This is a genomic window from Faecalibacterium sp. An121, assembly GCF_002160915.1.
Lineage (GTDB): Bacteria > Bacillota > Clostridia > Oscillospirales > Ruminococcaceae > Faecalibacterium > Faecalibacterium avium.
The window spans coordinates 1-56,657 of sequence record NZ_NFLM01000008.1 but is presented as its reverse complement, the minus strand read 5'-3'; the positions used below and the strand labels follow the sequence as shown (position 1 = coordinate 56,657).

Sequence of the window (56,657 nt, the reverse complement as noted above, 5' to 3'; positions counted from 1 at the left end):
CATTGATGGGAACCGTCAGAAAAATCTCAACGCCAAAGCAGCGGCTTTGCGAAATAGGATGAATGGAATGAATCCGTTCCGGATGACGGATCAGAGACAGCCAGAAAGCAAAAGGTTTTTTCCCACCGCGAAAACCGTCTGTTTCCACATCGTCCCAGTGTACAGCAAGGTCATGGTTCCATTCCGGTTCTGTTAAAGCCGCCCTTGCTGCCACACGGTAGTTGTACCAATGCTGAAATCCGCCGGGGTGTATGGGAGCAGGTATGACAGTTTTCATCCGGAGCTCGTTGGTTTTCAGGTGCGAGAAAGAAGCTGTGCCTACATTGTAAAACAGAAGATTTTCTACATCCGACACGCCGGCTCCCGGTCCACTGTATTCAGCGATCAAACAGGAATCGTCTGCCGGTTTCAGCTCAGAGCAGAGTGCGTTCCGCAGTGCGTCCCGGAAGTCTTTTTGCCAGCCTTTTGGCTCAAACGGGATAGACTTCACGGAAACGGCTTCCACGTGATTATACTCCGAAGCTATCCTATAATTATGTGCAGATGCAAACTCTCTCATTTCCTTTTCCTCCTTTTCCACCAACTGCGGCGCTGGCCTGTCGATACCACGTCGCTGAACAGGCAGCGCACTTTGGGCGAAAGCTGGGTGTCCCGGTGGTAGCAGCCGAACAGCCAGTGGTCGTAGTCCAGCTCCTGGACCAGCTTGTCAAAAAAGGCGTGCAGCTGGTTGTTTTCCCCGGCGGGCAGGATGGTGAAATCCAAAAACCTGCTTGGGGCGTCGTGGGTCAGCACATACTCTACTTTGAAGTTGTGGGCCGCCGCATTGGCCTGGCAGAAGGCGTATTCCTCCTCCGAGGGCATTTCCCGGGCCCACCAGTTGACCCCCGGCTCCCGTTCCTCCTTGTCGGTGCTCTCGCCGCCCCCAAAGCAGAGGTAGCTCTGGCCCTCCAGCTCCAGGATGCTGCCCCGGCAGACGTGGTAGACGTTGCCTGCGATGGGCTGCACCTTGCCGCCGAACCGCTCCTGGATGGGGTAGGCGTCCAGCAGATCGTAGTTTTCATGGGTGCCGTCCAAAAACAGGATGGTATAGGGGCGCTTGGCCAGCCAGTCCAGCTTCTTTTTCTCCTCTTTGCTGCCGTCCCACAAAAAGCCGAAGTCCCCCAGCACCAGCAGGATATCGTTTTTGCCCAGGCGGCGCAGCTCCTTGCCCTTGAACCGCTCCAGCTCCCCGTGGGTGTCCCCTGTGATATAGATCATGCGCGTCTCCCTCCGGTTTGTGAAAGTGATGTGCGAAACCCTTGTCACCCACCCGCAAACCTGCTATTATAAGTAAAGGCCGGCCTTTTCTTCCGGCCTTGTTTGACTTGATCCGCAGCCGCTGCGGTCTGATAGATCGAATCCGTTCTTTTATTGTATCGCGTTCTGAGGGAATTGTCCACATGAAACGACTCTTTATGCTCTTTTTGGCCCTGACGCTGCTGGTATGCTGTCTGGCTGCCCCGGCGGGGGCCATGTTCGACCCAAGTCCTGTCTATGAGGTCAAGGCTTCCAGTGCCTACATCGTCAACACCGACACCAACATCATCCTGTACGAAAAGGACAGCACCGCCCAGGTGCCCGCCGGCGGCCTGACCAAGCTGATGTGCGCGGCCCTGGTGCTGACCAACTATGGCGATGAGCTGGATACCCGCACCTTCCAGATGCCCTTTGCCATCTCGGACTATGTCTACGGCACCGACAACGCGGATATGCGTTCGGGGGAGACCTTCACCCTGCGGGAAGCCCTTTACGCCATGCTGCTGCGCAACGCCAACGATGCGGCCATGGGCATGGCCTACCAGCTGTCGGGCAACGACCTGGCCGGCTGGGTCAGCCAGATGAACAGCCTGTCCCAGCAGATCGGCACCACCAACAGCACCTGGACCGACGCCTGCGGCCTGGACAGCGGCAACGTCACCACCGCGGTGGATATGTATTTGATCCTGCGGTATCTGATGGGCTTTGATGCCTTTGTGGAGATCGCAGGGACGGCCACCTTCCAGATGCCCGCCAAGGAAAAGCACACCAAGCCCTTTGTGCTCACCAGCCAGAATGTGGCCCTGAACCAGTCCAGCGGAGGAAAGTTCTACCGCTCGGCCATGAAGGGAGGGATGTGCGACGTGCTGGGCTACCAAAAGGACACCGGCACCCAGAGCTATGTCTCCTGGGCCTCCCAGGACGGCGAGACCTATATCTTCTGCGTGATGGGCAGCCCGGATACGGCGGACACCTACGGCTATTCCACCCGCCGTCCCGCCCTGTATGAGACAACGCAGCTGATCGACTGGGTGTACAGCAGCTTCTCGGTGCAGGCGGCCCTGGACCCCGACCAGGCCCTGGCCGAGATCCCGGTGAAGTATTCCTCCGAGACCGACACCCTGCTGCTCTATCCCGACGACCAGATGATGACCATTCTGCCCTCCTCCTCGGACAGCTCGGTGACCCAGAAATTCTTTCATCTGCCCGAATCGGCCGCCGCCCCCATCAAGCAGGGGGACGTGATCGGCACGGTGGAGATCCGTCTGGCAGGGGAGACCATCGGCGTGGTCAACCTGGTGGCCGGCCAGGATGTCAACCGCAACCCTGTCCTGTTCGCGGTGGCCCAGTTCCAGGCCTTTCTGGGCAGCCTCTACCTCAAGGTGGTGCTGGCCCTGTCGGCCATAGCCCTGGCCCTCTACGGGGTGTGGTGGATCCAGAATGCCATCCGCACCCAGCGCAGCTGGGGCAGCAGCCACATCAAACGCCGCTGACCGTTCCAAGAAAGCCCCGTCAGACAGCCTGTACTGTCCGGCGGGGCTTTCCTTGTTTGCTTCGTTTACTTCAGATCCAGCTTGGGCGGTACGTCCAGTTCGTCCGGCGCATATTTGCCGTTTTTCTTGCGCTGGCGCACGCACTCGGTCAGCAGATATTCGATCTGTCCGTTCACCGACCGGAAGTCGTCCTCGGCCCAGGCGGCTATGGCGTCGTACAGCTTCGCGGACAGGCGCAGCGGAACCTGCTTTTTAGGCTCGGCCATCAGTACAGGCTGCCCGAATTGACCACAGGCTGGGCGTCATGGTTGCCGCACAGCACCACCAGCAGATTCGATACCATTGCCGCCTTCCGCTCGTCGTCCAGCTCCACTACGTTGTTCTCACTCAGACGCTCCAGGGCCATTTCCACCATGCCCACGGCGCCGTCCACGATCATCTTGCGGGCGTCGATGATGGCCGACGCCTGCTGCCGCTGCAGCATCACCGCAGCGATCTCAGGGGCATAGGCCAGGTAGGTGATCCGGGCGTCCACGATCTCCAGTCCGGCGTCCTCCACCTTTTCCTGGATCTCGGCGCGGATCCGCTGGGCCACCACCTCGCTGGAACCCCGCAGGCTGCCGTCGTCGGGCTTGCCGTCGCCGGTGGTATCGATGCCGGGGGCTACGTCATAGGGGTAGATGCGGACCACGTTCCGCAGCGCGCTGTCGCACTGCAGGGACAGGTATTCCTTATAGTTGTCCACATTGAAAACGGCCTTGGCGGTGTCTTTGACCCGCCAGATCACCGCAATGCCGATCTCCACCGGGTTGCCCAGACAGTCGTTGATCTTCTGGCGGGCGTTGTTGAGGGTCATCCGCTTGAGGGAGATCCGTTTGCCGCTGCCGTCGCCCCCGGCGTTGATCTGCACCTGCGCGCCGTTTTCTCCTTTTAAGGATACCCCTGTCCCGATCTGGACGTCGTTGCTCTGGCCCAGACGGGTGCCGGCAGCCGGATTGACCGCGGTGCAGAAGGGGTTGACCCAGTAAAAACCTTCCCCTTTCAGGGTGCCGATGTAATTGCCGAACAGAGTCAGCACCAAAGCTTCCTGGGGCTTGAGGACCTTCAGGCCGCACAGCAGGATCCACCCCAGACAGAGGTATGTGATGGTCACCACCATGACCGCCCCGCCCAGTACCCCGTGCACGTCGGCCATGATATTCGCCACCAGCGCGGCCGCTGCGATGATGTAGCCCAGCAGGACCAGCAGCAGTACAAACATACCGTTCTTTTTGGTTTGCAAGATCGTCTCAGTCATATGCATCAACCTCCCAGTGATTTCCGGACCGTATCTTGTTGATATCAAAATCATATCACATTGCGGGAGGGATGTCAAGAGCGCACCCTCACTTTGCCCGGGTCAGCTCGTCCAGGTTCTGGGTGTAGCAGGGCAGGCAGTGCTGGATGAACCAGTCTGCCTCGGGGCAGTGCATCTGGCGGAGGGCTTCCTGCTGCTGGGCCAGCGCGGCGTCAAACTCATGGTTGCCGCTGCGGGCCTCCTCCATGCACTTGATGAGGGCGGACAGACGGTCGGCGGCCTTGAGCAGGGTGCGTTCGGTGTCGGTGAGCAGGTCCCCGGTGATGTAGGGGCTGATCTCCTCCTCCAGCTCAGGGGGCAGCATGGAGGCCATGGCGGCGGCGCTCTCCCGCTCGATGGCCTTGTAGGCGTCCCGCAAGGTGGCGCTGCGGTATTTTACCGGGGTGGGCATATCCCCGGTGACGATCTCGGGGGCGTCGTGATAGAGGGCGGCCACGGCCACCGTCTTGGGGCGGCAGGGGGTGCCGGTGTACCGCCGGGCGATCAGACAGAGGGTGTGGGCCAGCAGCGCGGTGTCGCAGGTGTGCTCGCTGAGGGACTCGGCCCGGGTGGAGTGCATCAGGCTCCAGCGGGTGATGTATTTCATCCGGGCCAGCAGTGCATTGAACGGATAGACCATCGAAACAACCTCCCAAACCGGCAAAGCCGGCGTTTTTCCAGGGCGTATGGACAGAATGAAGCGGCCCTGGGTATGTTCAGATCCACTCTATCAACATACCCGTCTTGGGGCCGGTTGTCAAGGGCGGGCGGCGGGATGGCAAAGTTCGCCCTTTCCATGTGGGGCCGGGCATGGTATACTAGAGTGTATCTGAGAAGGGCGTTTCGCCCGGGCGCCGCGCCTGCGCGGCGAGAATACAGACCAGCCTATTGGGCGGAGAAAAGAGGATATGATGGATGCAGTGAATCTGTCCCGGCGGCCGCAGCTGCGGCGGAAACGGGATCGCTTTTGGCTGACGGTGGGGCTGTGCGCCCTCACGGCGGCTTTGATCTTTCTGCCGTTCCAGATCATCGACGGCGGGTTTTTCCATTATGCCGGAGATTTCAACGGCCAGCAGATCGGCTTTTACCGGTATATGAACGGCTTTGTGAAGGGGATGGGCTATCCCGACGGGCTGACCTCCGTCAACGGCCACAGCCTGCCCTCCAATACCTTCTCGTGGGCCACCGACCTGGGCAGCGGCGTCATGAACGCCTATTCGTTCTATCTGTACGGGTCGCCCTTTTTCTGGCTGTCCACCCTGTTTCCCCAGAGCTGGCTGCCCTATCTGATGTGCCCGCTGCTGGTGCTCAAGTTTGCCGTGGCGGGGGGCGGCGCCTACCTGTATATGCGCCGCTATGTGAAAAACCTGGACTATGCCGTCCTGGCGGCCTGCCTGTACACCTTTTCGGGGTTTGGCATCTACAACATCTTTTTCAACCACTTCATTGACGTGGTAGCCCTGTTCCCCTGGATGCTGTGGGCCCTGGACGAGTGCATCTACAACGGCCGGCGGGGCCTGTTCGCTTTCTTTGTGGCGCTCAACCTGCTCAACAACTATTTCTTTTTTGTGGGGCAGGTGGTGTTCCTCATCATCTACTTTGTCTGCAAACTGACCACCGGGGAGATCAAACTGACCCGGGGCCTGTTTGGCACCCTGGCTTTTGAAAGCCTGCTGGGAGTGGCCATGGGCTGCTTGCTGGTATGGCCGGCCTTTTTGTCCCTGCTGCAAAATCCGCGCACCACGGACATTTCCTCCGGGTGGGGCTTTTTGACCTATTCTGCGGTGCAGCAATACCTGGCCATCCTGGTCAGCTGGATCCTGCCCCCGGATTCCCCCTATATCGTCTCGATCTGGTCGGAAGGCACCATCAAGTGGACCAGCATGACCGCCTATCTGCCCCTGTGCAGTCTGGCGGGCGTGGTGGCCTACTGGCGGGCCCGGCGGGGGGACAGCCGCAAGCGGATCGTAGCGGTGTGCGCTGTCTTTGCCCTGGTGCCGGTCCTGAACAGCGCCTTTTATGCCTTCAATGCCAGCTACTATGCCCGGTGGTACTATATGCCCCTGCTGATCATGGCGGCCATGACCGTCAACGCCTGGGAGGACCCCGACACCGACCTGGAGCGCCCCACCGGAGCGATCGCCTGGGCCATGCTCGCCACCCTGGCGTTTGCCCTGGTGCCGGTGAGCGAAGGGGAGGACGGCTGGAGCCTGGGCGTGATGGAGAACCCCGAGCAATACCTGGCTGTGCTGGCTTTTGGCCTGGGCGGGCTGATCCTGTACCAATGGCTGGCCCGGGGCCGGGCGGAGCAAAAGCAGTTCTGCCGCCGGATGCTGGCGGCGGTGCTGGCCTTCAGCTGCGTGTTTGGCATTGTGCACATCGGCATCGGCAAGTTTGGCCAGTGGAACTACGACAGCGACCTGGTGGAGCAGTACCAGGACTCCATCGCCCTGCAGGAAGCCTTCCCGGAAGGGGACTGGCGGGTGGACACCTACAACGCCCACGACAATCTGGGACTGTGGATGGACAAGAGCTGCCTGCAATTCTTTGACAGCACGGTAGCCCCCAGCATCCTCAGCTTTTATTCTTCCCTGGGTTTTGTGCGGGATGTGCGCAGCAACCCCGACGCCTCCTATTACGCCCTGCGGGGGCTGCTCAGCGTGCGGTTCACCATTATGCCCGAGGATGAGCGGCAGAACTTTGAGGCCGCGGTGAGCTCCGGATGGACCTACTACGACAGTGTGGGCGGGTTTGCCCTTTATGAGAACGACAACTATCTGCCCATGGGCTTTACCTATGAGTATTACGTCCCCGAGGACACAGTGGAGAGTATGTTCACCGAGGACGCCTGCGCTCTGCTGGTGCGGGCTCTGGGCCTGTCCGAGGAGGATATCGCGGCCTACGGCCAGTACCTGACCCCGCTGCCCGAAGAGATGCAGCAGGAGTTCACCTATGAGCAGTACGTCCAGGATGTGGCTCTCCGGCGCCAGAGCGCCTGCAGCAGCTTCCAGATGACCAACAACGGCTTTGGCGCGGAGATCCAGCTGGAACGGCCCAACCTGGTCTTTTTCTCAGTGCCCTATGACGACGGCTTCACCGCCTATGTCAATGGGCAGGAGACCGAGATCCTGCGGGTGGACAACGGTCTGATGGCGGTGCTGTGCCCCGAAGGACAGAGCACCATCGACTTCGTCTATGTCCCGGCGGGCCTGTCCCTGAGCAGGACGGTCACCCTGGCCGCCCTGGTCGTATGGGCGGCGTATACCGGCTTCTTTGTCTGGCGCCGTCGCAGCCGGTAAGGCTGTGCCGCGGGACACAACAAAATAGAACGGCCGCTCCGAGCTCTGCGCCCGGGGCGGCCGTTTTAGCGTTAGGATGGGTCGGCTGCCCGGGCGGCGCCCAGGCGGGCCAGGCCGTATGCCAGGGCCAGTCCGGCCGGTGCGCTGACAAAGGCGGCCAGATAGAAGCCGTCATATCCCAGCCAGGGGACCAGCAGCACACAGGCGGTCAGGTCGATGAGGGTGGAGCCGATGTTGGACGCCAGATACAGTCCCATCCGCTGGCGGCCCCGCAGGCTGGCCTCCTGCAAATGGCGCATGGCGGTAAAGGCAAAGACCAGCGCCTGGCGGCTGAGCAGCAGGGCGCCATAGCGGATGGCGCCGCCGTCAGCAGTGAACAGCCGCAGCAGGGGCCCGGCAAACAGCACGCACCCTGCCGTCACCAGCAGGGCATAGGCCAGCAGGATGCTTCTGGCCTGGCACGCCCCCTCCCGGACGCGGTCGGGCTGCCGGGCGGCGGTGTTCTGGGCCACGAAAAACACCAGAGCCTGCACCAGACCGGCCACCGGCATCAGCAGCAGGCTGTGCAGCTTGCTGGCGCAGGAAAAGCCTGCAATGGCCGTTACCCCGATGCCGCCCAGCAGCCCCTGCTTGACCATGCTGCTGACCGGGGCGCTGGCCTGCTGCACGGCGTTGGGGGCCGACAGACGAAAGACGTCCCAGACATACTGCCGCTTGAGTTCGGACAGGCGGAAAGGCCCGGTCAAGAGGCCGCGGCGCAGGTAACCCAGCATGAACAGGCAGCCCGCCGCCTGGGAAACGGAGGTGGCTGTGGCAGCTCCTGCCACCCCGAAAGGTCCCACCAAAGCCAGGTCCAGCACGACGTTGAGAAGTGAGGTGGCCAGGACCGCCAGCAGAGGGGTGCGGGAATCGCCGCAGGCCATGGCCAGCTGCTTGGACAGGTCGTACACCATCAGGAAGGGCAGGCCGATCAGATAAAAACGGGCATAGGCCATGGCCTGGGGCTGGATCTCGGCGGGGGTCTGGATCAGGCGCAGCAGCCCGCCCATCCCGGCAAGGCCCGCCGCCGTCAAAGCCAGGCTGAGGGCAGCGTCGATGAACAGCAGGTTGTAGATCAGGGCCGACCGTTCCTGCGGGGTGGCGGTGGGACGTCGGGAGGCCAGCAGCAGCCCGCCCCCAAGTTCCATCCCTCCCGACACGAACAGAAAGACCAGCAGCACCGTGGAGGCGTTGGACACGGCCGCCAGCGCCCCGGCGTCCAGGCACAGACCAATGATCATGGTGTCCACCACCGTATAGAGCTGGGTGGCCACCATGCTGAGGATGACAGGCCCCGCAAAGCGCAGCAGCGCCGGACGCACCGGCCCCGCCAGCAGGGCGTTTTGGGTTTGGGATGGGGGTTGACGCATCTTGGTTCACCTTCCAGTTGCAAAGCGCAGTGTTTTTTGGTATCCTGTCTCTATCATAAAGTATCCAGCAGCTGGATAGTCAAGGGGGAATTTTGCGTTGGAAATGCAGTATCTGACCACAGCGGCCTTTGCCAAACTGGCGGGAGTGAACAAAAAGACCCTGCACTACTATGACGAGATCGGCCTGTTCCGTCCGGCCAGGGTGAACGAAAAAGGCTATCGGTTTTACTCGCCCGTACAGCTGGACCGGCTGGCCCTCATCGTGACTCTGAAAGATCTGGGGGTGCCCCTGAAGGAGATCGGGGCATATCTCTGCTGCGGGGACCTGGCCCAGGTGGACGAGATCCTGGCCCGCCAGAGTCGGGAGCTGGACCGCCGCATTGCCCTGCTGGTCCGGCGCAGGGAGATGCTGGAGACCCTGCGGCGCCAGAACCGGGCCTTTCTGGACTGGTGCGGCAAGGGTCCGCAGCGTCTGCTGCGGGAGCCGGAGCGGATCGCCGTCCTGATGGGGCGGGAGGAGATGGAGCGCAGCCATGTGGTCATCGTCAACTACCTCACCGACGGCCCGGGCACCGGACTGTGCGTGGAAGGGGAGGACCGCTTCCTCTACCAGAAACAGGCGGACGGGCCGATCCTGGTGCCCGGCGGGGCCTATTTGTGTCTGTACGAGATGGCCCGGGGCCACCATCCCTGGGACTGGCTGGCCAGCCGCCGCGAGCAGCTGCAACGCTATGCCGGGACCCGCGGCTGGCGGCTGGATGGGCGTGCATTCGTTGAATTCGGAGAGCTTGCGGTGGGGGATACCAGTGAGGACGGCGCCGAACCGCGCTGCATCCGAATGCGCATTCTTGAAGAAAATTGAATGCACGATGCAGAAAGGTGAAAATTTGTATCTTGACTTTACAGCGTTAAAGTGTATAATGCAATCAAACCGATGAGGCGAAAGAGACTCTGTACCGCATACCTTCAGAGAGCCCGGCGCGATGGAAACGGGCGGTGTGCCGCAGCAGTTATGGGTCGCCGAGGGCCGGGCGAACGGGGGTTCCTCAGTAGCTTAGGACGGGTGTCTCCCGTTACAGGGCAGGGAAGTGTTGGCTTCCCGTGAGAGGCTCTGCAGAGAAGCAGGGCAAACAAGGTGGCACCGCAGAATCGAATTTCCGATCCTGTCCTTGTGGTAAAACACAGGGACGGGTCGTTTGATTGTATGGCCCGTTCCGCAAAGCAAGGCGGGGCGGGCCTTTTCTTCTGCCCCGCCCGCAAGAAAGGGGTTATACCATGAAACGTACCATGAACAGCTCGCGCATGATCTCCCGCCGCAATTTCCTGCAGGCAGCCGCCCTTTCCGCAGCGGCCCTTTCGGCCATGGCCCTGACCGGCTGCGGCTCCTCCGGTTCCGGCACCGCTTCCTCGGCGGCCGCCGGCAGCGGCGCAGCCTCGGGAGGCACCACCTATAAAGTGGGCATCGTCAACTATGTGGACGACGCATCCCTGAACCAGATCGTGGCCTCGGTGGAAGCCCGCCTGGACGAGGTGGGGGCCGAGCGCGGCGTCACCTTCAACTACGCAGACTATTATTCCAACGCCCAGGCCGACCAGTCCAACCTGAACCAGATCGGCGCCGACCTGGTGGCCGACGATGTGGACGTGATCGTGGCGGTGGCCACCCCCTCCGCATCCACCATGCTGGCCGCTGTGGAGGATACCGATATCCCGGTCATTTACTCGGCGGTCACCGATCCGGTGGGTGCAGGCTTTGACACCCTGACCAACATGACCGGCACATCCGACGCTTTGAACACCGAGGCGATCATGAACATGATCCTGGCGGTCAACCCCGGCATCACCGAGATCGGCCTGCTGTACGATCTGGGCCAGGATTCCTCCACCCAGGCCATCGCGGATGCCAAGGCGTTCTGCGACGAGAACGGCATCTCCTATGTGGAGAAGAACGGCACCACCACCGCCGAGGTGCAGATGGCGGTGGAAGCCCTGGCCGCCAGCGGGGTCAAGGTGGTGTTCACCCCCACCGACAATACCATCATGACCGCCGAGCTGGCCATCTACGAGACGATGATCGAGTCGGGCATCCAGCACTTCACCGGGGCGGACAGCTTTGCGCTGAACGGCGCCTTCATCGGCTACGGCGTGGACTATGTCCAGCTGGGCGAAGCCACCGCCGACATGGTGGTGGAGCTGCTGTGCGACGGCAAGACCATCGCCGATATGCCCTACCGCACCTTCGACAATGGCATCGCCACCATCAACACCGAGACCTGCGCGGCCCTGGGCCTGGATCTGGAGACGGTGAAGGCCGCCATCCAGCCCTACTGCACCAGCGTCGAGGAGATCATCACCGCCGAGGAATTCGAATAACGGGCCGGGGCGCTGCCCCGCCGCCCAGTGACAAATAGGAGTTATGGTTTATGCTGGCTAGTATCTTTTCCATCAATGTGTTGCAGACCGCGCTGGAGCTCGGGTGTATCTACGGGCTGGTGGCGCTGGCCCTGTTCCTCAGCTACTCGGTGCTGAACATCGCAGACCTGTCCACCGACGGATGCTTCACCCTGGGGTGTGCGGTGTGCTGCCAGGTGGCGGTGGCCGGGCACCCGGTGCTGGCCCTCTTTGCGGCCATGGCAGCGGGTGTCGCCTCCGGCTTTATCACCGCCTTTTTGCAGACCAGGCTGGGGGTGGAGAGCATCATGGCCGGCATCATCGTCAACACCGGCCTGTACACCATCAACCTGGCGGCCATGGGCTTTTCGTCCAATATGAGCCTGGTCAAGGTGGACACCGTCTTTTCCCTCTCCAAGGATGCCCTGGCCTTTGCGGGCGGCTGGTATCAGCTGGTGGTGGCGGCCATCATCATCCTGGCGGCCTGCGGGCTGATGGTCTGGTTCCTCGGCACCCGGCTGGGCCTGTCCATCCGGGCCACCGGCGACAACGCCGCCATGGTGCGGGCTTCCAGCATCAACCCGGCGTTCACCATCATGGTGGGGCTGTGCATCTCGGGCAGCCTGACCGCCCTGTCGGGCGGGCTGCTGGCCCAGTATCAGAAGAGCTGTGACATCAATGTGGGCACCGGCATGGTGACCATCGCCCTGGCCTCCCTGATCATCGGCGAGACGCTGCTGGGCAAGCGGACCATGGTGCTGCGGGTGCTGGGCGTGGTGTTCGGCAGCTGCCTGTACCGCTTCATCGTGGCGGTGGCCCTGCGGTTCGATGTGCCTGCCGCCGCCATGAAACTGGTGTCGGCCATCATTGTGGCCGTGGCCATCTCGATGCCCGCGATCCGTCAGAAGATCGCCTTTGAAAAGCGCAAACAGGAGGCCCGGATGCGTCACGCCCAGGTCCACGGCAAAAAGGAGGCAGTCTGATGCTGATGCTGGAAATGAAGGGGGTCCGCAAGACCTTCAACCCGGGCACCGTCAACGAGAAGGTGGCCCTGGCCGGGGTGGACCTGGCTCTGCAAGAGGGGGACTTTGCCACCATCGTCGGCTCCAACGGGGCGGGCAAATCCACCCTGTTCAATGCCATCACCGGCGGTTTTATCGCCGACGAAGGCTGCATCGTGCTGGGGGGCGAGGATATCACCTTCACCCCGGAATACCGCCGCAGCCGGGTGATCGGCCACCTGTTCCAGGACCCCCTCAAGGGCACCGCCCCCAACATGACCATCGAGGAAAATCTGGCCCTGGCCTATCTGCGGGCGGGCACAGCCCAGCGGGCCTACTTCTCCCGTATTTCCCGCAAGGACAAGGACTTTTTCCGTGAACGCCTGGCCCTGCTGGATATGGGCCTGGAGGACCGGATGAAGCAGCCGGTGGGGCTGTTGTCGGGCGGCCAGCGCCAGGCGCTGACCCTGCTGATGGCCACCCTGGTCACCCCCAAGCTGCTGCTGCTGGACGAGCACACCGCCGCTTTGGACCCTGCCACCGCCGACAAAGTGCTGGACCTGACCCGGCACATCGTGGCGGAGCAGCACATCACCTGCCTGATGGTCACCCACAATATGCACCAGGCCCTGGAACTGGGCAACCGCACCCTGATGATGAACGGGGGGCGCATCGTCTTTGACGTCCAGGGAGAGGAGCGGAGCAAGATGACGGTAGACGACCTGCTGGAGCGCTTCCGCCAGTCGGCCGGCGAGGAGCTGGACAACGACCGCATCCTGCTCAGCAAGGTGGAAAAACCGTAAAGGGACCTTATATCCAAACCATAAACCGCCGTCGGCCTTTCATAGCCGGCGGCGGTTTTAGCGTGTCGAAAAACGACGTTACTTCACATACTCGATGGTATACTCGAAGCCATACTCCTCCTGGAGCTTCTTGACGGCGGGTTCGCAGTCCTCGATGAAGGTGGGGGAGTAGACCGAAGCGCCGTTGTGGGCTTTCTTGTAGTCCTCCACGATCTGGGTCAGCTTGTTCCAGCCCTCGCTGGCCTTGGCCTGATCCACGCTTTCGGGGAAATTGATGATAAATTCGCGATGCTGCGGAATACGAGCTTTCATAAAAACATTCTCCTTTTTTCTGACAATCTGAATCCTATCAGCAGCCCATAGGGGCTGCGGGTCAGCGGTTATGGTTCCAGACGGAAGACCCGGCGGGCGTTGGCGGCGGTCTGGGCAAAGACCGTTTCGGCCGGCACTCCCTTGCGCTGGGCGATATACTCGCCCACATAGGCGATCAGGGAACTGTCGCACCGGGTGCCCCGCACCGGCTCAGGGGCCATGTAAGGGCAGTCGGTCTCCAGCAGGATGGACTCCAGGGGGAGTGCATCGATGACCTTGGCGGCCCGCTTGGCCCCCTTGAAGGTGGCCGCGCCCCCAAACCCGATCAGGATACCCTGCCGGGCCAGCCAGACCGCATCCTCGGCACTGCCCGAATAGCAGTGCAGGATACCCTTGGGTTTGTACTTTTTCAAAAGGGCGTAGACGTCGGCGTGGGCCTCCCGGTCATGGACCACGATGGGCTTATCCAGCTCGAGGGCCAGACGGATCTCCGCCTCAAACAGGGCCTGCTGGGCCTCCTTGGGAACGGGCCAGTGATAGTCCAGGCCGCATTCCCCCACGGCCACCACCTTGGGATCGTCGTAGAAGGGGGCCAGGGCTTTCATCTCGGCGGCCCAGTCGCCGCCATACACCGAAATGGTGGGGGCGGGGGGCGCCGAGCCGCACTTGTCGGCGGGCAGCAGGCTTTCAGGGTGGATGCCGATGGCTGCCCAGACCCAGGGATAAGCATGGGCCAGAGCGAGACAGCGGGGGGCGTCCCCCGAATGGGTGGCCTGTTCACAGACCCCCACCACTCCTTTGGCGGGAAGGCCATCCAGCACGGCCTCCCGGTCGGCGTTGAAGGCCCCCGAGGAATAGTGGGCGTGGGTGTCAAAAATAGGCCCCTGGGAAGGGTAGATGCTCATGCGCGGACCTCCTTGCCTCTGCGGTTGACCAGCCAGATGCCCACACACACCAGCGCCAGCGCGGCCAGGTACTGCCACTCAAAAAGGGGCTCTCCGTTCAGCAGGGCGGACAACAGGACGTTGACCACCGGGTTGACCAGCCCGAACACGCTGATCCGGCTGACGGGGTTGTTCTTCATCAGCAGGGCCCACAGCACATACCCGGCCCCCGATACGAAGGCCAGATACAGCAGCACCGGGATGCCCATGGGGCTCTGGGGCGCCAGGGAACCGCCCATGGCCAGCCCCAGGACCAGCAGCGCCAGACCGCCCAGCCCCAGGTTGATGCAGCAGACCATGAAGCTGTCTGCCTTGCGGGTGACCGATTTATTCCACGGCCCGGAAATGGTAAAGATGACGGTGGCGGCCATCATGCAGAAGATGCCCCAGCCGCTGCCGCTGCCATGGTTGCCGATGGTGGCCACCAGCACCCCGCCGAACCCGACGGCGCAGCCCAGGGCCTTGGCGGGGGTCATCCGGTCGGAGCGGTAGAGGAAATGGGCCAGAATGACACCCAGGAAACTCTGGGTGCTGTTCAGGATGCCGCCGAACGCGCCGGTGAGCAGGGCGACGGCCGCGTAATAAAAAGCGTACTGGGTGGTGGTCTGCCACAGGCCCAGAGCGCAGCACTCGGCCAGCACTTTGCCCCGGGGCACAGCGGGCAGCCGCCCTTCCAGCAGGAGGCTGGCCAGCAGCACCAGCAGGCCCCCCAGCATGAACCGAACCCCTGCAAAGCAGAGGATGGAGGCGGTGTCGGCGGCGTCGATGGCGAACAGCCTGTACCCCAGCTTGATGAAAGGGAAGGCCGAGCCCCACAGGCAGTTGCAGATGACCGCAAAAGCCACTGCAAAGGCGGGCGTCCCGAACAGGGCGTCCAGCCGGGCCGTGCGCGGGGCGGGGTTGCTTGGATGCGGCACGGGTTTAGCCTCCCTTTCTCAGTGGATGCGGCTGCCGGCGGGGACGCTGTCGGGGTAGAATGCGATGGCACAGCCGCCGTCGGCGGTGTCCGCTGCCACGATCATGCCCTCGCTGGTGTACTTGCCCTTCATCATGGGACGGGGGGCCAGGTTGGCCACGATGCCCACCTTTTTGCCGATCAGGTCCTCGGGCTTGTACCATTTGGCGATGCCGGAGAGGATGCACCGCTCCCGCTCACCGTCGAACACAGTGAGGTGCAGCAGCTTTTTGCTCTCCTTCAGGTTCTCGCAGGCGCGCACCTCAGCGACCCGCATCTCCACTTTGCAGAAATCGTCAAAGTCGATCTCGGCCTCATGCTCGATCGCGGCGGCAGGCTGCTGGGGCTGTGCCTCGGCAGCCTCCTTGGCTTTCTGGGCGGCCAGAGCTTCGGCCCTGCGCTTTTCGTCCTCCGCCTTCAGGTGAGCGATCTCCTTGGCCACATCGATGCGGGGGAACAGGGGATCGCCTTTGTGGACGGTGTAGCTGTCCTGCTTGCCGTAGGCGGCCAGTTCCAACTGGAGGCTGCCGGCATCCAGGCCCAGCTGCTCCATCATCTTGGGCGCAGTGGTGGGCAGGTAAGCGTTCAGCAGGATGGCGCAGACCCGCAGCGCCTCGCACAGATGGTAGAGCACGCAGGCCAGGCGGTCCTTGTTGGCCTCATCCTTGGCCAGAGCCCAGGGTGCGGTCTCGTCGATATACTTGTTGGCCCGCTGCACCACCGCAAAGATCTCGGTCAGGGCCTGGGGGATGGTCAGGTTATCCATATCCTCGGCCACCTTGGCGGGCAGGGCGGACAGCATCTGTTCCAGCTCAGCGTCGATGGCCTCGGTGCCGTCGGCTCTGGACACCGTGCCGCCGAAGTACTTTTCGCACATGGCCACTGTGCGGCTGAGCAGGTTGCCCAGGTCGTTGGCCAGGTCGCTGTTGATGCGGTTGATCAGGGCTTCGTTGGTGAACATACCGTCGTTGCCAAAGGGGATCTCACGCAGCAGGAAGTAGCGGATGGCGTCCACGCCGTAGCGGTCGCAGAGGATGACGGGATCCACCACGTTGCCCACCGATTTGGACATCTTGCCGCCGTTCATCAGCAGCCAGCCGTGGCCGAACACACGCTTGGGCAGGGGCAGATCCAGGGCCATCAGCATGGCGGGCCACAGGATGGTGTGGAACCGCAGGATCTCCTTGCCCACCATATGCAGGTCGGCGGGCCAGTATTTGTCGTAGTCGTGGTAGGTGTCGTTGCCGTAGCCCAGGGCGGTGATATAGTTGCTCAGGGCGTCCACCCAGACATACATGGTATGCTTGGGGTCAAAGGGGACAGGGATGCCCCACTTGACCGAGGTGCGGGACACGCAGGTATCCTGCAGGCCCTGCTTGATGAAGGCGATCATCTCATTTTTACGGCTCTCGGGCTGGATGAACTGGGGGTTCTCCTCGTACAGCTTGAGCAGCCGGTCGGCGTATTTGCTGGTACGGAAGAAATAGGCCTCCTCGTGGGCGTCATAGACCTCGCGGCCGCAGTCGGGGCATTTGCCGTCCACCAGCTGGCTGTCGGTCCAGAAGCTCTCGCAGGGCTTGCAGTAATGGCCCACATACTCGCCCTTGTAGATGTCGCCCTTCTCATACAGGGTGGTGAAGATCTTCTGGCAGGACTGGATGTGGTAGTCGTCGGTGGTGCGGATGAAGCGGTCGTAGCTGACATCCAGCAGCTTCCACAGGTCCTTGACGGTGGCCACGATGCGGTCCACATACTCTTTGGGCTGGACGCCGGCGGCGGCAGCCTTGTCCTCGATCTTCTGGCCGTGCTCGTCGGTGCCGGTCAGGAACATCACGTCGCAGCCCTGCATCCGCTTGAAGCGGGCCAGCGCATCACAGGCCACGGTGGTGTAGCTGTGGCCGATGTGCAGCTTGTCGCTGGGGTAGTAGATGGGGGTGGTGATGTAAAATTTCTTGCGCTCAGACATGTTGAAACAAATCCTCCCTTTTCCCGAATGAAGAACTGTAAAGAAAGCAAAAGCTCCCGTCTTTGCCCGGGCATAGGCCCTGCAAGGACGGGAGCAGAATACTTCCGTGGTACCACCTTGGTTTGCCGCCCCTTTGCAGGGCACGGCCTCAAAGCTGCGGCAGGGGAGACCCGCTGCATACAGCCGGACGCGGTAACGGGCGCACCCGGCGCAGGCTTGGGGTGCGATGCCCTTCGCCTGCGCGGCTCCAAGACCATTTTCGGCGCCGCGATGCCTGCCTGCTTTCCACCACCGCAGGCTCTCTGCAAGGATCGTATGGCGCTTACTCTTCTCTTCACAGCCGGTTTGGATATCGTGACTATTATAGAGGAAGCCACCCGGTTTGTCAACCGCCCGGCGAAAGTTTTTGCCGCAAAGCGTCCGGGCCGGCCCGGGAGCCAAACCGGAAAAGGACAGGAGGACCCGGCGGCAAACAAAAAACCTGGCGGATGAGAGCGGTTGCAAGCCTCTCATCCGCCAGGATGCTTACTTCTTCGGAGTCATTGCCTCATTACCTCGCATTACCTATTTTTCGGTCTTGACCTTGCCTTTCATAAGATTTGGCCTTTCCTTTAGGAAATGGTAGGGTAGTGGTTTGCTGATTTAACTAGTACATTGGTGTCAAGCCTCATCCGAATCGTTGGATTGCGTCTTACGAAGAACCTTCATAGGAAACACATTCTTTCGATTGAATCACTCCAGGGGACAAGCTACCTAAATCATTGGAGTACTCCCTCCGTGTTACTCAAATATCTGCATCCATACAGGGATTTTCATTGGAGATCATCCTTTCTGGCCTGCTCTTTATTTGAATGACCGTTGCGCGGACAAGTTGTGCTCGGAACATCTGCCTCTTGCTTTGGGGATCTTCTGATCTTAGGGAAGTGGTGCTTTGCAGCTCTTTCAGCTTCCGGTACATTGTACTTCGGTCCCGCCGATATTTGAGGAGGTACATCACCATCGCTCAAACCAATGGATCTTTCTTCTGTGTGCAATTTCCAGATATATGCAAAATCCGTACAGCAGTTCTCGTAAGAATTACCTTTTACAGCTTCTGGCTTATCCAAATCGACATCTTACAGAAGAACGATCTGCCATCTGCCCTTGGCATCTGGCCCTTTTGACCGATCGAATGCAGGTCCAGCTTACTGCTGCTGTCATCAGTTCCGATCCGATCCTGCCTCTGCTTGTGAGGCCGCGACTACTTAAATCATTGGAGTAGCTCCTTCCATGCTATTCAAATACTTGCATCCGTAACAAAGCTTTCATAAGGATCACTTCCTGCGGATCTATTTGAATCGCCTGAGGGGTATCTCGACAGACTGCTCGTTCATCGCTTATTTATCGCTAAAGACAACGCTTTTAAAATCTCTCAGATCATCTATACGGGGGAAACATCCCGTCCTGTTAAGCGGCTTTTCGCTTTCAGCGACTCCCGACAGTCTGTCCGAACTGTGCGGGTGTCATATCAACCATCGGTCTTCGCTCCTTTCTCCCTTTAAGTCAGCGGGATTGGATCTCCTTTGATCCTCTGCTGTACTTTCTTGGTTTCTGGCCTTATTATATACGAGAAATCGTCTGCTGTCCATTCGCAGAATCGCCAACGATTATCTTGTGATTTTGTATAGTTTTGAGCATAGATGTGATGATTTATTGTGCCGAATGTGAACGAACTGTGGCAAAGGCCCCGCCGGTAAAAAATTCCCCGGCCCAAGGCCGGGGAGAGGGTCACATCTTGTTGGGGACGGTGATCTTGAACATGGTCAGCACATTGCGGATGACGTTGCGCACGCCGATGCACAGGGCGATGCGGGCCTGCTGCAGGGAAGGCTCCGCCTCCTGGATGCGGCAGCTGCCGTAGAACCGGTGGAAGGCGCTGGCCAGGTCGATGACAAAGCGGTTGATCCGGCTGGGATCGTACTTCTCGGCGGCCAGGACGATCTCCTGGGGGAAGGCGGCCAGCATACGGATCAGGTCCTGCTCGGTGGGATCGGTCAGCAGGGTGGCGTCGGTGTTCTCCACCCCCAGGAAGTGGACCCCGGTGCCCTCCAGCTTGCGCAGGATCGAGCAGATGCGGGCGTGCGCATACTGCACATAATAGACGGGATTGTCGTTGTCGGTCTTGACGGCCTGGTCCAGGTCGAAGTCGATGCTGCTGCCCGACTCGTGCATATTGAACAGGAAACGTGCGCTGTCGATGGGCACTTCCTCCAGCAGGTCGGTGAGGGTGATGGCGTTGCCGGTGCGCTTGGACATCCGCACGGGCTGGCCGTTCTGCATCAGGTTGACCATCTGCATCAGCACGATGTCCAGGCGGCTGCCGTCCAGGCCGATGGCGTCCATGGCGCCCTTCATGCGGGCCACATGGCCGTGGTGGTCGGCGCCCCAGACGTCGATGGCCTTGTCAAAGCCCCGGGTAGCCAGCTTGTTGTAATGGTAGGCGATATCGGCGGCAAAGTAGGTGGGGATGCCGTTGGCGCGCACCAGGACCTCATCCTTGTCCTCCTCGGCGCCGTCCTCGCTCTTTTTCTTGTTGGCGGCGCCGTACTTGGCGGCGTACTGGGCGCTGCGGTACATGATGGCGCCGTCCTCTGCCTTGTAGCAGGCCCCCTTGGCCATCAGCTCATCCACGACGTGGCGCACCGCACCCGACTCGTGCAGGGTGCTTTCGGGGAACCAGACGTCGTACTCGATGCGGTATTTGCCCAGGTCGGTCTTGAGGTTGGCGATGTTCTTGGGCAGGGCATAGGCCACCAGAGCGTCCTTCAAAGCGGCAAAGGCTTCGCTCTCGTACAGGGCGTCCTCCTGCAGGCCCTGGCAGGGCTTTGCATATTGGTCGCCCTCTTTGGCGGCAAACTCCAGCGCCAGCAGGGTGATGTCCCCGCCCTGGTAGCACTCCTTGGGCAGGGGGTAGGTGCTCTCGTCGTAGTAGTGCTGCAAATAGCGGATGGCCAGGCTCTTGCCGAACTTCTGGATCTGGTTGCCTGCATCGTTGATGTAGAACTCACGGGTGACGTCATAGCCGGCCCACTCCAGAACAGCGGACAGGCAGTCGCCCAGAGCGCCGCCCCGGGCGTTGCCCATGTGCATGGGGCCGGTGGGGTTGGCCGAAACAAATTCCACGTTGTACCGCTTGCCCTGGCCGTGATCGGTCTTGCCGTAGCGGCTGGAAGCGCAGGCGGCCATCACCACGCCGGCCCAGTAGGCCGGGGAGAGGAACAGGTTGATGAAGCCGGGGCCGGCAGTCTCGGCCCGGGCAAAGCAGCTGCCCTCCAGGGCGGGCAGGTGAGCCAGGATGGCATCGGCGATCATCTTGGGGGCCTTGTGCCAGGTGCGCGCACCGGCCATAGCGATGTTGGAGGCGATGTCGCCGTTTTTGGTGTCGGCGGGCACCTCCACGATGAAGGCGGGCAGCGGAGCCGCGGGCAGGTCCCCGGCGTCCATGGCGGCCTGGGCGGCCTGGCCCAGCAGGGCGCGGGCCTCGTTCAGGGCGGCCTGCCGGGGGTTGTAATTCTCAAATGCGGGATAGTTGGTGTTGCTCATTCTGATTCCTTTCTATTCTCTCTGCCATCGGGCCGCTGTCAGTTGACATGGGTCACGGTGACTTCCAGGGAGTTTTTGCTGATGATGGTGGACACGTCCCCGTCCAGCAGGTAGCTGAAGCGGGCGGTGCCTCCTTTGGAGCTGAGGTCGCACTGGATGCCGTCGGCGGTCACCCCGAGGGTTACCGAACCATAGCCGGTCTCATAGTGGCACAGGTTGCGCCGGCCCTTCTCAATGACCAGCTGGCTGGCCTGCGGGCCGAACCGCAGCATGGCCACCCGGCTGGAGTCGGCGGCGATCTTCAGGGTGGTCACGTTGCCCTCATAGCCGGTGGTCTCGGTCTCCCGGTAGGTGATGTAGTAGCTGCCGCCCCGCAGCGCAAAGCTGCCGCGGGTCATCAGCTCCACCTGTTCGGTCTCGCCGTCCTGCTCGATGCGGCTTTTGATGCGGATGATATAGTTTTCCTTTAAGGTTTTGTTCACAGTCTTTGATATCCTCAGTATTGGTCGATGCAGATCTGCTCGGCGGTGCCGCCCCGGTATTCCCCCAGGAACAGGTCTGCCGTCTGGATAAAGCTGTCGGGCACATCGCTGACGAAAAAGTGGGTCTGTCCCTGTTGGCGGTTGGCCCGCAGGCCCTTGCTGCTCAGCAGCTGGCCCAGGTCGTCGGCGGCGGCCCGGCCCGGGTCGATGAGGGTGACGCCGGGGCCCATATAGTCGCCGATCATGCCGGCCAGCAGGGGATAGTGGGTGCAGCCCAGGATCAGGGTATCGATGCCGGCGGCCCGCACTTCCTCCAGGTACTGGCCGATCACCAGCCGGGTCACCTGCTGCATCTGGGGCGGCGCGCCGTCCACATAGCCGTTCTCCACCAAAGACACGAACAGGGGGCAGGCTTTGGCGGTGATCTCGGCCCCCGGCACCAGCCGGCGCAGTGTCAGCTCATAGCTGTGGGAGCGGATGGTGGCGGAGGTGCCGATGACCCCGATCTTGCGGCTGCGGGTGGCGCGGGCCGCCCGCCGGGCCGCCGCGTTCACCACCCCCATGTAGGGCACCGGCAGCCGGGCGGCCTCCTCGGTGGGATAGGTGCTGGACACCGTGCCGCAGGCGGCCATGATGCACTTGACGTTCCGGGACAGCAGAAAAGCGATGTCCTGGCGGGCGTATTGCAGGATGGTCTCATGGCTGCGGCTGCCGTAGGGCACCCGGCCGGTGTCCCCAAAGTAGACGATGTCCTCCCCGGGCAGCTGCCTGCGCAGCTCCCGCACCCCGGTCAGGCCGCCCAGGCCGCTGTCAAAGACGCCGATGGGGCGGTTATCCATGGCGGGCCACCGGCCTTTCCATCGCCAGGGCGATCAGTCGGTCGATCAGCTGGGGCACAGGGGTGCCCTCGTGCTCCATCAGCTTGGGGTACATGCTGATGGGGGTGAAGCCGGGCAGGGTGTTGATCTCGTTGATGAGCACCCGGCCGGTGCCGCGCTCCACAAAGAAATCGCAGCGGGCCAGGCCCTGGCAGCCCAGGGCGGTATAGGCCCTGGCGGCCCAGTCGCGCACCTCGTCCAGTTTGGCCTCGGACAGACGGGCGGGGATGACGGTCTCGCTGATGCCGTTCTTGTATTTGTCGTCGTAGGTGTAGAATTCGGCCCCGGCCAGGATCTCGCCGGGACGGGTGGCGGCAGCGGGCTCGGAACCGATCACCGCGCACTCCACCTCCTGGCCATCTACAAAGGACTCGAACACCACTTTGCTGTCGTTCTGCAGGGCCAGCTGCACCGCCTGGTCCAGCTCCACCGGGGTGGAAGCCTTGCTTACCCCCACGCTGGAGCCGGCGTTGGCCGGCTTGACAAAGATGGGCCAGCCCAATTTCTCTGCCAGCAAGGCGTAGATGCCCGCGGGGTCGGCCTGCAGCTCGGCCCGGGTGTAGGAAGCCCAGGAACAGTGGGGGATGCCGTAGAACTGGAACAGCGCATTGGCCACCGCCTTGTCCATGCAGACGGCGCTGGCCAGCACGCCGCATCCCACATAGGGGATGCCTGCCAGCTCCAGCAGGCCCTGGACGGTGCCGTCCTCGCCCCAGAGCCCGTGCAGGGCGGGGATCACTACATCTATATATAGCTTTTCCACATGGCCGGCCGGGGTGAACAGGATGGCGCCGTGGTCCGACCGGTCAGGGCTGATGGCGCAGGGCATATTGCCGGGCAGGTCCTCCCAGCTGCCGTCCGCCATCTGGGCGGTGGTGGCCTCGGTGTACAGCCATCGGCCCTCCTTGGTGATGCCGATCTTGACCAGATCGTATTTCTCCGGGTCCATGTTGTCCGCAAAGGTGCCGGCGGATACCCGGCTGACCTCGTGTTCGCTGGACAGGCCGCCGAACAGCAGCGCCACGCAAAGCGGACGCTGGGCGGAAGTTCCATCGTGATTCATATGTGATTGCCACTCCCTCTATTGGATCTAAGCCCCCGGGCGGGGGCGTTCAATCATAATTACGACAATCATACCATAAAAATGCGCCGGTTTCCATACACAAAGGCAAAATGCCGGCCATGAAACATAAAAAATCGAAAAGAAAGCAAAATTGATGCTTGACGCGCAGGACAAAGCGTGATAGAATGATAGCACCTCTTTTGCGGGATTATTCAGTGCGCCCCTTTTTCGGGGGCCGGCCCGGCGAACGAGGGAGGTTCGATAACCGTTATATATGGAGGTGTCAACAAATGACAGTGAAAATCACTCTGGCCTGCACCGAGTGCAAGCAGCGCAACTACAACACCACGAAGAACAAGAAAAACAACCCTGACCGCCTGGAGATGAAGAAGTACTGCCGCTTCTGCAAGAAGCACACGGTCCATCGCGAGACCAAGTAAGAAAGGCGGAGCACAATGGCAGACAAAACCGATAAGAAGCCGGGCTTTGTGGCCAGAGCTAAGAACGCCGTGAAGAATTTTGCCGCAGGCGTGGCCAAGTTCTTCCGCGATACCAAAAGCGAGCTGAAGAAGGTCGTGTGGCCCAGCAAGGAAGACACCAGGAAGAATACCATCGTCGTGCTGGTGGTGGTGATCATCGCGGCAGCGGTGCTGTTCATCCTGGACGCCATTTTTGGCGGGATCCTGGGCCTTGTCATCGGAGGCTGACCAAATCTTGTATGGAAACGGAGGCTGACCATAGATGGAAGATCAGTCCAATGAGGCTTTGTGGTATGTGGTCCATACCTACTCCGGCTATGAGAACAAAGTGGCGACCGATCTTGCAAAGATGGTGGAGAACCGCCGCCTGCAGGATCTGATCTGCGAGATCAAGGTGCCCACCGAAATGGTGCCCGAGATCAAGGACGGCAAGGAAAAGATGGTGGAGCGCAAGCTCTTCCCCGGCTATGTTCTGGTCAAGATGGTCATGAACGACGATACCTGGTATGTGGTGCGCAATACCCGCGGCTGCACCGGATTCGTCGGGCCCGCATCCAAGCCGGTGCCCCTGACCGCCGAAGAAGTGGAAAAGATGGGCGTGGAAGCCAAAGCGCCCCTGACGGTGGATTTCGCCGTGGGAGACAGCGTGCAGATCACGTCCGGTCCTCTGGAAGGCTTTATGGGCGTTGTAGAGGAGATCAACACCGAGACCTTCAAAGTGAAGCTCAAGGTCAACATGTTCGGCCGGGAGACCCCCGCAGAGGTGGATATCGCCCAGGTCGAGCGGCTGTAACAAGCCGCGAAAGCAGACAAATCATCATCAAGGTAAGACCGCGTGCGGTTCTTATAGAGCGCGCCGGACAAAGGCGTGCTCGTGGGAGGTTCGCAGACAGCGGGCCGCAACTCACCACAGATTTTTGGAGGTGCATTTATCATGGCACAGAAAGTAACTGGCTACATCAAGCTGCAAATCGAGGCCGGCAAGGCAACCCCGGCTCCTCCTGTCGGCCCGGCCCTGGGCCAGAAGGGCGTCAACATCATGGCGTTCACCAAGGAGTTCAACGAGCGTACCAAGAACCAGATGGGCTATATCATCCCCGTCGTCATCACCGTGTATGCTGACCGTTCCTTTAGCTTTATCACCAAGACTCCCCCGGCTGCTGTTCTGATCAAGAAGGCTGCAGGTCTGACCACCGCTTCCGGCAAGCCCAACAAGGAAAAGGTCGGTTCCCTGACCGCCGCCCAGGTCGAAGAGATCGCAAAGACCAAGATGCCCGACCTGAACGCCGCTTCTCTCGAGGCTGCGTGCAGCATGATCCGCGGCACCTGCCGCAGCATGGGCGTCACAGTCGAAGGCTGAGACATAAACAGTGGGAGGGCGCAGCGCCCGCAAGACCACATAGGAGGATAAACAATGAAACACGGCAAGCATTATATCGACGCTGCCAAGCAGGTCGATTCCACCAAACTGTACGATGTGAACGAGGCGCTGGAGCTGGCCTGCAAGATCGCTTCCGCCAAGTTCGATGAGACCGTCGAGCTGCACGTCCGTCTGGGCGTTGACGGCCGTCACGCTGACCAGCAGGTCCGCGGCGCCGTCGTGCTGCCCAACGGCACCGGCAAGACCGTCCGTGTGTGCGCCATCGCCAAGGGCCCCGCTGCCTCCGCTGCTGAGGCCGCTGGCGCCGACATCGTGGGCGACGAGGAGCTGATCACCAAGATCCAGGGCGGCTTCATGGACTTTGACGTTGTGGTCACCACCCCCGACATGATGGGCAAGGTCGGCCGTCTGGGCAAGATCCTTGGCCCCCGCGGCCTGATGCCCAACCCCAAGGCCGGCACCGTGACCCCCGACCTGGGCAAGGCTGTCAAGGAAGCCAAGGCCGGTAAGATCGAGTACCGCCTGGACAAGCAGAACATCATCCATGTCCCCGTGGGCAAGGCATCCTTTGGCGCTGAGAAGCTGTACACCAACCTGGATACCGTCATGGACGCCATCGCCAAGGCAAAGCCCGCCGCCGCCAAGGGCACCTACTTCAAGAGCGCTACCATCGCCACCACCATGGGCCCTGGCATCCGCCTGAACACCCTGAAGTACGGCGTCTGATTTTCTGAAATATTTCAGAAAAACGCTTGACAAAGCCGCATCCGTGCGGTAAAATATTCATGCTGTTTTTAAGACAGCAGGCGCTGGAGTCCAGTGTAAAGTGTATCCGCCTGCCGAGAAACGCGTAACGTAGTTTTATGCCTCTCTCTCGGCCTGTGTGCGCGGGAGAGAGGCTTTTTCTATGGCTCTGGCTTCCGATGTAGTTTTGAAACGAGGTGAAACCGAAATGCCCAGTGCAAAGATTCTTTCTGAAAAGCAGGCTTATGTCGCTGATCTGAAGGCAAAGTTTGAGAATGCGGTTTCCGGCTGCGTGGTCGCTTACGGCGGCATCAATGTCGAGAACGACACCAAGCTGCGCAAGGAGCTGCGCGAGGCCGGCGTTGAGTATATGGTCGTCAAGAACACCATGCTGCGCCTGGCCGTCAAGGATACCTCTTTTGAGGGCCTGACCGCTATGTTCACCGGCGACACTGCCGTTGCTTTCGGCAACGAAGAGGATCCCATGGCTGCTGCCCGCATCCTGTGCAAGTACCAGGACGGCGACCGCTCCAAGAAGTTCGTCGTCAAGGGCGGCTTCCTGGAAGGCAAGGTGATGGACGCTGCTGAGACCAACGTCATCGCCAAGCTGCCCGGCCGCGAAGGCATGCTGTCCATGTTCGCAGGCGCGCTCACCAGCACCCTGTCCGGTCTGGCCGTTGCCATGCAGGCTTATGCCGACAAGCAGGAGGAGCCCGCTGCCTAATGGCAGGGCCGCCGCCTGACACAAACAGTTTTTCGACACAACTGCAACAAAATTTGATTGAAATTGGAGGGTTACTACCATGGCTTCTGAGAAGATTACTGCCATTATCGAGTCCGTCAAGGGCCTGTCCGTCCTGGAGCTGAAGGAGCTGATCGACGCTTACTGCGAGGAGTTCGGCGTTTCTGCTGTTGCTGCTGCTCCTGTTGCCGCTGCCGGCGCTGCTGCTCCCGCTGAGGAGGAGAAGACCGAGTTCGACGTCATCCTGACCGACGTGGGCGCTACCAAGATGCAGGTCATCAAGACCGTCAAGGAGATCACCGGTCTGGGCCTGAAGGAGGCCAAGGCTATCGTTGACGGCGCTCCCAAGGCCATCAAGGAGAAGGCTTCCAAGGCTGACGCCGAGGACATCAAGAAGAAGCTGGAAGAGGTCGGCGCTAAGGTCGAGATCAAGTAAGTTTCTGCCTCAACAACAAAACAAGAGCCAGGGGTTTCCCGCAAGGGAGGCCCCTGGCTTTTTTGCTGCGCATGATCCTGCCTGCATCGGCCCGCCACAGGCAGCCGTCATGCAGCGTCTCTTTCTCTCAGGAACACATCCGCCTGGGGCGGGACGGGGGAGCCCCGTTTTGGGAGGGCAGCAATTCCTCCAGCTTTTTGGCCAGCTCCTGGACAATGGCGTGGCAGGGGCGTTTATAGCCTGGAATTTCCAGACTTTGCAGCCCGGCGCATTGAAGGGTCTCATACTGACGCAGCATAAACAGGGTCAGTTCTGAGATGAGCCGGTATCCCTCTAGATTGTCCGCGTCGGTTTGGCCTTCCCGGGCGGTCATCAGGCCGATGACCCCCACTGCCACGGTGAAAGCCCCGCAGCAGGACTGTTCCGTCTGCATCCCAATGCCCATTACCGAGAACATCTTGCGGGTCTCCTCGGACAAATGGAGGCCGTAGTATTCGTTGCAGGCTCGGAACATAGCTTCGGCGCAGGTCAAATCGGTGTCGATGTGGTAAAAATTGACCAGTTCATAGAGTCTCATGATTCCTATACCGCACTCCAATCGCATAGCATTTCATTCTGTGTCACCCGGCGCAGCTCGTCCCGCACCTCCATCAGTGCAAAGCCCAGCAGGTTCTGCCCCCGCCACTTTGCCGGGTCCCGGGCCTCGGGGGAACTGGCCGCGAGGCGGATGCCCCAAATGCTGTCATAGGGACTGGCCTCCGCCAGCACGCTGTCCCCGGTGGAGAGGAGGAACTCCCGCAGGCCGCGGTTCTGGCTGAATTTACACCAGTTGCCGTTCAATACAATGGCGTATTTGAACCGGTCCCACACTTTCTGGTCAAAGCCCCGCACCTTGCGGCCCAGGGCCTTGATCTGCTTGGGGTCGCTGCATTGCAGGATCTTTTCCCGGATCTCGCCATCACCAAAGAGTTCGGCTTTGCCCGCCATCATATACTGCTCCATGCAGAGATAGACGTCAGCCATAGCATGGAAGTCCTCCATCCACCACTGACTGAGGCAGCTCTGCGTCATCCTCCCATCAGGGGCGGGCTGATGGCCCCAGAACAGGCAGAATTCCCGCTGCCGTCCGGCGGCAAACTCCTGCTGGAGCCACTGGCGGGTGTACCTGGGTCGGCCCTCCAGCTGCCACGCCTGGACGATGAAACCGCCGTGCTCCAGTGCCTCGCCCGTGTCGTCGTCCCACCAGCCTTTCCAGGTCACCGGCTCGGGAAAGAGGCTGCGGTATTCCGTCTGCTCCTCCGGCGAGAGGGTGTCCAGCCAATGGCCGAACCGGTCTATGTAATCCTCCCCATAGCCCATCCGCCAGCCAATGGAGTACCGCTCGATCTCAGGGAAGGCCAGCCAGGGGGGAGGCATGATTTTCTTATGTTTCAGTGCCATAGGGATCATCCTCATTTCTTTTCGTGGTTTTGGTGACGATTTCACATTTGCAGCTCCGTAAAATTCCAGACAACGTGCATTTTAGTCTGGAATGGCGATCTCGCTGACCAGTGCTGCTTTTCAAAAGTTGTACATTTCCTCAAACTGCGTCATCGCGGCAGCTTTCGAAAAGATGCTGCCCTGTATGATCCTATGATAGTAAAAACCGGGGCAGGTTGTCAACAGCAAGAGGCGCTTGGGACCGGCTTGGAAAGCGGGATCTTGGATGCAAGGCCGGGCGGCCGGGGCGCTTTTGGAAAGATAACGCAAGCGGATTGTAACAGACAGAAAAATATGTTATGATAACCTAAAATAGAACCGATCCATGGGGTGTATCCGGTATTTTGACGTACCCCAAGCTCCGTGCAAGCTGCCGGAGGGCTGTACAGCAGGCCCTTCGGTCAAGATGAACTGAGGTGACCGATATGAACAAGACGATCCTGCGCCCTACGGCGGAACAGCGTTATAAAGAGGAACTGGACGCACTGCGCCTGTGGGACCAAGACAACCGCAAGCCGGAAAACTGGCTGCTGTCTCCCAAGGCCGTGCGCCTTTTTATTTTAGGCAGCCGCACCCCGCTCGACTGCGGCGGGCAGAAGATCGCCATCCAGAAAAAATACCTGGGCAACGACGCTCTGGTGGAACGGTGCATCATCACCCTGGCGGGCAACCGCGGCCTGATGCTGGTGGGGGAGCCGGGCACCGCCAAGACCATGCTGTCCGAGCTGCTCAGTGCGGCCATCAGCGGGTGCAGCACCAACACGGTGCAGGGCACGGCGGGCACCACCGAGGAGATGATCAAATATGGCTGGAACTATGCGCTGCTGCTGGCCAAAGGCCCCAGCCGGGAGGCCCTGGTGCCGGCGCCCCTCTATGTGGGGATGGAAAAGGGCATCCTGACCCGGTTTGAGGAGATCACCCGCACCCCTGCCGAAGTACAGGACTGTCTGATCAGCGTCCTGAGCGACAAGGTGCTGAACATCCCCGAGCTGGGGGAGGAGGGGCTGCTGTTTGCCCAGGCGGGGTTCAACGTCATCGGCACCGCCAATACCCGTGACAAGGGGGTCAACGAGATGTCCAGCGCCCTCAAGCGCCGCTTCAACTTTGAAACCGTGCAGCCGGTGCGGGATGTGGCCCTGGAAAAGCGGATCATCCTCAACGAAGTGGGCGCCCTGGCCGCCGCCGCGGGCATCGACGCGCCCTTGGACGAGGACGCCGCCGGCCTGCTGGCCACCACCTACCACGAGCTGCGGGAAGGGATCTCGGCAGAGGGACTGCGGATCGAAAAGCCTGCCGCCGTGATGAGCACCGCCGAAGCCATCTCGGTGTACTATCAGACCATGATGAGCGCCTGGTACTACGGGGACGGCAGCGGCCGGCTGGACGAGGGCGCCCTGGTGGAAAACCTGGTGGGCGCCGTGGCCAAGGAATCGGACGAGGACCTGAAAAAGATAGCGGGGTATTTTTCCACCGTTGTGAGAGAGAAGGCCAGACGGGAGGGCGGCGCATGGACCAGATTTTACGAGGCAAAGAGCCGTCTGAAGTGATCCCGTTTGGCTGGGAAGACCCGGTGCTGTATTATCCCGTGCGCCATCACAGCCCGGCCTGCGCCTGGCATTTGCAGCGGGTCATCCAGCGCTATCGTCCGGAATGCATCCTGATCGAAGGACCGGAGGACGCCGGTCCTCTGCTGCCCCTGCTGGCAGACCCGCTGACCCAGGCTCCGGTGGCTCTCTACTGCTCCTACCGGGACGACGCCCGGCTGCTCGAGACGCCGGAGGAAGGGAACGACGACCCTGCGGCCCCGGTGGGGACCTATGCCTGCTACTACCCGTTTTTGGACCAGTCCCCCGAGCTGGCGGCCATCCGGGCCGCGGCGGCGCTGGGGGTGCCGGCGCAGTTCATCGACCTGCCCTACGCAGAAAACCTGCTGGCCACCCGGGCGGGGCGGGCTTTGCGGCAGGAGGGACGGCCGGAGAACTATCTCAACGACCACTACCTGTGGCAGAACGCCTTTTGGCAGCGGGTATGCGAAAAGACCGGGATGCGCAGCTTTGAGGAGTTCTGGGAGAAATATTACGAGACCGCCGGCTTTGCCATGAGCGACGAGGCCTTTGTGCGGCAGATGAACGCCTGGTGCGTGCTGGCCCGTCAGGCCACCCCGCAGGAGGAGATGGAGGCCGACGGCTGTCTGGCCCGGGAGGCCCGGATGGCCGTCCGGATCGCCGCTGCTGCGGCCCGGTATCAGAGGGTGCTGGTGGTGGCGGGCGGCTTCCATCTGTGGGGGCTTATGCATCCCCGGCCGGAGCAGACGCGCCCTGCCGTCCCGGCGGACAGCCAGGCCGTATACCCGGTCCGCTTTTCCTTTGAGGCGGCGGACGCCCTCTCGGGCTATGCCAGCGGGATGCCCGCCCCGGCCTTTTACACCGCAGTATGGCAGGCGGCGCAGGCCGCTCCGGCAGACGCCTTTGACCCTGCGGCCCTGTGGGACGAGACCGTGCTGGGATTTCTGGTCAAGTGCGGACGCCGCCTGCGCCGGGAAGGGGAGGTGCTGTCCGCTTTCGATGAGATGTGCGCCATGCAGCAGGCCCGGGGCCTGGCGGCCCTGCGGGACAAAAGGGCCCCCGGCCTGTATGAGATGCAGGACGCGGTGCTGAGCAGCTTTGTCAAAGGGGAGGCGAACCTCTCGGGCTGCCAGCCTTTGCGGGTGCTGCGGCAGCTGACCACCGGCAACGGGGTGGGCCAGCTGGCCCCCAACAGCCTGGTGCCGCCCCTGGTACAGGATTTCCAGGCCCAGTGCCGGCGTTACCGCATCCGTTCGGACAAGACCAGCCTCCAGGAGCTGACCCTGGAGATCTTCGCAAAACCCGCCCACCGGGGGGCCAGCCGCTTTCTCTATCAGACCGAATTTCTGGGCTGCGGCTTTGCCCGCCGCACCAAAGGCCCCGACCTGCGCCGGAACAAGGACAAGAACCTGATCCGGGAAAGCTGGGAGTACCGCTGGACGGCCTCGGTGGAGGCCGCGCTGGTGGAGCGCTCGGTCGCCGGGTCCACGGTGCGGGAGGCCTGCGCCCGGGAACTGCGCCAGCGAATGGCCGGGGCAGGCCGGGCCGGGGAAGGGGCGGACCTGCTGCTGCAGGGCTTTCTAATGGGCATCGGAGAAGACGCCGGCAGTTTTGCCCGCCGGCTGGAGGAACTGCTGCTGGGGGACGGGGATTTTTCCTCCCTCTGTCAGGCGTGCCGGGCCCTGGCCAGTCTGGAGGAATGGCAGGTCCAGTATGGCGAGGCGGGTCGCTGCGACGCCGCCGGGCTGCTGGGCCGGTGCTTTGACCGCATTTTGCAGCTGCTGCCCGCCATGGGCGCAGCGGATGACCGGGGCGCGCCGGAGGTGCAGCGCTGCTGTTTGCTGCTGTACCAAATCACCCAGCGGGAAGCCTTTGCCGGGATGCGGCCCCGGCTGCTGGCCGCCCTGGAGGAGCTGGCCGGGCAAAATCCGGTCCAGCCCGCGCTGCATGGGACTGCGCTGGGCCTGCTCTATGGCGCGGACCCCGGCTGGAAGGCCCGGATCGACACTGCGCTGCGGGGCTATCTCCAGGGCACCCGGGGAATGATGCTGGCTTCGGCGGCCTTTTTGCAGGGCCTGTTCTATACGGCAAAGGACCTTTTGCTGGTGGACCCGGGCTTTCTGAAACAGGTGGACGGGCTGCTGTGCGCCCTGTCCGACCAGGACTTTGACGCTTTGCTGCCCGAGCTGCGGCTGGCGTTCAGCTACTTTGTGCCCATGGAGACCGACCGCATTGCCCGGCAGGCGGCGGCCCTGCACAGAGGAGCGGCCGGCACGCTGCGGCAGGCCGGGATCAGCCCGGCGGAATACAGCCGCAATGAGCAGGTGGATGCCTGGGCGGCGGCCCGGCTGGCAGAGGAGGCGATACCATGAGCGGACCGCAGCGGAGCGACGGCGCCGCCCTCAACCGGTGGAGGCTGGTGCTGGGCAAAAACGCCCAGGACCAGATGCCTCTGGAGGGCGGACCCAAGCTGGCGCGGATGGACGACGCGCTGGACTTTCTTTACAGCAGGGAGGCGGGCCCCGATGTGCGGGACGATATCTCCCGGGAGCGCCAGGGCGGCAGCGGCGCCAGCCAGCTGACGGTGGCCCGCTGGCTCAGTGAGGTGCGCCAGCTGTTCCCGCAGGAGACGGCCGAGGTCCTCCAGCGCCACGCTTTGGACCGCTACCATCTCACCGAACTGCTCACCGACCGGGAAGTGCTGGAAAAGATGGAACCGGACCAGGCGCTGCTGGAGACCATCCTCAGTCTGAAAGGGATGATGAAGGGGGACGTGCTGGAAGCCGCCCGCCGCATCGTGCGCCGGGTGGTGGAGGAACTGACCAAAAAGATGCGCAGCCAGGTACAGCGCTCGGCGCTGGGCAAGCTGGACCGCAACAGCCGCAGCAACGTGCACTCGCTGCGCAATCTGGATATACGGCGCACCATCCGCAAAAATCTGGCCCACTACGACCGGGATCAGCAGCGTCTGGTGCTGGAACAGATCTACTTCAACGGACGGGCCAGGCGCTACAATCCCTGGCGGGTGATCCTGGCGGTGGATGAGAGCGGCTCGATGCTGCCCAGCATCATCCACAGCGCCGTGATGGCGGGCATTTTTGCCGGGATGCCCATGCTGGACACCCGTCTGATCATCTTTGACACCGCCGTAGTGGACCTGAGCGGCCGGGTGGACGACCCGGTGCAGACCTTGATGAGCGTCCAGCTGGGCGGCGGCACCAACATCGCCGGGGCGCTGCGCTACTGCGAGAGCCTGATCACCGCGCCGCATCACACCATGGTGGTGCTGGTCAGCGACCTGTGCGAGGGCGGTCCCCGGCAGAACCTTTACGGCGTCTGCCGGGACATCATCGAGAGCGGCGCCCGGCTGATCGCCCTCACGGCCCTGAACGAGAATGCCGCCCCGGAATACGACCGGGACACCGCCCAGGCCCTGGCAGACCTGGGGGCCCATGTGGGGGCCATGACCCCCGAAAAACTGGCCGACTTCATGGCCGGGGTCATGCGGGGATAGAAGGGGGACTGCACTGTGAAACTGCCTGAAAGCCTTGCCGCGGCTCTGACCGCCGCCGACGAGGCCTACCTCATCGCCCTGTGCAACAAAGGGACCTACAACCGCGCCAAAAAGGACCTGGCCGCCCTGGCATCCCCGCCCCAAGCGGAATGTACCCCCGATGGGGTGCAGGTGCAGCTGGGACAGGTCACCTGCCTGATCCGGGCCCCTCTGGGGGACAGCCGGTGCTCCTGCCCCAGCAGCGCGGTCTGCCGCCATCGGATCAGCGCGATCTTGTGGCTGCAAAGCCAGCTGGAAGGACCTGCGGACGGGCAGGCCCCGGACCGGGAAGCGCCGCCGCCCCAAGAGGCGGAGCCGGATTTCCCCTCCCTGCGGGCCTATCCGCCCGAAAAGCTGGTCCGGCAGCTGGGGGCCCGGCGCCATGCCGCCGACCTGGTGCGCTGGCAGAGCGGCCAGGGGGCGAAGATCACCGCCGGCGGCTCGGTGGTCACGGTGGAGCTGCCCTGGGCGGCGGCCTCCGTCCGTCTGCTGGAGCCGCTGGAGCACAGCACCTGCAGCTGCCACAGCAAGAGCTTCTGCGTCCACAAGGCCGAGGCTCTGTTCTTCTGGCAGCTGGAGCAGGGGCTGGTCCCCGCCGCTCTGCAGGAAGCCGCCCCGGCGGCGGGCAGCGGCTGGGATCCCGAGCAGGCCAGAGGCGTCTGCCAGGGGGTCCGGCAGGCCCTGGCCGCCCAGATGGCCACCGGTCTGAGCCGGCTGCCCCCGTCGGTGTGCGACACCACCGAGCGTCTGGCCGCCCTCTGCCACACCGGACGCCTGCCCCGGTTGGAGCGGGCCCTGCGCCGCCTGCAGGAGGAATACGCGGCCTACTTCCGCCGGTCGGCCACCTACCGGGATACATCCCTCTTGGCCCGCTTTGGCCAGGCCTGGCGGCTGGCCCAGGCCATCGAGGCCGCCCCGGAGGACCGCATCCTGCAGCTGGCAGGCACCTTCCGGGACGAATACCGCCCCGCCGGGCCGATGCAGCTGTATCTGCTGGGCCTGCGCCAGGTGACAGGGCGGAACAACAGCGGCTATGAGGGGGCCGTCTATTATTTCTGGGATACGGAAGGGCGCTGCTTTTATACATACAGCGACCTGCGCCCCGCGTTTTATGAAAAGCCCCGCCGCCGCAGCCCGCTGCAGCTCTGGGGGATGCCCTGCACTTTGGACCAGGCCTGGAACTGCGTCCTGCGGCTGCACGGCGCCCGGGTCAACGGGGAAGGGGGATTGTCGGGCACCAGCAGCTGCCATGCCGACCTGGGCCAGCGGGTCCTGCCGGGGGAGATCCTGCCCCCCGAGGCCCTCTGCACCGACTTTGAGCAACTGCTGCAAAAGCACAGCGCCGCCGGCCTGCCCGAACGGGAGCGACTGGCGGTGGTGCGGCCGGCGCAGTGCATCCCGCAGCCCTATGACCGGGTGCAGCAGCTGTTCCAGATGCGGCTTCTGGACGACGCCGGCCGGGATCTGTGGGTCACGGTGCGGTACGACCAGACCGAACAGCCGGTCATCGACGCGCTGGAACGGCTGGAAGCGGGCCTGCGCAAAGACACCGCCCGGATGCCGGTCTTTTTTGGCACGGTCTACCGGGACAAGGATCTGCTGCGGCTGTATCCCATCGAATACTTCGGGCCGGACAGCTGGCAGGCCGCGCCCCCAGAGGAGGAATGCCCATGAACGAGCTGCTGGATGAGATGGAACAGGCCCTGTCCGACCTGCTGCAGGCGGGACTGGCCAGCGCAGGCCCGGAGGCGGCCGGCCGGCTGCGGACCCTGGCCCGCCAGGGAGAACAGGCCGGCCTGCACACCGGGGCGCAGCTGCTGGAGGAGGTAGCTGCGGACCTGGAGGCCCGGGCCCACCGGATGCAGAAGGACGATCAGGCCCTGACGGACCGGATCTGCAGGGCGGGGCGGTATCTGGCCCTCTGCCGCCAGCGCTGGCAGGAGGAGGCCATCCGCCTGCGGTGGCAGGGACGATCATAGAAAAAGCGGGACCCTCAGGGCCCCGGCATCCGATCAAAAGGAAAGGACGATTCTGTATGAACACGAACCGACACAATGCCCCCCATATCCAGGATCAGACCAGCTGGCTGGACAAGCTGAGCAAGCTGCTGTCCCTGACTTCGGCCAACGTCCAGCTGGCCAAAGACTATCTGCTGAACGATGAGGCCGGCGACGAGCTGCTGCAGCAGGCGCAGCTCCAGATCCTTCCCCAGCTGAGCTGGCCGGAAAGGGAACCCATCTCCACCCTGTTTGCCGCGCTGACGGCAGGGGACCGGGAGCGCGCCTGCCGCACCGTCCGGTATCTCTGGGCCGTGGGTCAAAGCAGCGCCGAGAACGCCCTGCGCTGCCTGTACAAGGTGGCTTTCACCAGGGGCAAAGGGAACTCCGACGAGATAGCCGACCGCCGCGTCGTGTGGGATGAGCTGCTGGGCCTGCCTGCGGCCGCAGCTCTGGAAGGCCAGGCCGTTGTGTATCACTACATAGGGAACAAGCGGATCGCATCCTGGCTGCAGGAGCTGGCGCAGACCCAGCCGGACGTACTGGTCCAGGCCCAGACCCTGTGTCCCGCAGGGGAGACCATGATGCCCGCCTTCCTGGCAGGCATCCTGCTGCAGAACGCCCGGGCCGGCCAGGACCCAAGGCCCGGCCTGCTGGCCCGGGTATTCGGCGTCAAAAGCGAACCGGTAAGGTGGACCGAAAACCAGGTGGACATCCTGCTGCGCGGGGTGATGGATTACCTGAAGCACGGCAGGGCGGGCATCACTGCCAGCGACTGCCGGCAGCTGGAACAGTACATCCAAAGCGGCCGCCCCGCAGACCCGGTGCCCCGGCTCAGCGTGGGAACCGGATGGGATGTGCAGCCCCAGAACGTGCTGAAGGTGCACATAGGAGCAGACAGCGACCGGCTGTCCCGGCTGGCTCTGGCGGCTTTTGAGGGACAGGCGGCAGACCCCCGGCTGCGGTGCGCTTTTAAAGTGCTCAGCGGACTGCGCCCCGGCAATGTGCTGGATGAGCTGAAAGATGCGCTGGGCTTTGAGGAGATCGTCCGGCAGGCGGCCGTGCTGAAGCAATGCGTGCCCGGAGGCGGTGTGGTGCTGCTGCTGTACATGGGCGGCAGAGGCTATGCCGGCCAAAAGGAGGCGATCAGGCTGGCGCAGCTGTGCAGCGGCGAGATGGAACAGGCGCTGAAGCTGGCCAACGATGACCAGTATGCGGGCCTTTGCTCCCTGCTGCCGGAGGACAGCGACCTGTACCTGGAATGGAAGCGGAAAAAGCAGGACAGGGCCGCTGCCATGCAGGACCGGATCATAAGGCAGTTCCGGAACGCACTGGGTACAGGCGGTGCGCCCGGCGCGGACGGCGACGCCATGGAAGCGTACCTGACGGACCAGGGATCGATGGCGGGCAGCGCCGCCCGGCTGGCGCCCTTCGCTGACCGCCAGATGAGAATGTACGATGCGCGCAGTATTTTGCAGGCATACCACAAATCGATGGGCTGGGACCGGTTTTTCTGCCGCAGTATGGTCGCGCTGGCCCTGGTGAACCAGGGATGGATCGTGAACGGCCTGCCGGACCAGTATGAAAAATTTGCCAATGCGCTGAACACCTTTGGGATGCCTCCGCATGAGATCCTGGATGTGCTGGGCGCCATGTACGCCGGATCCTATCCGGGAGAGCAGGAGAACATCCGGAAAGCCGGGGACACAGTCTGCGCCCGGAGCGGCGTCGGGGAGCTGGCCATCGCCGCCCGGGAGGGCTGCAGCTTTGCCCGCAGCGCAGCCGTCAAAGGGCTGGGGGCGGTGCCGGCCGGTGCGGATGACGCCCCAAAAGCCAGGGAAGTCCTGCTGGACTGCGCCAATGAGACGGCCAAGATGGTGCAGAAAGAACTGCTGGAGGCGTACTGCGGCCACCCTGAGTGGAAGGAAGACTATGCCGCCCTGCTGGCCGGCAAAAAGCAGGGGGCGCGGATCATGGCGGCCCGCGCCCTGGCCGGGGTGGGCGGCCCGGAGGCGGTGCCCATCCTGAACGCCGCCCTGGAAAAAGAAAAGAGCGCCAAGGCCGCCGACGCCATCCGTGAGGCCCTGGCAGCGCTGGGCGCGGCCCGGGAGGGTAAACAAGAGGAAAAGCCCCAGGACGCCGCAGAACTGGCGGTCCAGATCCTGAAGGGGGGCAAAAAGCGCAAGGTGCAGTGGCTGCTGGACAAGCCCCTGCCCACGGTCCACTGCACCGGCCCGGACCGCGCCCCTGCCGGCGAGGACCGCATGGCCGCTATCCTGGTGTGTTATGCGGATCTGGGACGGATCGGCCGCAGCCCGGCTGCCGAACAGCTGGTCCAGGGGCTGGACGCCGCAGAACTGGCGGCCTACGCCTGCGAGGTGTGGGACCACTGGATCGAAGCGGGGGCCCAGAGCAAAACCAAGTGGGTGCTGGCCTTTGCCGCCCGGTGCGGAGGGGAGGCCATGACGCCGCGCCTGACCCAGGCGGTCAAGACCTGGCCCGAGCACGCCCGCGGCGCCATCGCCTGCGACGGGGTGCAGGCCCTGGCCATCAGCCCCGACCCGGCGGCGCTGATGACGGTGGACGCCATCAGCCGCAAATTCAAGTTCCGGCAGGTCAAGACGGCGGCGGGCCAGGCCCTGGCCAACGCCGCCCGGGAGCTGGGCATCTCCGCCGAGGAGCTGGCCGACCGCATCGTGCCCACGCTGGGCTTTGGCCCCGACGGGACGCAGGTGTTCGACTACGGGCCTCGGCAGTTCACCGTCCGGTTGACGGCGGCGCTGGAACTGGAGATCACCAACGACGCGGGCAAGCAGCTGAAAAACCTGCCTGCCCCCGGCAAAGCTGACGACCCCGAAAAGGCCGGTGCGGCCAGCGCCGCCTTCAAAAACCTGAAAAAGCAGATCAAAACGACGGTCTCGGCCCAGAAAGGCCGGCTGGAGTCGGCCCTCTCGGTGCAGCGCTGCTGGACCCCGGAAGCCTGGCAGGCCCTCTTTGTGAACAATCCCATCATGCATCAGTTCGCCATCAGCCTGATTTGGGGCGTATACACCGACGGCAGGCTGGGGGACACCTTCCGCTATCTGGAGGACGGCAGCTTTACCACCGCAGATGAGGAGGAATACACCCTGCCTGCGGAGGATGCCGGCGCACGGATCGGTCTGGTGCACCCCATCGAGCTGGACCAGGAGGCCCTGTCTGCCTGGCGCCAGCAGCTGGAGGACTATGAGATCACCCCGGCCATCGACCAGCTGGACCGCCCCGTCTACCGCCTGCAGCCCGACCAGGCGGGCCACACCGCCCTGGAGCGGTTCGGCGGCAAAAAGATCAGCGACCTGTCCCTGACCGGCAAACTGCTGGGGATGGGATGGTATCGCGGCAGCGTGCAGGATGCGGGCGGATTCTACTCCTTCTACCGGGAAGACCAGGCCGTGGGCCTGTCGGTGCAGCTGAACTTTTCGGGGGCCTTTGTGGGGAGCGGCGAGAGCGAGACGGTCACCGTCTACGACGCGGTGTTCTACCGCGCAGGCACGGTCGAGCACGGCAGCTACGTCTACGATGAACCCAAGAAAGAGGATATCCTGCCGCTGGACCAGGTGCCCGCCCGCTATTACAGCGAGGTGGTGTACCAGCTGGAAAAGGCCACCGCCTCCTCCACCGAGACGGACCCCTTCTGGAAGGCCACCCGCTGACCGGCGCCTTTACCGGGGCTGGTAGGTCAGTTCAACGATGCCGTTGCTGTGGGTGACGCCGGTCAGCCGCAGCTTCTGCTCCCGGGCCCGGGCGGGGAACAGCCGCACCCCCTGTCCCAGGAGGGTGGGGATGACCGAGATCTGCAGACGGTCGATGCGGTCCGACAGCTGCCGGATCAGCTGGGCCCCGCCGCAGATCCAGATGTTCCGGCCGGGCCTGGCCTTGAGCTGATCCACCAGGGCGCAGGGGTCGCAGGAAACAAAGCGGACCCCCGGCACGGGAGACGCCTGTCGGTGGGTAAAGACATAGCAGTCCAGCCCTTCGTAGGGCCACTGCCCCGGGGAGAGCTCTGTGACCACCTGATGATAGGTATTCCAGCCCATCAGCACCGTGTCGATGGTGGGGACGAACGCGCCGTAGCTGTCGGCGGTCTCGGCGGCGCTGTCCTGGCCGGTCAGCCAGTCCACCCCGCCGTCCGGGGCGGCAATGAAACCGTCCAGGCTCATGGCGATGAACAAAACGACATTTCGCATACGAAAACCTCCTTCGGAAAGATCCTGTAAAGAGATTGTACCACGCGGCAGCCCCCCTATCCACCCCAAAACCAAAACCGGCAGCCTCCACACAGGAAGCTGCCGGTCCAATCGGATCTATGATAATAACAGGTCCCGGTCAGATGTAGAGTTCGCACTCTTTGCGCACAAGGCAGGCCTTTTTGATGGCCAGGGCCACGGCGCCCGCCTTGAGGCTGTTGATCTTGCGGGCCGAATCGGGACAGATGGAGACGCACCGCATACAGGAGATGCATTTTTGGGGATCGGTCTGACGGGGGTCTGCCGGGTCGATGGCCCCGGCGGGGCACTTGGTGGCGCACAGGCCGCAGCCGGTGCAGCCGCTCTCGGCTTTGGGGACCAGGCCGCCCCCGCCGGCTTTCTTATAGGGATGATTGCCGGGGATGGCGGGCGCGCCGCTGCCGCCCCTGCCGGCTTTGTCCAGGATCCGGCGGGCGATGTCCTGCAAACGGGCCGTGTCCTGGGCATCGGGGCGGCCCGTGGCGTACTCGTGGAAGATGGAATGCTCGGCGATGGCGGCCACCCCGGCGATGACCTCAAAACCGCACCGGGCGGCGGCATCGGACAGCTCGATGAGGGTATCCTCATAGGCGCGGTTGCCGTAGACGCAGACCACGGCGCAGCGGGCGCCGCCGCCTGAGATGTTGCCCAGGCGCTGGATGGCCAGGGCCGGCACGCGGCCGCCAAAGGAAGGAACTGCGATCAAAACCAGATTCTGGGAGTCAAGCTGCAGCTCGGTGCAGCCGGCAGCCGGGTCGGACAGATCGAACTGGGTGACGGGCAGTCCCCAGGCGCCGGTGATGAGGTCGGCCACCCGCTGGGTGCCCCCGGTGGGGCTGAAAACGATTTGTACGATGCGCATGATGCGGTCCTCCTGTCTTGGGACGATCGGAATGATTCAGGATAGATGGATTATATACCCGCAGGGGGTGTTTGTCAACCTTGACCGCCGGCCAGCATGGCCCCCATCCGGGCCATATCCATGGCGGGCAGCACCAGATCGGCAGGGGGCAGGGGTTCCTCGGGGGAGAGGTTGGAGCGAACATACAGGGTGGCCAGACCCGCCTGTTTGGCCCCGGCGATGTCGCACAGGCCGTCGTTGCCCACCATGATGCTGTGGGCGAGGTCCAAATGGTGCTGCTGCAGCAGCAGGTCAAAAAAGCGGCGGTCGGGCTTTTTGCAGTCCCAGTCGGAGGAGAGGTAGACCGCCTCGAACGAATGGTCCAGGCCCAAAGCCTGCATCTCGTAGGCGGTGAAGATCCGCTGGGCGTTGGAGAGCAGGTAGAGATGGCCGCCTTTGGCCCGCAGCATCTCCAGCATCTCCAGGGCGCCGTCGTACAGGCGGAGGTATCGTGTGGTCATAGCCCGGAAAAACTGGCCCGCATGGACCGCCAGAGCCGGATCGGCCTGGGCGCCCCTGGCCTGAAAAAGCGCCTGGAACACTTCTTCCAGCCGGATCTCGGGATGGGCCTCGTGGCTGTCCTGACGCAGGGCGGCCCGGCCCGCCGTACGGGCGGCTACCTCCTGCTGGTAGGCCTCGCGCAGCGCGTCGGGTGCATAGCGCGCGCCGTAATAGCTGTAAAACCGGGCCAGAGCGGCCCAGGCGGCGGGGTCCTCCTCGTCGGTGTGGATATCTACAAGGGTGCCGTACAGATCAAAGATGTAATTGCGGTAGGGAAGAGCTGCCATGATAAGACCTCCTGGAAAGGGCAGGGCGGCCCGGCGCGGCTTGCAGTCCGGGGCCGGCTGCGGGTGGGATAACAGCCTCGCGCGGCGGGGCCGCCCTCCCAAAAAAGCAGGGGACCTTGCGCAGCGGCGGCAAACGTGGTATCTTTCAGATAAAGACGGCGCGGGAGCCTTCCCGCAGCAGACAAAACAAAGAGAGAAAGGCGGACACAATGGAACACATGGCATGGAAGGGCCGGGTCAAGCCCGGCTGCAAAGAGGAATACCAGCGGCGGCACGATGCGATCTGGCCCGAAATGGTCCAGGTGCTGAAAGAGGCCGGCATCTGCAACTACAGCATTTTTATGTCAACGGCGAGCTGTTCGGCTATTATGAGTGCGCCAAAGGGGTGGCCTACGCCGAAAAGGTGCAGGCAGAGAGCCCGGTGGTGGCCCGCTGGAACGAGTACATGAAGGATATCCTCGAGCTTGAGATGGACCCCGAGACGGGGGCGCAGCCCAAGCTGGAGCAGGTGTTCCGCTTAGACTGACCGGCCTGCCCGGTATTCGGCAGGGGAACAGCCGTATCGGGCCCGGAAGCGGCGGTAGAAATAGCTGCTGTTCTCGTAGCCGATGTTCTCCAGGATGGTCTCCACCGGCAGAGGGGTATGGCTCAGCAGGTAGGCTGCCTGCTGCAGCTTGCGCTGCTGGAGCAGCTGGCGGAAATTCTGGCCGGTATGGCGGGTCAGCAGACGGCTGACGGTGTAGGCGGGCCGGTGCACCAGAGCGGCCGCGTCGGCCAGGGTGCCGTCCCGGTAGTGGGCTTCGATGTATTGCAGCACCGCAAAGACGGTGTTCTCGTCCATGCGGTCGGGGCCGGCCTGGTTGATGTCCTGTGCAAACAGGGACAGGTTGAGCAGCAGCAGGCCCATGGTGGTCTCGTTCAGGTCGTTGACGCCCCGCTTGTTCTCCAGCAGCGTCCAGATCATGTTCTCCAGCAGGTTGTGCACCGGCAGGATGTCATGGGCGCGGATGTGCAGATAGCCTGCAAAGGCGGACTCCCCTGACAGGGTGGATACCAGAAAGTCCCGCAGGACGTTCTCCTGCTGGAGCATAGCAAAGCTGCGGTCGAAGAACTGGGGCAGGATGATGAAGTTGACTGCGACATCGTCCTGGGCGGCGGGCAGGATCTCATGGTACACCGCCTGGTTGAGAAAGAGCAGGTCCCCGGTCTGGAGCACCACCTTCTGAGTGCCGTTGATGATGTGGGTGGTGGAGCCGCTGCACATATAGATCAGCTCCACATAGTTGTGCCGGTGGCGCGGAAAATGAACGAACCGGGTGTGGGGGCGTATCTCGATCAGTTTGCCCTTTTCCAGCAGGCGGGCGCTGTCCACCACGAACTCGTGGCGGGTGGTGTACAGGCTGCGCTGGACGGTGCCGTCCCCTGCAAGGATGGCGCGTTCCTCATCGGTGATCTGGCGCAGCCGGGCCAAAAGAGCCTGGTTCATGGCGGTCTCCTCCTTCTGGCTACAAGCATACCACAGCCCGGCCGACATTGCAAGAAAGGTCCCTGTTTTTATCCCGGCGGCGTCCTTACAAAGAATGCTCCGAACCGCTATACTTGCAGCAGATGAGACAAAGCTGCAAGGAGGCGGTTCATTTTTTATGGGCAATTATCATCTGGCCATCGACATTGGGGCGTCCAGCGGACGGTGCATCCTTGGCTGGCTGGAAGGGGACAGAATGGTCCTGGAAGAGGTACACCGGTTTGCAAACCGGCAGGTGCGCCGAAACGGCCACGACTGCTGGGATCTGGAGCTGCTGTGGCAGGGGATCCTGGCGGGGCTGAAGGCCTGCCGCGCACGTGGAAAGATCCCTGCCACCATCGGCATCGACACCTGGGCAGTGGACTTTGTGCTGCTGGACCCGGAAGGACGGCTGCTGGGGGACGCGGTGGCGTACCGGGACAGCCGTACCGAGGGGATGGACGCCGTGGTGGAGCGCTTGATCCCGGCGGCGGAGCTGTACGCACACACCGGCATCCAGAAGCAGAGCTTCAACACCATCTATCAGCTGGCGGCCCTTCAGGCCGAACACCCGGACCAGCTGGCCCGGGCCGGAAGCCTGCTGATGATCCCCGACTATTTCAACTACCTGCTCACCGGGGTGAAAAAGCAGGAGTACACCAACGCCACCAGCACCGGCCTGGTCAACGCCAGGGACTGCTGCTGGGACGGAGAGCTGCTGGACCGTCTGGGGCTGCCCCGGGCGCTGTTCGGGCCGCTGTCCATGCCGGGAACGGTGGTGGGGCCGCTGGCGCCCGATATCGCCGCCCAGGCGGGCTTTGCATCGCAGGTGGTGCTGCCGGCCACCCATGACACCGGCTCGGCCTTTCTGGCGGTGCCCGCGCGGGATGACCGGGCGGTCTACCTCTCGAGCGGCACCTGGTCCCTGCTGGGGGTGGAAAACCCCGCTCCCATCACCACCGAAGCCAGCCGGGCCTGCAACTTCACCAACGAGGGCGGGGCCTGGCGCCGCTACCGCTACCTGAAAAACATCATGGGTCTGTGGATGATCCAGTCGGTGCGGCGGGAACTGAACGGCGAGGGCTATGTGGCGGGCAAGGCCGCCGCGCCCTGGCAGCTGGATGTGGAAGCAGGGCAGCGGCAGTGGTCCTTCCCCGACCTGATCGCAGCGGCCGAGGAGGCAGCGGATTTCCCCTCGGTGGTGGACGTGAACGACAGCGCTTTCCTGGCGCCGGACAGCATGATCGCGGCGGTGCAGGACGCTTGTACCGCCAGCGGCCAGCCCCGGCCCGGCACGGTGGGCCAGCTGATGCAGTGCCTGTACCGCAGCCTGTCGGCCTGCTACAAAGAGGCCATCCGCAGCCTGGAGGAGCTGACCGGCACCCGGTACACCAGCATCAACATTGTGGGAGGCGGCTGCCAGGATATGTATTTGAACCGGATGACCGCCCGGGCCACGGGCCTGCCGGTCTATGCCGGGCCGGTGGAGGGAACTGCCATTGGCAATCTGGCGGTGCAGCTGATCGGCGCAGGGGAGCTGGCAGACCTGGCCGACGCCCGCCGCTGCATCCGCAGGAGCTTTGATATCCATGAGATACTGCCCGGACAGGCAGTGTGATAGAACACCCGTACAAAGGAGGAAAACTTGATGCATTATTCCGAAGCACGAGAGAAGTACATGGCCCTGGGCGTGGACACCGAGGCCGCCATCGAGACCCTGAAACAGGTCCCTGTCAGCCTGCACTGCTGGCAGGGGGACGACGTCCGCGGCTTTGACGGCGACCCCTCCAAGCCCCTCACCGGCGGCATCCAGACCACCGGCAATTATCCCGGACGGGCCCGCACCCCCCAGGAGCTGATGGACGACCTGGATCAGGTGCTGGCGCTGATCCCTGGCAAGCCCAAGATGAACCTGCACGCCAGCTACGCCATTTTTGACAAGGACAACGGCGGCTGGGCGGACCGGGACAAGCTGGAGCCCAAACACTTTGAAAAGTGGGTGCAGTTCTGCAAGGAACGGGGCCTGGGCTGCGACTTCAACCCCACCTTCTTCTCCCATGACAAGTGCGACCCCCTGACCCTCACCAGCCCCAACGAGGAGACCCGCCGCTTCTGGATCGAGCACGGCCGCGCCTGCATCCGGATCAGCCAGTATCTGGCCGAGCAGCTGAACGACGTCTGCGTCATGAACATCTGGACCGGCGACGGCTTCAAGGACGTGCCGGGCGACCGGATGGGCCCCCGGGAGCGCTACCGCGACTCCATCGACGCCATCCTGGCCCAGCCCTATGATTTCAGCAAGGTCAAGCCCTGCGTGGAGAGCAAGGTCTTTGGCATCGGAGTGGAGGCCTACACCGCGGGCAGCGGGGAATTCAGCCTGCTGTATGCGGCCATGCACAAGGATAAATGCATTCCGCTGATGGACAACGGCCACTATCACCCCACCGAGGTGGTCAGCGACAAGATCCCCGCCCTGCTGACCTTCTTTGACGAGATCGCCCTCCATGTCACCCGGCCCATCCGCTGGGATTCCGACCATGTGGTGCTGTACGACGACGAGACCCGGGAGATCGCCCGGGAAATCGTGCGCTGCGGCGGCCTGGACGGACGGGTGCACATCGCCCTGGATTACTTTGACGCCTCCATCAACCGCATCTCGGCCTGGGTGACCGGCTACCGCAACCTGCAAAAAGCCCTGCTGTTTGCCCTGCTGCAGCCCGGCTCCCTGCTCAAACGGCTGCAGGACGAGGGGGACTTCACCCGGCTGATGGTGGAACAGGAGCAGCTCAAGACCATGCCCCTGGGCGAAGTGTGGGACGAGTACTGCCGCCGCTGCGGCAAGCCTGTGGACGGGGAATGGTTCTCCCAGGTGATGGAATACGAAAAGAATGTGCTGAGCAAGAGAGGTTGAGACCATGAAAGACATCCTGACTGCCCCCTTTGTGGAGGAAATGAAACAGACCACCGCCAATATGTACCGCCTGGGCTGGGACGAGCGCAACGGCGGCAACATCAGCTACCTGCTGCGGGAAGAGGAGGTGGCGGAATACCTGGACACCACCAGGGTGATCCGCACCATCCCCACCGGCTTTGACGCAAAGCCCCTGATCGGCAAATACTTCATCGTCACCGGCACCGGCAAGTATTTCAAAAATGTACAGAATGACCCCGAGACCAACCTCGGGATCATCCGCATCGCCGCCGACGGCACCACCGCCGAGCTGCTGTGGGGGTATAAGGACGGCGGCAAATTCACCAGCGAGCTGCCCGCCCATCTGATGAGCCACATGGCCCGGCTGGAAGTGGACCCCGAAAACCGTGTGGTGATGCACAGCCATCCCACCTACACCCTGGCCATGAACTACGTCCACGAGCTGGACGAAAAGAAATTCACCCACACCCTGTGGGAGATGTGCACCGAGTGCATCGTGGTGTTCCCCGACGGCGTGGGCGTGCTGCCCTGGATGCTCTGCGGCACCAACTCCATCGGGGAGGCCACAGCCGCCAAGATGAAGGAATTCCGGCTGGTGATCTGGGGGATGCACGGCATCTATGGCGCCGGCAAGACCCTGGATGAGACCTTCGGCCTCATCGAGACGGTGGAGAAGGCCGCTCAGATCTATATGCTGACCGCCCATCTGCCCCGGGTGAACACCATCAAGGACAGCGAGATGCAGCAGCTGGCGGAATACTTCGGCGTCAACTACCGCAGGGACTTCCTGGACCTGTGAAAGAAAAAAACGGAGAGTGTTCCAGTCTGAAACAGTCTCCGCTTTTTTCGGGGCAAACGTTGTGTTACTATAAAAATATACTAGGCGGGGCCGGACGGCCCGGCCCGCCGAAACGAGCAAAGGAGAGTTATTACCATGGCTGACCGCATCGTTCTGAACAGCATTTCCTATCATGGCCACGGCGCCATCGAGAACATCGTCCCCGAGCTGACCGCACGGGGCTGCACCAAGGCCTTCGTCTGCTCCGACCCTGACCTGCTCAAGTTTGGCGTTACCGGCAAGGTGACCGCCCTGCTGGACGCTGCAAACTTCCCTTACAGCGTGTACAGTGAGATCAAACCCAACCCCACCATCCAGAACGTCCAGGACGGCGTGGCTGCTTTCCAGGCGGCCGGCACCGACTGCATCGTGGCCATTGGCGGCGGCTCTGCCATGGATACCGCCAAGGCCATCGGCATCATCATCAATAACCCCGAGTTTGCCGATGTGCGCAGCCTGGAAGGCGTGGCCCCCACCAAAAAGCACGCGGTGTTCACCATCGCCGTGCCCACCACCGCCGGCACCGCCGCCGAGGTCACCATCAACTATGTCATCACCGACGTGGAGAAGAAGCGCAAGTTCGTCTGTGTGGATACCAACGACATCCCCGAAGTCGCTGTGGTGGACCCCGATATGATGGCTTCCATGCCCAAGGGCCTGACCGCGGCCACCGGTATGGACGCGCTGACCCACGCCATCGAGGGTTACATCACCAAGGGCCACTGCGTCATCTCGGATATGTTCCATCTGGAGGCCATCCGTCTGATCAGCCGCAGCCTGCGGGGCGCCGTGCAGAATACCCCCGAAGGCCGGGAGGGGATGGCTCTGGGCCAGTACATTGCGGGCATGGGCTTTTCCAATGTGGGCCTGGGCATTGTCCACAGCATGGCCCACGGCCTGAGCGCCCTGTATGACACCCCCCACGGCGTGGCCTGCGCCATCCTGCTGCCGGTGGGCCTGGAGTACAACAAGGAGGTGGCCGGCGAGCGCTACCGCGCCATCGGCGAGGCCATGGGCGTGATGGACATCGATAAGATGAACGACGCGCAGGCTGCCGACGCCACCATCGCCGCTGTCAAGCAGCTGTCGGCGGATGTGGGCATCCCCACAAACCTCCACGGCATCCTCAAGGAGGAGGACATCGAGTTCCTGGCCCAGAGCGCCTATGCCGACGCCTGCCGTCCCGGCAACCCCCGCGATACCAGCGTGGAGGAGATCGTGGAGCTGTACCGCAGCCAGCTGTGATGGCCGCAAAATAAAGGCCGCCCGTCCGGGCGCAGAAACATAGAAGGGGCGCGCCGCGGGATCTGCGGCGCGCTCTTTTGTCATATGGTTGCCTGCGGGGCCGTTTTGGGGTATGATAGGAGTATCCGGAACATCACGGCACAGCGCGCCGTTCATCGGGAAAGGAGCACACCATGCAGGAAAAAGAAATTGCGAGGATCGTCCGCAGGCAGAAAGCTTACTTTGCGGAGGGGCGCACCTTGCTGGTGCCCTGCCGTCTGGCCGCTCTGGGGCGGCTGGAACGGTCGGTCCGGGCCCATCAGGAGGACATTGCGGCGGCGCTGCAGGCCGACTTGGGCAAAAGCCCCCAGGAAAGCTATATGTGCGAGACCGGCCTGACCCTGGCCGAGCTGCGGGACCACCGCGCCCATCTGCGCCGCTGGGCGCAGCCCAGGGTGCGTCTGGCCGGGGCGGCCAACTTTCCGGGGCTGGCGGTCCGGGTGCCCGAACCCTATGGGGTGGCGCTGATCATGGCCCCCTGGAACTATCCCTTCCTGCTGACGCTGGAGCCCCTGATCGGGGCGGTGGCGGCGGGCAACTGCGCGGTGGTCAAGCCTTCGGCCTACGCCCCCGCTTCCTCGGCGCTGCTGGCCAGGATGATCCGGGAATCTTTCCCGCCGGGCCATGTGACGGTGGTGGAAGGGGGCCGGGCCGAGAACACCGCCCTGCTGGACCAGGCGTTTGACACCATCTTTTTCACCGGCAGTGTGGCGGTGGGCCGGATGGTGATGGAAAAGGCCGCCGCCCATCTGACTCCCGTCACCCTGGAACTGGGAGGCAAAAGTCCCTGCATCGTCACGGCCGACGCAGACCTGGCCCTGGCCGCCCGGCGGATCGTCTTTGGCAAGCTGCTCAACTGCGGGCAGACCTGTGTGGCGCCCGACTACCTGCTGGTGGACGCCCGGGTGAAAGAGGAGCTGACGGCCCGGATCAAGGCGGAGATCCGGCGGCAGTACGGGCCGCGCCCGCTGCAGAACCCCGCCTATGGCCGCATTGTCAACCAAAAGCATTTCCGGCGGCTGTGCGGGCTGCTGGACGGAGCGTCCCGGGTCTGGGGCGGGGAACGGGACGCAGACGCATGGCGCATCGCGCCGGCGCTGCTGGAGGACGCGTCGCCCCGGGAGCCGGCCATGCAGGAGGAGATCTTCGGCCCGCTGCTGCCGGTGCTGTCCTACCGCCGTCTGGAGGAGGCCCTGGACTTTGTGCGCAGCCGGCCCAAGCCCCTGGCCCTCTACCTGTTCACCCGCAGCCGCGCGGTCCGCAGCCGGGTGGTGCGCACCGTGCCCTATGGGGGCGGCTGCGTCAACGACACCATCATGCACCTGTCCGACCCCTTCCTGCCCTTTGGCGGAGTGGGACAGAGCGGGATGGGCAGCTACCACGGCAAGCGCAGCTTCGACACCTTCACCCATGAGAAAAGCGTGCTGGTGCGGGGCAGCCTGGATCTGCCCATCCGCTATCAGCCCTATACCCCGCTGGGGGACAAGCTGGTGCGGGCTTTCCTGCGGTGAGCCGAAACGCATACCGATGTTTACAGACCTGCTGTGAAAGAGGTGGAAGGCATATGAAAAAGATAAGCCGCTTTTTTGCGGCCCTCGCGATCCTGCTCTCCGACATCCTGTGTGCGGTGGTCGCATATAACTATTGTGCTTTGCAGTGGGGCGGACGGTACGCCGGGTACAGCGCGCCGCCCAGCACGGCGTTCATCTGCGCTGTCCCCTTTGGGATCGGGATTTTGTGCTGTATCTTTCTGGCGCGCTTTTTCCGGAAGGCGGGAAAATAGGAGACCGGTCTGCCTTTCTAAAAAAGAGCGCGGTGAAGCGGCGTATTGACAAACTGCACGAAACCTGCTATCTTTATTCTGTCTAAATGCATTGAGGGAGAGTGTACGCCCCATCCGCCCTTTCAGAGAGCCGGGCCAGGTGCAAGCCGGCAGGGTCGGGGGGCGGGCTGTCACTCCTGAGCAGGGACGGTGAGCGGGCCGGCTATGGGCCTTCGGCAGCTGTCCTCGGGCCTGCCCCACGTTACCGGGGCATCAAGAGGCGGCCCATCATGGAGATGGGCGCAATTTGGGTGGTACCGCGGCTCGAGGTTCAGCCGTCCCATGGTTCGCCGTGGGGCGGCTTTTGTTGTCCCCACAAGCTCGGATTTTTGATGATACTCTGGAGGTTGCTTGATGAAAGAACTCGCAAAACAGTACGACCCCAGCCAGGTGGAGGACCGGATCTACCAGTTCTGGCAGGATGGGGGCTACTTCCACACCAAGGCTGACCCCGACAAAAAGCCTTATACCATCGTGATGCCGCCCCCCAACGTCACCGGCCAGCTGCACATGGGCCACGCGGTGGACAACACCATGCAGGATATCCTGATCCGTACCAAGCGGATGCAGGGGTATGCGGCCCTGTGGGTGCCCGGCACCGATCACGCATCCATCGCCACCGAGGCCAAGGTGGTGGAAGCCATGGCCAAAGAGGGCCTGACCAAAGAGATGGTGGGCCGGGACGGCTTTTTGGAGCGGGCCTGGGACTGGAAGGTCCGCTATGGCAACCGGATCGTCAGCCAGCTGAAGAAGCTGGGCAGCAGCTGCGACTGGCAGCGGGAACGCTTCACCATGGACGAAGGATGCTCGGACGCAGTGCGTGAGGTGTTCGTCCGGCTGTACAAGGAAGGGCTGATCTACCGCGGCAACCGGATGGTCAACTGGTGCCCCCACTGCAATACCTCCATCTCGGACGCCGAGGTGGAGTACACCGAACAGGACGGCCATTTCTGGCACCTTCTGTATCCGGTCAAGGAGACCGGGGAGATGCTGGAGCTGGCCACCACCCGCCCCGAGACCATGCTGGGCGATACCGCTGTGGCCATCAACCCCGATGACCCCCGCTATGCCCATCTGCACGGCTGCCACGTCATCCTGCCGCTGCTCAATAAGGAGATCCCCATCGTCTGCGACGAGCACGCCGACATGACAAAGGGTACCGGCGTGGTCAAGATCACCCCGGCCCACGACCCCAACGACTTTGAAGTGGGGCTGCGCCATGACCTGCCCATCGTGCGGGTGTTCACCTACGACGGGCACATGACCGGCGCCGCCGACAAAGCCGCTGCGGACGCTCTGTTCGAGGCGGGCAAGAACACCGTCAACGAGCCCCGGGTGCTGGACTGCGGCAAATACGCCGGCATGACCACCCTGGAAGCCCGCAAGGCCATCCTGGCCGACCTCGAGGCCGGCGGCTACCTCAAAGAGGTGGAGCCCCTCAAGCATGAGGTGGGCACCTGCTACCGCTGCCACACCACCATTGAGCCGATGGTATCCCGTCAGTGGTTCGTCAAGATGGAGCCCCTGGCCAAGCCTGCCATCGAGGCGGTGGAAAAGGGCAGGATCCGCTTTGTGCCCGAGCGCTTCACCAAGAACTATATGAACTGGATGAAGAACACCCGGGACTGGTGCATCAGCCGCCAGCTGTGGTGGGGCCATCAGATCCCCGCCTGGTACTGCGACGAATGCGGCGAGACCGTGGTGGCCAAGGAGGCCCCGGCGGCGTGCCCCAAGTGCGGCAGCACCCATCTGACCCGGGACCCCGATACCCTGGACACCTGGTTCTCCTCGGCCCTGTGGCCCTTCAGCACCCTGGGCTGGCCGGAGGAGACCGAGGACCTGAAATATTTCTATCCCACCGACACCCTGGTCACCGGCTATGACATCATCGGCTTCTGGGTCAGCCGGATGATCTTCTCGGGCCTGGCCTACACCGGCGAAGCCCCCTTCCACACCGTGTGCATCCACGGCATCGTCCGGGACAGCCAGGGCCGCAAGATGTCCAAGAGCCTGGGCAACGGCATCGACCCGCTGGAAGTCATCGCCCAGTACGGCGCCGACGCGCTGCGCTTCATGCTGGTGGACGGTTCGACCCCCGGCAACGATATGCGCTACAGTGAAAAGAAGGTGGAGGCCGCCCGCAACTTTGCCAATAAGCTGTGGAACGCCACCCGCTTTGTGCTGATGAATCTGCCCGAGGACTTTGTCCCCGGCCTGCCCGACCGCGCGATGCTGGATATGAGCGACAAGTGGGTGCTGACCAAACTGAGCCAGGTGGCCGGCGCCATGACCGACAACATCGACCACTATGAGCTGGGCCTGGCCGCCGCCAAGATCAACAGCTTTATCTGGGACGTCTACTGCGACTGGTTCATCGAGATCGCCAAGCCCCGTCTGAACTCGGGGGATGCGGCCCAGGCCGACACCGCCCGGCGGGTGCTGGTGTATGTGCTGGACCAGGCTCTCAGACTGCTGCACCCCTTCATGCCCTTCATCACCGAGGAGCTGTACCAGGCCCTGCCCGGCAGCGGCGAGACCATCATGACCGCCGCCTGGCCCACCGCAGACCCCGCCCACAGCTGGCCGGAGGAGGAAGCCGCCTTTGAAAAGGTGATGGACTACATCAAGGCGGTCCGCACCATGCGCACCGAGATGAACGTCCACCCCGCCAAGCGCACCAGCATGGTGATCGAGACGGCGGACCCCGCCCCCTTCCAGCAGGCCAATGTGTATCTGGCCAAATTCGCCTTTGCCACCGACGTTACCTTCACTTCCAAATACGAGGGCAGCACCGACGGCATGGTGCAGGTGTCCACCCACGCGGCCCGCGGCTTCATCCCCATGATGGAGCTGATCGACCGGGACAAGGAGCTGGCCCGGCTGAACAAGGAGCTGGCCAAGGCGGAGAAGGAGCTGGCCATGTTTGAAAAGCAGCTGGCCAACCCCAAATTTGTGGAGAAGGCTCCCGCCGCTCTGGTGGAGGAGACACGCGCCAAAGCTGCCCGCAGCCAGGATAAGCTGGCCAACATCCAGCAGAGCATCCGGGCGCTGGGCTGAGGGACAAGGCTATGACCATCAAACGCAAGCAGCTGTGGCAGCTGATCATAGGGGGACTGCTGCTTTTGGCCCTGGCGGGGACGATCTGGTTCATCTTTTCCAACTCGATGCAGCCCGCCCGCGTCTCATCGAACTCCAGCCAGCGGGTGCTGCGCACCCTGCAGGAACTGCTGCGGCGCCTGGGGCATCCCGGCGCTGCCGCCAGTCTGACCGAACACGCCGTCCGCAAGGCGGCGCACTTCTGTGAATACAGCCTGGAAGGATTCCTGCTGCTGCTGACCACCCGGGCGGTCACCGGACACGCCTGGCGGTTCATCAGCTGGCCCGCGCTGGCCGGCCTGCTGACGGCTCTGACGGATGAGACCATCCAGCTGTTTTCGGGCGGGCGCAGCAGCCAGGTGACCGATATATGGATCGACTTTGGCGGGGTAGTGACCGGCATGGCTCTGGCCCTGGCCCTGCTGTGGCTGATCGGGCTGCTGCTGGGCCGGCGCAGGCCTGCGTCCCGCCACGGCTGAACAGGCCAGAAAGGAACACACCATGTCCACCATCCACACCATCCCCGAGGCAGACGCTTTCTTTGCCTCCCTGCCCGAAGGATTCGATACGCCCCAGGACTTTGGGGCGGCCCTGCCCCAGGCGGGGCGGGTGCAGTACCTGCCGGTGGCGGGCACGGCCGGCAAGACGGCGGTGGCCTGCCTGACGGCGGGTATCCTGACAGCGGCGGGCTTTGCCACCGGTCTGTACCAGGCGGGTGCCCGGCCGCTCTCACAGCGGATCACCCTGGACGGCCGCCCTGCCGCGGACGTCTGCCCCGATGCCTACACCGGGGCGGCGGACCGCATCCTGGACACCACCCTGCTGTCCCGCGGAGCGGCGGAGCTGGCGGCTGCCTGCGCCTGCTTTGAGGCGGCGGGCTGTACCTTTGCTGTGGTGGAGGCGGCCGACGGCGCCCTGGCCGGCGCGCTGCCCCAGGTGCCTGCCTGTGCGGTGACTCACATCGGCCCCGACGGCACCGGGCGCAGCATCGAGCGGCTTGCCCACGACGCGGCCGCCGTCATGCGCAAGGGTGCGGTCTGTGTCACGGCCCCCGGCCAGCCCAAGCCCGCCCTGACTGAGATCATCGTGGCGGCGGGCAAAACAGACTGCGAGCTGGTGGTCCCGGAGGAAGAAGATATCACCATTCCCGAGGGCGGGGAGGGGACTGCCGCCCAAATGGATTACGGCGGCTACCAGATCTCCCCGGACTTCCCGGGCCTGCACGCCGCAGGCAACGCAGCCATCGCGGTGGAACTGGCTTTGGCGCTCTGGCGCAGGGGCTGCGATATCCAGGATGAAGCCATCCTGGCGGGCCTGGCCGGGGTGCGCAACCGCAGCAGCATCCGGATCATGGCCCAGCGGCCCTTGATGATCCTGGATGCCTGCCGCACGCCCCAGCAGGCGGCGGCCCTGGTGCGGGTGCTGCAGCTGGCTAAGGTGCGGCATCTCAACGCGGTCATCGGGCTGCGGGGAGAGGAAGGCGCAGCGGACTTTTTTGCCACTCTGGAAAACGGCCTGCTGCCCGACGAACAGACCAGGGACAAGGCAAAGATGCCCGGCATGTCCGAGGGCGGCCCCATCGACAAGCTCTATGTGACGGTGCCCGGCGGGGCCGACCCCGGCCTGGCCCAAAAACTAGCCGATCTGGCGCGCTTTCATTTTGAGGTGGAAGTGTGCCCCGACCTGTCCGAGGCGATGGAACAGGCCCAGGCCGCAGGAGGCCGCGGCGTGCTGGTCTGCGGCAGTGAGGAACTTGCCCTGGAGGCGGAACAGCTGCTGGAAGCCCGGGCGGAGCGCCGGATCTGAGCGTATCGACATACTTCACTAAAAACAGAACCGAAGATCCCGTACACTGGTAACAGAGTGTATGGGATCTTTTCTTTTTTGAAAAGGAGTGTGAAATGCGATGGCGAATGTGAGCTTGAGCGCGGCAGGGGATACCCTTTATGCCTATCTGTCAGGCGAGATCGACCACGACGCGGCCCAGTACCTGCGGCTGCGCATCGATGACGCCCTGGTCTGCCGCAGCCCCCGGGTTCTGGTGATGGATTTTGCGGGGGTAGGGTTTATGGATTCCTCGGGGGTGGGGCTGATTTTGGGCCGGCAGCGGCGAGTCAGGGCTCTGGGCGGCAGGCTGCAGGTCCAGCACGCGCCGCCCCAGCTGCGGCGGGTGCTTTCCCTGGCGCAGATCGCCTGCACCAGCTCCGAGGAGAATGCAAAGGAAGAAGGAGGCGTCCAGTCATGAAAGCGGAGAATACCACCCGCATCCAGTTCGATTCCCTCAGTGTCAACGAAGCATATGCGCGCGGGGCTGTGGCGGCCTTTTTGGCCCGCTATGACCCTACCGTCCCCCAGCTGGCCGACATCAAGACGGCTGTATCGGAAGCGGTGACCAACTGCATCGTGCACGCCTATCCCGACCGGGTGGGACAGATCGTCCTGACGGTGTCGGTCTACCCCGACCGCAGGGTGCGGATCACGGTCGCGGACAAGGGTGTGGGCATCCCTGATATCGCCCAGGCCATGGAGCCTCTCTTTACCACCGGCGACCCCGAGGAACGGTCCGGCCTGGGCTTTGCAGTGATGCAGAGCTTTATGGATGGCGTGCGGGTGGCTTCCCATCCGGCGCGGGGCACCCGGGTGACCATGACCAAGCGTCTGACCGCCAAAGGGGAGGATACATAATCTATAAAAGAGAGGCGGCCATGGTATGGTATCGGACAAGACCCGGCGCAGCGCGTTCATTGAAAAGAATCTAGGACTGGTGCACTCCTGTGCAGGCAGGTTCCGGGGGCGCGGGATCGAATACGACGACCTGTACAGCGCCGGCTGTATGGGACTCATCAAGGCCTGCGACGGCTTTGATGAGAGCCGGGGCGTATGCTTTTCCACATACGCGGTGCCGGTGATCCTGGGGGAGATCAAGAAGCTGTTCCGGGATGGGGGGACGGTGAAGGTCAGCCGTTCCATCAAGGAGCTGGGGCTGCGGATCAATGCCGCCCGGGAGCACCATATGAAATTGTTTGGTACTGAGATGACGGTGGGGCAGCTGGCCCAGGAACTGAACGAAAGTCCGGAAGCCGTGGCGCTTGCCATCCGGGCCTCCATGCCCGCCATGAGCCTGACCCCTGAAAACGATGACGGGGAGGACCGGCAAATGGATATCCCGGTGGATTCTCCTGAGGAGGAATTGGCGGACCGGATCAGTTTGGAGGAAGTGCTGGCGGCTCTGCCGGAAGAAGATCAGCAGCTGATCCGGCTTCGGTTTTATGGTGGGCGCACCCAGAGCGATACCGCAAAACTCCTGCACACCACCCAGGTGCAGATCTCTCGGAGAGAACGGAAAATTTTGAAGCTGATGCGTGAAAAACTGCTGGACGGATGATTTTTTGAGAAAAAATGTAAATTCCCCTTGTAATTTGATGCAACTTGTGATAAAATAGTTTCCACGGCGGACGATGCCGCCGCACAGATGCCAGGCTGCGTCAAGAAGAAATGAAAAAAAGAGCTTGACAAGCAAAAGCGGATGTGGTAAAATAAACAGGTCGCCGGTCGAAAGACAGCGCGGCGCAGGACCTTGAAAATTGAACAATATCGAATACTTGTAACGGAACCTTTAAAGTGTTGGAAACACTTAAAAT

The 56,657-nt window shown here is 62.8% G+C and carries 51 protein-coding genes, 1 pseudogene and 1 other annotated feature (1 of these 53 running past the window's edge); of the genes and pseudogenes, 31 read left to right on the top strand and 21 right to left on the bottom strand.

Translation table 11 applies throughout. The features are described 5' to 3' along the window. Positions 1-559, bottom strand: the 5' portion of a protein-coding gene (locus B5E66_RS06140) for a hypothetical protein (RefSeq protein WP_087230132.1). It extends 299 nt beyond the left edge of the window; only the first 559 of its 858 coding nucleotides appear in the window; its start codon is at positions 557-559; the stop codon falls past the left edge of the window. Then, positions 556-1,257 carry a metallophosphoesterase gene (locus tag B5E66_RS06135; RefSeq protein WP_087230129.1) on the bottom strand — a complete coding sequence of 234 codons (702 nt, stop codon included), beginning with the start codon at positions 1,255-1,257 and terminating at the stop codon, positions 556-558. Before B5E66_RS06135 ends, B5E66_RS06140 begins: the two co-directional genes overlap by 4 nt. A 182-nt stretch (positions 1,258-1,439) precedes the next feature. Between B5E66_RS06135 and B5E66_RS06130 the strand changes: the two genes are divergently transcribed. Continuing rightward, positions 1,440-2,789 carry a D-alanyl-D-alanine carboxypeptidase family protein gene (locus tag B5E66_RS06130; protein ID WP_087230126.1) on the top strand — a complete coding sequence of 450 codons (1,350 nt, stop codon included), beginning with the start codon at positions 1,440-1,442 and terminating at the stop codon, positions 2,787-2,789. A gap of 65 nt (positions 2,790-2,854) precedes the next feature. Here the strand turns inward: B5E66_RS06130 and B5E66_RS06125 are convergent, their stop codons facing one another. The 3 genes from B5E66_RS06125 to yfbR form a co-directional block, all read right to left on the bottom strand. After that, positions 2,855-3,055 (bottom strand): PTS ascorbate transporter subunit IIC, encoded by a 201-nt coding sequence (locus B5E66_RS06125; RefSeq protein WP_087230123.1) that lies wholly within the window; start codon positions 3,053-3,055, stop codon positions 2,855-2,857. Then, the gene (locus tag B5E66_RS06120) at positions 3,055-4,086 is read right to left on the bottom strand and encodes an SPFH domain-containing protein (protein WP_087230121.1); all 1,032 of its coding nucleotides are present in this window, start codon (positions 4,084-4,086) and stop codon (positions 3,055-3,057) included. Before B5E66_RS06120 ends, B5E66_RS06125 begins: the two co-directional genes overlap by 1 nt. A gap of 88 nt (positions 4,087-4,174) precedes the next feature. Further along, on the bottom strand, positions 4,175-4,765 hold the full coding sequence (gene yfbR / locus B5E66_RS06115) for a 5'-deoxynucleotidase (RefSeq protein ID WP_087230119.1): 591 nt from the start codon (positions 4,763-4,765) through the stop codon (positions 4,175-4,177). Between the two features lie 268 nt (positions 4,766-5,033). On the opposite strand from yfbR, the gene B5E66_RS06110 reads away from it, so the two are divergent. Then, complete coding sequence (locus B5E66_RS06110; RefSeq protein WP_087230116.1) at positions 5,034-7,424, top strand: YfhO family protein; 2,391 nt, start codon at positions 5,034-5,036, stop codon at positions 7,422-7,424. Between the two features lie 71 nt (positions 7,425-7,495). On the opposite strand, the gene B5E66_RS06105 is transcribed toward B5E66_RS06110, so the two are convergent. Then, positions 7,496-8,833, bottom strand: coding sequence for an MATE family efflux transporter (locus B5E66_RS06105; RefSeq protein WP_087230113.1), 1,338 nt, complete (start codon positions 8,831-8,833; stop codon positions 7,496-7,498). Positions 8,834-8,936: 103 nt separating this feature from the next. Here B5E66_RS06105 and B5E66_RS06100 point away from each other — a divergent pair, with 103 nt between their 5' ends. The 4 genes from B5E66_RS06100 (at position 8,937) to B5E66_RS06085 (ending at position 13,028) form a co-directional block, all read left to right on the top strand. After that, positions 8,937-9,695 carry a MerR family transcriptional regulator gene (locus tag B5E66_RS06100; protein WP_242958114.1) on the top strand — a complete coding sequence of 253 codons (759 nt, stop codon included), beginning with the start codon at positions 8,937-8,939 and terminating at the stop codon, positions 9,693-9,695. A 413-nt stretch (positions 9,696-10,108) separates the two neighbouring features. Next, the gene (locus tag B5E66_RS06095) at positions 10,109-11,206 is read left to right on the top strand and encodes an ABC transporter substrate-binding protein (RefSeq protein WP_342394998.1); all 1,098 of its coding nucleotides are present in this window, start codon (positions 10,109-10,111) and stop codon (positions 11,204-11,206) included. 50 nt (positions 11,207-11,256) lie between these two features. Then, complete coding sequence (locus B5E66_RS06090) at positions 11,257-12,207, top strand: ABC transporter permease (protein ID WP_087230107.1); 951 nt, start codon at positions 11,257-11,259, stop codon at positions 12,205-12,207. Positions 12,208-12,212: 5 nt separating this feature from the next. Next, complete coding sequence (locus tag B5E66_RS06085) at positions 12,213-13,028, top strand: ATP-binding cassette domain-containing protein (RefSeq protein ID WP_164474865.1); 816 nt, start codon at positions 12,213-12,215, stop codon at positions 13,026-13,028. A 78-nt stretch (positions 13,029-13,106) separates the two neighbouring features. On the opposite strand, the gene B5E66_RS06080 is transcribed toward B5E66_RS06085, so the two are convergent. The 9 genes from B5E66_RS06080 to B5E66_RS06045 all read right to left on the bottom strand — a co-directional run bounded on the left by B5E66_RS06080 (position 13,107) and on the right by B5E66_RS06045 (position 23,210). Further along, positions 13,107-13,340: a methylenetetrahydrofolate dehydrogenase gene (locus B5E66_RS06080; RefSeq protein WP_087230101.1), complete on the bottom strand. Its 234-nt coding sequence runs from the start codon at positions 13,338-13,340 to the stop codon at positions 13,107-13,109. A 68-nt stretch (positions 13,341-13,408) separates the two neighbouring features. Further along, complete coding sequence (locus tag B5E66_RS06075) at positions 13,409-14,245, bottom strand: TatD family hydrolase (RefSeq protein WP_087230098.1); 837 nt, start codon at positions 14,243-14,245, stop codon at positions 13,409-13,411. Further along, on the bottom strand, positions 14,242-15,201 hold the full coding sequence (locus B5E66_RS06070; protein WP_087230094.1) for a DMT family transporter: 960 nt from the start codon (positions 15,199-15,201) through the stop codon (positions 14,242-14,244). The genes B5E66_RS06075 and B5E66_RS06070 overlap by 4 nt, the downstream gene beginning before the upstream one ends. Before the next feature lie 18 nt (positions 15,202-15,219). Continuing rightward, the gene (gene metG / locus B5E66_RS06065; protein WP_087230091.1) at positions 15,220-17,205 is read right to left on the bottom strand and encodes a methionine--tRNA ligase; all 1,986 of its coding nucleotides are present in this window, start codon (positions 17,203-17,205) and stop codon (positions 15,220-15,222) included. A gap of 80 nt (positions 17,206-17,285) precedes the next feature. Continuing rightward, positions 17,286-17,552, bottom strand: a binding site (T-box leader). Between the two features lie 465 nt (positions 17,553-18,017). Next, positions 18,018-18,311: a hypothetical protein gene (locus B5E66_RS12805; protein ID WP_143406938.1), complete on the bottom strand. Its 294-nt coding sequence runs from the start codon at positions 18,309-18,311 to the stop codon at positions 18,018-18,020. A 661-nt stretch (positions 18,312-18,972) separates the two neighbouring features. Next, a complete protein-coding gene (argS, locus tag B5E66_RS06060; RefSeq protein ID WP_087230088.1) occupies positions 18,973-20,787 on the bottom strand; it encodes an arginine--tRNA ligase in 1,815 nt (604 codons plus the stop codon). A 38-nt stretch (positions 20,788-20,825) separates the two neighbouring features. Next, entirely contained in the window at positions 20,826-21,269 is a 444-nt protein-coding gene (locus B5E66_RS06055; protein WP_087230084.1) for a DUF1934 domain-containing protein, read from the bottom strand. 14 nt (positions 21,270-21,283) lie between these two features. After that, positions 21,284-22,108 carry a glutamate racemase gene (murI, locus tag B5E66_RS06050; RefSeq protein ID WP_087230081.1) on the bottom strand — a complete coding sequence of 275 codons (825 nt, stop codon included), beginning with the start codon at positions 22,106-22,108 and terminating at the stop codon, positions 21,284-21,286. Continuing rightward, a complete protein-coding gene (locus tag B5E66_RS06045) occupies positions 22,101-23,210 on the bottom strand; it encodes a D-alanine--D-alanine ligase family protein (protein ID WP_087230079.1) in 1,110 nt (369 codons plus the stop codon). The genes murI and B5E66_RS06045 overlap by 8 nt, the downstream gene beginning before the upstream one ends. Positions 23,211-23,500: 290 nt before the next feature. Between B5E66_RS06045 and rpmG the strand changes: the two genes are divergently transcribed. From rpmG to rplL, 7 genes are all read left to right on the top strand, one after another. Beyond that, entirely contained in the window at positions 23,501-23,650 is a 150-nt protein-coding gene (gene rpmG / locus B5E66_RS06040) for a 50S ribosomal protein L33 (RefSeq protein ID WP_005920501.1), read from the top strand. A 15-nt stretch (positions 23,651-23,665) separates the two neighbouring features. Continuing rightward, complete coding sequence (gene secE, locus B5E66_RS06035; protein ID WP_087230076.1) at positions 23,666-23,917, top strand: preprotein translocase subunit SecE; 252 nt, start codon at positions 23,666-23,668, stop codon at positions 23,915-23,917. 34 nt (positions 23,918-23,951) lie between these two features. Further along, positions 23,952-24,482 (top strand): transcription termination/antitermination protein NusG, encoded by a 531-nt coding sequence (nusG, locus tag B5E66_RS06030; protein ID WP_087230073.1) that lies wholly within the window; start codon positions 23,952-23,954, stop codon positions 24,480-24,482. Positions 24,483-24,623: 141 nt separating this feature from the next. Continuing rightward, a complete protein-coding gene (gene rplK / locus B5E66_RS06025) occupies positions 24,624-25,049 on the top strand; it encodes a 50S ribosomal protein L11 (RefSeq protein WP_087230070.1) in 426 nt (141 codons plus the stop codon). Between the two features lie 54 nt (positions 25,050-25,103). Then, the gene (gene rplA / locus B5E66_RS06020) at positions 25,104-25,796 is read left to right on the top strand and encodes a 50S ribosomal protein L1 (RefSeq protein ID WP_087230067.1); all 693 of its coding nucleotides are present in this window, start codon (positions 25,104-25,106) and stop codon (positions 25,794-25,796) included. A gap of 226 nt (positions 25,797-26,022) precedes the next feature. Continuing rightward, the gene (rplJ, locus tag B5E66_RS06015) at positions 26,023-26,538 is read left to right on the top strand and encodes a 50S ribosomal protein L10 (RefSeq protein WP_087230064.1); all 516 of its coding nucleotides are present in this window, start codon (positions 26,023-26,025) and stop codon (positions 26,536-26,538) included. A gap of 79 nt (positions 26,539-26,617) precedes the next feature. Then, positions 26,618-26,992, top strand: coding sequence for a 50S ribosomal protein L7/L12 (rplL, locus tag B5E66_RS06010; RefSeq protein ID WP_087230061.1), 375 nt, complete (start codon positions 26,618-26,620; stop codon positions 26,990-26,992). Positions 26,993-27,119: 127 nt separating this feature from the next. Here rplL and B5E66_RS06005 read toward each other — a convergent pair whose 3' ends face one another. Then, positions 27,120-27,569: a C-GCAxxG-C-C family protein gene (locus tag B5E66_RS06005; protein WP_087230058.1), complete on the bottom strand. Its 450-nt coding sequence runs from the start codon at positions 27,567-27,569 to the stop codon at positions 27,120-27,122. 5 nt (positions 27,570-27,574) lie between these two features. Beyond that, positions 27,575-28,432 (bottom strand): NADAR family protein, encoded by an 858-nt coding sequence (locus B5E66_RS06000; protein WP_087230295.1) that lies wholly within the window; start codon positions 28,430-28,432, stop codon positions 27,575-27,577. Between the two features lie 464 nt (positions 28,433-28,896). On the opposite strand from B5E66_RS06000, the gene B5E66_RS05995 reads away from it, so the two are divergent. From B5E66_RS05995 to B5E66_RS05970, 6 genes are read left to right on the top strand one after another with little or no spacing between them, the layout of a single operon-like run. Then, positions 28,897-30,018, top strand: a complete 1,122-nt coding sequence (locus B5E66_RS05995; RefSeq protein ID WP_087230055.1) for an ATP-binding protein — start codon at positions 28,897-28,899, stop codon at positions 30,016-30,018. Further along, positions 29,979-32,408 (top strand): DUF5682 family protein, encoded by a 2,430-nt coding sequence (locus B5E66_RS05990; RefSeq protein WP_143406937.1) that lies wholly within the window; start codon positions 29,979-29,981, stop codon positions 32,406-32,408. The genes B5E66_RS05995 and B5E66_RS05990 overlap by 40 nt, the downstream gene beginning before the upstream one ends. Further along, complete coding sequence (locus B5E66_RS05985) at positions 32,405-33,550, top strand: VWA domain-containing protein (RefSeq protein ID WP_087230049.1); 1,146 nt, start codon at positions 32,405-32,407, stop codon at positions 33,548-33,550. Before B5E66_RS05990 ends, B5E66_RS05985 begins: the two co-directional genes overlap by 4 nt. Before the next feature lie 15 nt (positions 33,551-33,565). Continuing rightward, positions 33,566-35,263: an SWIM zinc finger family protein gene (locus B5E66_RS05980; protein ID WP_087230046.1), complete on the top strand. Its 1,698-nt coding sequence runs from the start codon at positions 33,566-33,568 to the stop codon at positions 35,261-35,263. After that, positions 35,260-35,568, top strand: coding sequence for a hypothetical protein (locus B5E66_RS05975; RefSeq protein ID WP_087230043.1), 309 nt, complete (start codon positions 35,260-35,262; stop codon positions 35,566-35,568). The genes B5E66_RS05980 and B5E66_RS05975 overlap by 4 nt, the downstream gene beginning before the upstream one ends. 56 nt (positions 35,569-35,624) lie before the next feature. Next, positions 35,625-39,278 (top strand): DUF4132 domain-containing protein, encoded by a 3,654-nt coding sequence (locus B5E66_RS05970; RefSeq protein WP_087230040.1) that lies wholly within the window; start codon positions 35,625-35,627, stop codon positions 39,276-39,278. Positions 39,279-39,287: 9 nt separating this feature from the next. On the opposite strand, the gene B5E66_RS05965 is transcribed toward B5E66_RS05970, so the two are convergent. The 3 genes from B5E66_RS05965 to B5E66_RS05955 form a co-directional block, all read right to left on the bottom strand. Beyond that, on the bottom strand, positions 39,288-39,812 hold the full coding sequence (locus tag B5E66_RS05965; RefSeq protein WP_087230037.1) for a dihydrofolate reductase family protein: 525 nt from the start codon (positions 39,810-39,812) through the stop codon (positions 39,288-39,290). A gap of 139 nt (positions 39,813-39,951) precedes the next feature. Beyond that, positions 39,952-40,713, bottom strand: coding sequence for a 4Fe-4S binding protein (locus B5E66_RS05960; RefSeq protein WP_087230034.1), 762 nt, complete (start codon positions 40,711-40,713; stop codon positions 39,952-39,954). A 74-nt stretch (positions 40,714-40,787) separates the two neighbouring features. Continuing rightward, positions 40,788-41,540, bottom strand: coding sequence for an HAD family hydrolase (locus B5E66_RS05955; protein WP_087230031.1), 753 nt, complete (start codon positions 41,538-41,540; stop codon positions 40,788-40,790). A gap of 209 nt (positions 41,541-41,749) precedes the next feature. Here B5E66_RS05955 and B5E66_RS05950 point away from each other — a divergent pair. Further along, a pseudogene (locus tag B5E66_RS05950) lies at positions 41,750-42,066 on the top strand (L-rhamnose mutarotase). Here B5E66_RS05950 and B5E66_RS05945 read toward each other — a convergent pair. Next, positions 42,058-43,026, bottom strand: coding sequence for an AraC family transcriptional regulator (locus B5E66_RS05945; protein WP_087230028.1), 969 nt, complete (start codon positions 43,024-43,026; stop codon positions 42,058-42,060). The pseudogene B5E66_RS05950 and the gene B5E66_RS05945 overlap by 9 nt on opposite strands. 157 nt (positions 43,027-43,183) lie before the next feature. Between B5E66_RS05945 and B5E66_RS05940 the strand changes: the two genes are divergently transcribed. The 11 genes from B5E66_RS05940 (at position 43,184) to B5E66_RS05885 (ending at position 56,401) form a co-directional block, all read left to right on the top strand. Next, positions 43,184-44,662 (top strand): rhamnulokinase, encoded by a 1,479-nt coding sequence (locus tag B5E66_RS05940; RefSeq protein ID WP_087230025.1) that lies wholly within the window; start codon positions 43,184-43,186, stop codon positions 44,660-44,662. Positions 44,663-44,692: 30 nt separating this feature from the next. Next, positions 44,693-45,955, top strand: coding sequence for an L-rhamnose isomerase (locus B5E66_RS05935; RefSeq protein ID WP_087230022.1), 1,263 nt, complete (start codon positions 44,693-44,695; stop codon positions 45,953-45,955). 4 nt (positions 45,956-45,959) lie between these two features. After that, positions 45,960-46,775: a rhamnulose-1-phosphate aldolase gene (rhaD, locus tag B5E66_RS05930; protein ID WP_087230018.1), complete on the top strand. Its 816-nt coding sequence runs from the start codon at positions 45,960-45,962 to the stop codon at positions 46,773-46,775. A 135-nt stretch (positions 46,776-46,910) separates the two neighbouring features. Continuing rightward, the gene (gene fucO, locus B5E66_RS05925; protein ID WP_087230015.1) at positions 46,911-48,059 is read left to right on the top strand and encodes a lactaldehyde reductase; all 1,149 of its coding nucleotides are present in this window, start codon (positions 46,911-46,913) and stop codon (positions 48,057-48,059) included. A 173-nt stretch (positions 48,060-48,232) separates the two neighbouring features. After that, positions 48,233-49,609 (top strand): aldehyde dehydrogenase, encoded by a 1,377-nt coding sequence (locus B5E66_RS05920; RefSeq protein WP_087230012.1) that lies wholly within the window; start codon positions 48,233-48,235, stop codon positions 49,607-49,609. Positions 49,610-50,274: 665 nt separating this feature from the next. Beyond that, on the top strand, positions 50,275-52,977 hold the full coding sequence (locus B5E66_RS05910) for a valine--tRNA ligase (protein ID WP_087230006.1): 2,703 nt from the start codon (positions 50,275-50,277) through the stop codon (positions 52,975-52,977). Between the two features lie 11 nt (positions 52,978-52,988). Then, the gene (locus B5E66_RS05905; RefSeq protein ID WP_087230003.1) at positions 52,989-53,495 is read left to right on the top strand and encodes a VanZ family protein; all 507 of its coding nucleotides are present in this window, start codon (positions 52,989-52,991) and stop codon (positions 53,493-53,495) included. A 22-nt stretch (positions 53,496-53,517) separates the two neighbouring features. Continuing rightward, the gene (locus tag B5E66_RS05900) at positions 53,518-54,822 is read left to right on the top strand and encodes a folylpolyglutamate synthase (protein ID WP_087230000.1); all 1,305 of its coding nucleotides are present in this window, start codon (positions 53,518-53,520) and stop codon (positions 54,820-54,822) included. Between the two features lie 100 nt (positions 54,823-54,922). Continuing rightward, positions 54,923-55,261 carry an STAS domain-containing protein gene (locus B5E66_RS05895; RefSeq protein ID WP_087229997.1) on the top strand — a complete coding sequence of 113 codons (339 nt, stop codon included), beginning with the start codon at positions 54,923-54,925 and terminating at the stop codon, positions 55,259-55,261. After that, complete coding sequence (spoIIAB, locus tag B5E66_RS05890; protein WP_087229993.1) at positions 55,258-55,701, top strand: anti-sigma F factor; 444 nt, start codon at positions 55,258-55,260, stop codon at positions 55,699-55,701. The genes B5E66_RS05895 and spoIIAB overlap by 4 nt, the downstream gene beginning before the upstream one ends. Positions 55,702-55,726: 25 nt before the next feature. After that, positions 55,727-56,401, top strand: a complete 675-nt coding sequence (locus tag B5E66_RS05885; protein ID WP_087229990.1) for a sigma-70 family RNA polymerase sigma factor — start codon at positions 55,727-55,729, stop codon at positions 56,399-56,401. Positions 56,402-56,657: the final 256 nt, after the last annotated feature.

Excerpts from the sequence above, each read along its gene's own strand:
- B5E66_RS06135 (WP_087230129.1), bottom strand. The coding sequence starts at position 1,257 with ATGATCTATATCACAGGGGACACCCACGGGGAGCTGGAGCGGTTCAAG.
- B5E66_RS06130 (WP_087230126.1), top strand. The coding sequence starts at position 1,440 with ATGAAACGACTCTTTATGCTCTTTTTGGCCCTGACGCTGCTGGTATGC.
- B5E66_RS06125 (WP_087230123.1), bottom strand. The coding sequence starts at position 3,055 with ATGGCCGAGCCTAAAAAGCAGGTTCCGCTGCGCCTGTCCGCGAAGCTG.
- B5E66_RS06120 (WP_087230121.1), bottom strand. The coding sequence starts at position 4,086 with ATGACTGAGACGATCTTGCAAACCAAAAAGAACGGTATGTTTGTACTG.
- yfbR (WP_087230119.1), bottom strand. The coding sequence starts at position 4,765 with ATGGTCTATCCGTTCAATGCACTGCTGGCCCGGATGAAATACATCACC.
- B5E66_RS06110 (WP_087230116.1), top strand. The coding sequence starts at position 5,034 with ATGATGGATGCAGTGAATCTGTCCCGGCGGCCGCAGCTGCGGCGGAAA.
- B5E66_RS06105 (WP_087230113.1), bottom strand. The coding sequence starts at position 8,833 with ATGCGTCAACCCCCATCCCAAACCCAAAACGCCCTGCTGGCGGGGCCG.
- B5E66_RS06100 (WP_242958114.1), top strand. The coding sequence starts at position 8,937 with ATGCAGTATCTGACCACAGCGGCCTTTGCCAAACTGGCGGGAGTGAAC.
- B5E66_RS06095 (WP_342394998.1), top strand. The coding sequence starts at position 10,109 with ATGAAACGTACCATGAACAGCTCGCGCATGATCTCCCGCCGCAATTTC.
- B5E66_RS06090 (WP_087230107.1), top strand. The coding sequence starts at position 11,257 with ATGCTGGCTAGTATCTTTTCCATCAATGTGTTGCAGACCGCGCTGGAG.
- B5E66_RS06085 (WP_164474865.1), top strand. The coding sequence starts at position 12,213 with ATGCTGGAAATGAAGGGGGTCCGCAAGACCTTCAACCCGGGCACCGTC.
- B5E66_RS06080 (WP_087230101.1), bottom strand. The coding sequence starts at position 13,340 with ATGAAAGCTCGTATTCCGCAGCATCGCGAATTTATCATCAATTTCCCC.
- B5E66_RS06075 (WP_087230098.1), bottom strand. The coding sequence starts at position 14,245 with ATGAGCATCTACCCTTCCCAGGGGCCTATTTTTGACACCCACGCCCAC.
- metG (WP_087230091.1), bottom strand. The coding sequence starts at position 17,205 with ATGTCTGAGCGCAAGAAATTTTACATCACCACCCCCATCTACTACCCC.
- argS (WP_087230088.1), bottom strand. The coding sequence starts at position 20,787 with ATGAGCAACACCAACTATCCCGCATTTGAGAATTACAACCCCCGGCAG.
- murI (WP_087230081.1), bottom strand. The coding sequence starts at position 22,108 with ATGGATAACCGCCCCATCGGCGTCTTTGACAGCGGCCTGGGCGGCCTG.
- B5E66_RS06045 (WP_087230079.1), bottom strand. The coding sequence starts at position 23,210 with ATGAATCACGATGGAACTTCCGCCCAGCGTCCGCTTTGCGTGGCGCTG.
- rpmG (WP_005920501.1), top strand. The coding sequence starts at position 23,501 with ATGACAGTGAAAATCACTCTGGCCTGCACCGAGTGCAAGCAGCGCAAC.
- secE (WP_087230076.1), top strand. The coding sequence starts at position 23,666 with ATGGCAGACAAAACCGATAAGAAGCCGGGCTTTGTGGCCAGAGCTAAG.
- nusG (WP_087230073.1), top strand. The coding sequence starts at position 23,952 with ATGGAAGATCAGTCCAATGAGGCTTTGTGGTATGTGGTCCATACCTAC.
- rplK (WP_087230070.1), top strand. The coding sequence starts at position 24,624 with ATGGCACAGAAAGTAACTGGCTACATCAAGCTGCAAATCGAGGCCGGC.
- rplA (WP_087230067.1), top strand. The coding sequence starts at position 25,104 with ATGAAACACGGCAAGCATTATATCGACGCTGCCAAGCAGGTCGATTCC.
- rplJ (WP_087230064.1), top strand. The coding sequence starts at position 26,023 with ATGCCCAGTGCAAAGATTCTTTCTGAAAAGCAGGCTTATGTCGCTGAT.
- rplL (WP_087230061.1), top strand. The coding sequence starts at position 26,618 with ATGGCTTCTGAGAAGATTACTGCCATTATCGAGTCCGTCAAGGGCCTG.
- B5E66_RS06005 (WP_087230058.1), bottom strand. The coding sequence starts at position 27,569 with ATGAGACTCTATGAACTGGTCAATTTTTACCACATCGACACCGATTTG.
- B5E66_RS06000 (WP_087230295.1), bottom strand. The coding sequence starts at position 28,432 with ATGGCACTGAAACATAAGAAAATCATGCCTCCCCCCTGGCTGGCCTTC.
- B5E66_RS05995 (WP_087230055.1), top strand. The coding sequence starts at position 28,897 with ATGAACAAGACGATCCTGCGCCCTACGGCGGAACAGCGTTATAAAGAG.
- B5E66_RS05990 (WP_143406937.1), top strand. The coding sequence starts at position 29,979 with ATGGACCAGATTTTACGAGGCAAAGAGCCGTCTGAAGTGATCCCGTTT.
- B5E66_RS05985 (WP_087230049.1), top strand. The coding sequence starts at position 32,405 with ATGAGCGGACCGCAGCGGAGCGACGGCGCCGCCCTCAACCGGTGGAGG.
- B5E66_RS05975 (WP_087230043.1), top strand. The coding sequence starts at position 35,260 with ATGAACGAGCTGCTGGATGAGATGGAACAGGCCCTGTCCGACCTGCTG.
- B5E66_RS05970 (WP_087230040.1), top strand. The coding sequence starts at position 35,625 with ATGAACACGAACCGACACAATGCCCCCCATATCCAGGATCAGACCAGC.
- B5E66_RS05965 (WP_087230037.1), bottom strand. The coding sequence starts at position 39,812 with ATGCGAAATGTCGTTTTGTTCATCGCCATGAGCCTGGACGGTTTCATT.
- B5E66_RS05960 (WP_087230034.1), bottom strand. The coding sequence starts at position 40,713 with ATGCGCATCGTACAAATCGTTTTCAGCCCCACCGGGGGCACCCAGCGG.
- B5E66_RS05955 (WP_087230031.1), bottom strand. The coding sequence starts at position 41,540 with ATGGCAGCTCTTCCCTACCGCAATTACATCTTTGATCTGTACGGCACC.
- B5E66_RS05945 (WP_087230028.1), bottom strand. The coding sequence starts at position 43,026 with ATGAACCAGGCTCTTTTGGCCCGGCTGCGCCAGATCACCGATGAGGAA.
- B5E66_RS05940 (WP_087230025.1), top strand. The coding sequence starts at position 43,184 with ATGGGCAATTATCATCTGGCCATCGACATTGGGGCGTCCAGCGGACGG.
- B5E66_RS05935 (WP_087230022.1), top strand. The coding sequence starts at position 44,693 with ATGCATTATTCCGAAGCACGAGAGAAGTACATGGCCCTGGGCGTGGAC.
- rhaD (WP_087230018.1), top strand. The coding sequence starts at position 45,960 with ATGAAAGACATCCTGACTGCCCCCTTTGTGGAGGAAATGAAACAGACC.
- fucO (WP_087230015.1), top strand. The coding sequence starts at position 46,911 with ATGGCTGACCGCATCGTTCTGAACAGCATTTCCTATCATGGCCACGGC.
- B5E66_RS05920 (WP_087230012.1), top strand. The coding sequence starts at position 48,233 with ATGCAGGAAAAAGAAATTGCGAGGATCGTCCGCAGGCAGAAAGCTTAC.
- B5E66_RS05910 (WP_087230006.1), top strand. The coding sequence starts at position 50,275 with ATGAAAGAACTCGCAAAACAGTACGACCCCAGCCAGGTGGAGGACCGG.
- B5E66_RS05905 (WP_087230003.1), top strand. The coding sequence starts at position 52,989 with ATGACCATCAAACGCAAGCAGCTGTGGCAGCTGATCATAGGGGGACTG.
- B5E66_RS05900 (WP_087230000.1), top strand. The coding sequence starts at position 53,518 with ATGTCCACCATCCACACCATCCCCGAGGCAGACGCTTTCTTTGCCTCC.
- B5E66_RS05895 (WP_087229997.1), top strand. The coding sequence starts at position 54,923 with ATGGCGAATGTGAGCTTGAGCGCGGCAGGGGATACCCTTTATGCCTAT.
- spoIIAB (WP_087229993.1), top strand. The coding sequence starts at position 55,258 with ATGAAAGCGGAGAATACCACCCGCATCCAGTTCGATTCCCTCAGTGTC.
- B5E66_RS05885 (WP_087229990.1), top strand. The coding sequence starts at position 55,727 with ATGGTATCGGACAAGACCCGGCGCAGCGCGTTCATTGAAAAGAATCTA.